The organism is Microbacterium sp. Yaish 1, assembly GCF_002245215.1.
Taxonomy (GTDB): domain Bacteria; phylum Actinomycetota; class Actinomycetes; order Actinomycetales; family Microbacteriaceae; genus Microbacterium.
The window spans coordinates 1,413,951-1,468,956 of record NZ_NPMR01000001.1; the positions used below are offsets into that span (position 1 = coordinate 1,413,951).

General features: G+C 69.2%; 60 protein-coding genes and 1 tRNA gene (2 of these 61 only partly in view). 25 read left to right on the top strand and 36 right to left on the bottom strand.

The window, feature by feature from the left end; translation table 11 throughout:
- From CI089_RS06705 to CI089_RS06715, 3 genes are all read right to left on the bottom strand, one after another.
- Positions 1-504, bottom strand: partial view of a hypothetical protein gene (locus tag CI089_RS06705; protein WP_094260777.1) — the 5' portion only. 69 nt of this gene lie to the left of the window's left edge; the window shows 504 of its 573 coding nt (coding positions 1-504); its start codon is at positions 502-504; the stop codon falls past the left edge of the window.
- A gap of 93 nt (positions 505-597) precedes the next feature.
- Entirely contained in the window at positions 598-1,083 is a 486-nt protein-coding gene (locus tag CI089_RS06710; protein ID WP_094260778.1) for an aminoacyl-tRNA deacylase, read from the bottom strand.
- A 5-nt stretch (positions 1,084-1,088) separates the two neighbouring features.
- Positions 1,089-1,667: a DNA helicase gene (locus CI089_RS06715; RefSeq protein WP_094260779.1), complete on the bottom strand. Its 579-nt coding sequence runs from the start codon at positions 1,665-1,667 to the stop codon at positions 1,089-1,091.
- Positions 1,668-1,759: 92 nt separating this feature from the next.
- Between CI089_RS06715 and CI089_RS06720 the strand changes: the two genes are divergently transcribed.
- The gene (locus tag CI089_RS06720; protein ID WP_179223252.1) at positions 1,760-2,317 is read left to right on the top strand and encodes a peptidylprolyl isomerase; all 558 of its coding nucleotides are present in this window, start codon (positions 1,760-1,762) and stop codon (positions 2,315-2,317) included.
- Positions 2,318-2,324: 7 nt separating this feature from the next.
- On the top strand, positions 2,325-3,224 hold the full coding sequence (locus CI089_RS06725) for a rhomboid family intramembrane serine protease (RefSeq protein ID WP_094260781.1): 900 nt from the start codon (positions 2,325-2,327) through the stop codon (positions 3,222-3,224).
- 77 nt (positions 3,225-3,301) lie between these two features.
- Here CI089_RS06725 and CI089_RS06730 read toward each other — a convergent pair whose 3' ends face one another.
- Positions 3,302-3,541 (bottom strand): cell division protein CrgA, encoded by a 240-nt coding sequence (locus CI089_RS06730; RefSeq protein ID WP_023953414.1) that lies wholly within the window; start codon positions 3,539-3,541, stop codon positions 3,302-3,304.
- 127 nt (positions 3,542-3,668) lie between these two features.
- On the opposite strand from CI089_RS06730, the gene CI089_RS06735 reads away from it, so the two are divergent.
- From CI089_RS06735 to CI089_RS06745, 4 genes are all read left to right on the top strand, one after another.
- Positions 3,669-4,088, top strand: coding sequence for a hypothetical protein (locus CI089_RS06735; RefSeq protein WP_094260782.1), 420 nt, complete (start codon positions 3,669-3,671; stop codon positions 4,086-4,088).
- 74 nt (positions 4,089-4,162) lie between these two features.
- Positions 4,163-4,888 (top strand): class E sortase, encoded by a 726-nt coding sequence (locus tag CI089_RS06740; protein WP_256977586.1) that lies wholly within the window; start codon positions 4,163-4,165, stop codon positions 4,886-4,888.
- Positions 4,888-5,046 (top strand): hypothetical protein, encoded by a 159-nt coding sequence (locus CI089_RS16420; RefSeq protein ID WP_179223253.1) that lies wholly within the window; start codon positions 4,888-4,890, stop codon positions 5,044-5,046. The genes CI089_RS06740 and CI089_RS16420 overlap by 1 nt, the downstream gene beginning before the upstream one ends.
- The gene (locus tag CI089_RS06745; RefSeq protein WP_094260783.1) at positions 5,043-5,684 is read left to right on the top strand and encodes an anthranilate synthase component II; all 642 of its coding nucleotides are present in this window, start codon (positions 5,043-5,045) and stop codon (positions 5,682-5,684) included. The genes CI089_RS16420 and CI089_RS06745 overlap by 4 nt, the downstream gene beginning before the upstream one ends.
- A gap of 16 nt (positions 5,685-5,700) precedes the next feature.
- Here the strand turns inward: CI089_RS06745 and pknB are convergent, their stop codons facing one another.
- The 7 genes from pknB to CI089_RS06780 are packed head-to-tail and all read right to left on the bottom strand — an operon-like array spanning position 5,701 to position 14,693.
- Positions 5,701-7,449 carry a Stk1 family PASTA domain-containing Ser/Thr kinase gene (gene pknB / locus CI089_RS06750; RefSeq protein ID WP_179223254.1) on the bottom strand — a complete coding sequence of 583 codons (1,749 nt, stop codon included), beginning with the start codon at positions 7,447-7,449 and terminating at the stop codon, positions 5,701-5,703.
- A 12-nt stretch (positions 7,450-7,461) separates the two neighbouring features.
- Complete coding sequence (locus tag CI089_RS06755) at positions 7,462-9,321, bottom strand: serine/threonine-protein kinase (RefSeq protein ID WP_094260785.1); 1,860 nt, start codon at positions 9,319-9,321, stop codon at positions 7,462-7,464.
- A complete protein-coding gene (locus CI089_RS06760; RefSeq protein ID WP_094260786.1) occupies positions 9,318-10,775 on the bottom strand; it encodes a peptidoglycan D,D-transpeptidase FtsI family protein in 1,458 nt (485 codons plus the stop codon). Before CI089_RS06760 ends, CI089_RS06755 begins: the two co-directional genes overlap by 4 nt.
- A complete protein-coding gene (locus CI089_RS06765) occupies positions 10,772-12,097 on the bottom strand; it encodes an FtsW/RodA/SpoVE family cell cycle protein (RefSeq protein ID WP_094261279.1) in 1,326 nt (441 codons plus the stop codon). The genes CI089_RS06760 and CI089_RS06765 overlap by 4 nt, the downstream gene beginning before the upstream one ends.
- A gap of 56 nt (positions 12,098-12,153) precedes the next feature.
- The gene (locus CI089_RS06770; RefSeq protein WP_094260787.1) at positions 12,154-13,389 is read right to left on the bottom strand and encodes a PP2C family protein-serine/threonine phosphatase; all 1,236 of its coding nucleotides are present in this window, start codon (positions 13,387-13,389) and stop codon (positions 12,154-12,156) included.
- A 9-nt stretch (positions 13,390-13,398) separates the two neighbouring features.
- On the bottom strand, positions 13,399-13,956 hold the full coding sequence (locus CI089_RS06775; RefSeq protein ID WP_064955281.1) for an FHA domain-containing protein FhaB/FipA: 558 nt from the start codon (positions 13,954-13,956) through the stop codon (positions 13,399-13,401).
- Positions 13,953-14,693, bottom strand: a complete 741-nt coding sequence (locus tag CI089_RS06780) for an FhaA domain-containing protein (protein ID WP_094260788.1) — start codon at positions 14,691-14,693, stop codon at positions 13,953-13,955. The genes CI089_RS06775 and CI089_RS06780 overlap by 4 nt, the downstream gene beginning before the upstream one ends.
- 141 nt (positions 14,694-14,834) lie before the next feature.
- Here CI089_RS06780 and CI089_RS06785 point away from each other — a divergent pair.
- The 3 genes from CI089_RS06785 to CI089_RS06795 all read left to right on the top strand — a co-directional run bounded on the left by CI089_RS06785 (position 14,835) and on the right by CI089_RS06795 (position 16,891).
- Positions 14,835-14,918, top strand: a tRNA-Leu gene (locus CI089_RS06785).
- A 144-nt stretch (positions 14,919-15,062) separates the two neighbouring features.
- Positions 15,063-16,304 (top strand): cation:proton antiporter domain-containing protein, encoded by a 1,242-nt coding sequence (locus tag CI089_RS06790; protein WP_094260789.1) that lies wholly within the window; start codon positions 15,063-15,065, stop codon positions 16,302-16,304.
- Complete coding sequence (locus CI089_RS06795) at positions 16,301-16,891, top strand: GNAT family N-acetyltransferase (RefSeq protein WP_256977587.1); 591 nt, start codon at positions 16,301-16,303, stop codon at positions 16,889-16,891. The genes CI089_RS06790 and CI089_RS06795 overlap by 4 nt, the downstream gene beginning before the upstream one ends.
- Here CI089_RS06795 and CI089_RS06800 read toward each other — a convergent pair.
- The 7 genes from CI089_RS06800 to CI089_RS06835 form a co-directional block, all read right to left on the bottom strand.
- Entirely contained in the window at positions 16,854-20,213 is a 3,360-nt protein-coding gene (locus tag CI089_RS06800; protein WP_094260790.1) for an ATP-binding protein, read from the bottom strand. The genes CI089_RS06795 and CI089_RS06800 overlap by 38 nt on opposite strands.
- A complete protein-coding gene (locus CI089_RS06805; RefSeq protein WP_094260791.1) occupies positions 20,210-20,947 on the bottom strand; it encodes a DUF4194 domain-containing protein in 738 nt (245 codons plus the stop codon). Before CI089_RS06805 ends, CI089_RS06800 begins: the two co-directional genes overlap by 4 nt.
- Entirely contained in the window at positions 20,940-22,412 is a 1,473-nt protein-coding gene (locus tag CI089_RS06810) for a DUF3375 domain-containing protein (RefSeq protein ID WP_094260792.1), read from the bottom strand. Before CI089_RS06810 ends, CI089_RS06805 begins: the two co-directional genes overlap by 8 nt.
- A gap of 120 nt (positions 22,413-22,532) precedes the next feature.
- Positions 22,533-22,751, bottom strand: coding sequence for a helix-turn-helix domain-containing protein (locus tag CI089_RS06815; RefSeq protein ID WP_094260793.1), 219 nt, complete (start codon positions 22,749-22,751; stop codon positions 22,533-22,535).
- On the bottom strand, positions 22,751-23,227 hold the full coding sequence (locus CI089_RS06820) for a DUF2975 domain-containing protein (protein WP_094260794.1): 477 nt from the start codon (positions 23,225-23,227) through the stop codon (positions 22,751-22,753). The genes CI089_RS06815 and CI089_RS06820 overlap by 1 nt, the downstream gene beginning before the upstream one ends.
- 476 nt (positions 23,228-23,703) lie before the next feature.
- Positions 23,704-24,207: a GNAT family N-acetyltransferase gene (locus tag CI089_RS06830; RefSeq protein ID WP_094260795.1), complete on the bottom strand. Its 504-nt coding sequence runs from the start codon at positions 24,205-24,207 to the stop codon at positions 23,704-23,706.
- Entirely contained in the window at positions 24,204-24,554 is a 351-nt protein-coding gene (locus tag CI089_RS06835) for an ArsR/SmtB family transcription factor (RefSeq protein WP_179223255.1), read from the bottom strand. Before CI089_RS06835 ends, CI089_RS06830 begins: the two co-directional genes overlap by 4 nt.
- A gap of 90 nt (positions 24,555-24,644) precedes the next feature.
- On the opposite strand from CI089_RS06835, the gene CI089_RS06840 reads away from it, so the two are divergent.
- Complete coding sequence (locus CI089_RS06840) at positions 24,645-25,958, top strand: FAD-dependent oxidoreductase (RefSeq protein WP_094261282.1); 1,314 nt, start codon at positions 24,645-24,647, stop codon at positions 25,956-25,958.
- Positions 25,959-26,007: 49 nt separating this feature from the next.
- Here the strand turns inward: CI089_RS06840 and CI089_RS06845 are convergent, their stop codons facing one another.
- Positions 26,008-26,397: an arsenate-mycothiol transferase ArsC gene (locus tag CI089_RS06845; protein ID WP_094260796.1), complete on the bottom strand. Its 390-nt coding sequence runs from the start codon at positions 26,395-26,397 to the stop codon at positions 26,008-26,010.
- Between the two features lie 74 nt (positions 26,398-26,471).
- Between CI089_RS06845 and trxB the strand changes: the two genes are divergently transcribed.
- Genes trxB through CI089_RS06865 form a run of 4 tightly spaced genes read left to right on the top strand, consistent with a single transcriptional unit; the run spans position 26,472 to position 29,933 of the window.
- Positions 26,472-27,440: a thioredoxin-disulfide reductase gene (gene trxB / locus CI089_RS06850; RefSeq protein ID WP_094261283.1), complete on the top strand. Its 969-nt coding sequence runs from the start codon at positions 26,472-26,474 to the stop codon at positions 27,438-27,440.
- A complete protein-coding gene (gene arsB / locus CI089_RS06855; protein WP_256977594.1) occupies positions 27,437-28,531 on the top strand; it encodes an ACR3 family arsenite efflux transporter in 1,095 nt (364 codons plus the stop codon). The genes trxB and arsB overlap by 4 nt, the downstream gene beginning before the upstream one ends.
- Complete coding sequence (locus tag CI089_RS06860; RefSeq protein ID WP_373441582.1) at positions 28,528-29,520, top strand: metalloregulator ArsR/SmtB family transcription factor; 993 nt, start codon at positions 28,528-28,530, stop codon at positions 29,518-29,520. Before arsB ends, CI089_RS06860 begins: the two co-directional genes overlap by 4 nt.
- Positions 29,521-29,531: 11 nt before the next feature.
- On the top strand, positions 29,532-29,933 hold the full coding sequence (locus tag CI089_RS06865; RefSeq protein ID WP_094260798.1) for an arsenate reductase ArsC: 402 nt from the start codon (positions 29,532-29,534) through the stop codon (positions 29,931-29,933).
- A 64-nt stretch (positions 29,934-29,997) separates the two neighbouring features.
- On the opposite strand, the gene CI089_RS06870 is transcribed toward CI089_RS06865, so the two are convergent.
- The 6 genes from CI089_RS06870 to CI089_RS06895 form a co-directional block, all read right to left on the bottom strand.
- The gene (locus CI089_RS06870) at positions 29,998-30,204 is read right to left on the bottom strand and encodes an ABC transporter ATP-binding protein (protein ID WP_179223256.1); all 207 of its coding nucleotides are present in this window, start codon (positions 30,202-30,204) and stop codon (positions 29,998-30,000) included.
- A 444-nt stretch (positions 30,205-30,648) separates the two neighbouring features.
- Positions 30,649-31,140: a GNAT family N-acetyltransferase gene (locus CI089_RS06875; RefSeq protein WP_094260799.1), complete on the bottom strand. Its 492-nt coding sequence runs from the start codon at positions 31,138-31,140 to the stop codon at positions 30,649-30,651.
- 173 nt (positions 31,141-31,313) lie between these two features.
- On the bottom strand, positions 31,314-31,985 hold the full coding sequence (locus CI089_RS06880) for an HAD hydrolase-like protein (protein ID WP_094260800.1): 672 nt from the start codon (positions 31,983-31,985) through the stop codon (positions 31,314-31,316).
- 10 nt (positions 31,986-31,995) lie between these two features.
- Positions 31,996-32,718, bottom strand: coding sequence for an ABC transporter ATP-binding protein (locus tag CI089_RS06885; RefSeq protein ID WP_094260801.1), 723 nt, complete (start codon positions 32,716-32,718; stop codon positions 31,996-31,998).
- The gene (locus CI089_RS06890) at positions 32,715-33,857 is read right to left on the bottom strand and encodes an ABC transporter permease (protein WP_256977596.1); all 1,143 of its coding nucleotides are present in this window, start codon (positions 33,855-33,857) and stop codon (positions 32,715-32,717) included. Before CI089_RS06890 ends, CI089_RS06885 begins: the two co-directional genes overlap by 4 nt.
- Positions 33,858-33,947: 90 nt before the next feature.
- Positions 33,948-34,529 (bottom strand): TetR/AcrR family transcriptional regulator, encoded by a 582-nt coding sequence (locus tag CI089_RS06895; RefSeq protein WP_179223257.1) that lies wholly within the window; start codon positions 34,527-34,529, stop codon positions 33,948-33,950.
- An 89-nt stretch (positions 34,530-34,618) separates the two neighbouring features.
- On the opposite strand from CI089_RS06895, the gene CI089_RS06900 reads away from it, so the two are divergent.
- Entirely contained in the window at positions 34,619-35,491 is an 873-nt protein-coding gene (locus tag CI089_RS06900) for an aldo/keto reductase (protein ID WP_023953381.1), read from the top strand.
- Positions 35,492-35,572: 81 nt separating this feature from the next.
- On the opposite strand, the gene CI089_RS06905 is transcribed toward CI089_RS06900, so the two are convergent.
- The 3 genes from CI089_RS06905 to CI089_RS06915 are packed head-to-tail and all read right to left on the bottom strand — an operon-like array spanning position 35,573 to position 37,456.
- The gene (locus tag CI089_RS06905) at positions 35,573-35,956 is read right to left on the bottom strand and encodes a hypothetical protein (RefSeq protein ID WP_094260803.1); all 384 of its coding nucleotides are present in this window, start codon (positions 35,954-35,956) and stop codon (positions 35,573-35,575) included.
- 52 nt (positions 35,957-36,008) lie between these two features.
- Positions 36,009-36,707 carry an endonuclease NucS gene (nucS, locus tag CI089_RS06910; RefSeq protein ID WP_064955272.1) on the bottom strand — a complete coding sequence of 233 codons (699 nt, stop codon included), beginning with the start codon at positions 36,705-36,707 and terminating at the stop codon, positions 36,009-36,011.
- Between the two features lie 26 nt (positions 36,708-36,733).
- Complete coding sequence (locus tag CI089_RS06915) at positions 36,734-37,456, bottom strand: CPBP family intramembrane glutamic endopeptidase (RefSeq protein WP_094260804.1); 723 nt, start codon at positions 37,454-37,456, stop codon at positions 36,734-36,736.
- A gap of 64 nt (positions 37,457-37,520) precedes the next feature.
- Between CI089_RS06915 and CI089_RS16490 the strand changes: the two genes are divergently transcribed.
- Positions 37,521-38,111: a TetR/AcrR family transcriptional regulator gene (locus CI089_RS16490; protein WP_218823022.1), complete on the top strand. Its 591-nt coding sequence runs from the start codon at positions 37,521-37,523 to the stop codon at positions 38,109-38,111.
- 483 nt (positions 38,112-38,594) lie between these two features.
- Here CI089_RS16490 and CI089_RS06925 read toward each other — a convergent pair whose 3' ends face one another.
- Positions 38,595-38,969 carry an HIT family protein gene (locus tag CI089_RS06925; protein ID WP_094260805.1) on the bottom strand — a complete coding sequence of 125 codons (375 nt, stop codon included), beginning with the start codon at positions 38,967-38,969 and terminating at the stop codon, positions 38,595-38,597.
- A gap of 154 nt (positions 38,970-39,123) precedes the next feature.
- A complete protein-coding gene (locus CI089_RS06930) occupies positions 39,124-40,383 on the bottom strand; it encodes an MFS transporter (protein WP_094260806.1) in 1,260 nt (419 codons plus the stop codon).
- Positions 40,384-40,439: 56 nt separating this feature from the next.
- Here CI089_RS06930 and CI089_RS06935 point away from each other — a divergent pair, with 56 nt between their 5' ends.
- The 7 genes from CI089_RS06935 to mnhG all read left to right on the top strand — a co-directional run bounded on the left by CI089_RS06935 (position 40,440) and on the right by mnhG (position 47,745).
- Entirely contained in the window at positions 40,440-41,498 is a 1,059-nt protein-coding gene (locus tag CI089_RS06935) for a LacI family DNA-binding transcriptional regulator (RefSeq protein WP_094260807.1), read from the top strand.
- A gap of 72 nt (positions 41,499-41,570) precedes the next feature.
- Entirely contained in the window at positions 41,571-44,483 is a 2,913-nt protein-coding gene (locus CI089_RS06940) for a Na+/H+ antiporter subunit A (RefSeq protein ID WP_094260808.1), read from the top strand.
- Positions 44,480-45,001: a Na(+)/H(+) antiporter subunit C gene (locus CI089_RS06945; protein WP_094260809.1), complete on the top strand. Its 522-nt coding sequence runs from the start codon at positions 44,480-44,482 to the stop codon at positions 44,999-45,001. The genes CI089_RS06940 and CI089_RS06945 overlap by 4 nt, the downstream gene beginning before the upstream one ends.
- The gene (locus CI089_RS06950) at positions 44,998-46,563 is read left to right on the top strand and encodes a Na+/H+ antiporter subunit D (protein WP_094260810.1); all 1,566 of its coding nucleotides are present in this window, start codon (positions 44,998-45,000) and stop codon (positions 46,561-46,563) included. The genes CI089_RS06945 and CI089_RS06950 overlap by 4 nt, the downstream gene beginning before the upstream one ends.
- Positions 46,564-46,565: 2 nt before the next feature.
- Positions 46,566-47,129, top strand: coding sequence for a Na+/H+ antiporter subunit E (locus CI089_RS06955; protein WP_052007652.1), 564 nt, complete (start codon positions 46,566-46,568; stop codon positions 47,127-47,129).
- Positions 47,126-47,398 (top strand): monovalent cation/H+ antiporter complex subunit F, encoded by a 273-nt coding sequence (locus CI089_RS06960; protein WP_094260811.1) that lies wholly within the window; start codon positions 47,126-47,128, stop codon positions 47,396-47,398. Before CI089_RS06955 ends, CI089_RS06960 begins: the two co-directional genes overlap by 4 nt.
- Positions 47,395-47,745 (top strand): monovalent cation/H(+) antiporter subunit G, encoded by a 351-nt coding sequence (mnhG, locus tag CI089_RS06965; RefSeq protein WP_094260812.1) that lies wholly within the window; start codon positions 47,395-47,397, stop codon positions 47,743-47,745. Before CI089_RS06960 ends, mnhG begins: the two co-directional genes overlap by 4 nt.
- 14 nt (positions 47,746-47,759) lie before the next feature.
- On the opposite strand, the gene CI089_RS06970 is transcribed toward mnhG, so the two are convergent.
- Together CI089_RS06970 and CI089_RS06975 are read right to left on the bottom strand one after the other, a co-directional pair.
- A complete protein-coding gene (locus CI089_RS06970) occupies positions 47,760-48,344 on the bottom strand; it encodes a TetR/AcrR family transcriptional regulator (RefSeq protein ID WP_094260813.1) in 585 nt (194 codons plus the stop codon).
- A 7-nt stretch (positions 48,345-48,351) separates the two neighbouring features.
- On the bottom strand, positions 48,352-48,891 hold the full coding sequence (locus CI089_RS06975) for a hypothetical protein (RefSeq protein ID WP_094260814.1): 540 nt from the start codon (positions 48,889-48,891) through the stop codon (positions 48,352-48,354).
- Positions 48,892-49,000: 109 nt separating this feature from the next.
- Here CI089_RS06975 and CI089_RS06980 point away from each other — a divergent pair, with 109 nt between their 5' ends.
- Positions 49,001-50,299, top strand: a complete 1,299-nt coding sequence (locus CI089_RS06980; protein ID WP_179223258.1) for a PP2C family protein-serine/threonine phosphatase — start codon at positions 49,001-49,003, stop codon at positions 50,297-50,299.
- A gap of 15 nt (positions 50,300-50,314) precedes the next feature.
- On the opposite strand, the gene CI089_RS06985 is transcribed toward CI089_RS06980, so the two are convergent.
- Positions 50,315-51,328 (bottom strand): glycoside hydrolase family 6 protein, encoded by a 1,014-nt coding sequence (locus CI089_RS06985; RefSeq protein WP_179223259.1) that lies wholly within the window; start codon positions 51,326-51,328, stop codon positions 50,315-50,317.
- A 136-nt stretch (positions 51,329-51,464) separates the two neighbouring features.
- The gene (locus tag CI089_RS06990) at positions 51,465-52,133 is read right to left on the bottom strand and encodes a GntR family transcriptional regulator (protein ID WP_179223260.1); all 669 of its coding nucleotides are present in this window, start codon (positions 52,131-52,133) and stop codon (positions 51,465-51,467) included.
- Between the two features lie 110 nt (positions 52,134-52,243).
- Between CI089_RS06990 and CI089_RS06995 the strand changes: the two genes are divergently transcribed.
- Positions 52,244-53,392: a mandelate racemase/muconate lactonizing enzyme family protein gene (locus tag CI089_RS06995; protein WP_094260817.1), complete on the top strand. Its 1,149-nt coding sequence runs from the start codon at positions 52,244-52,246 to the stop codon at positions 53,390-53,392.
- A 10-nt stretch (positions 53,393-53,402) separates the two neighbouring features.
- On the opposite strand, the gene CI089_RS07000 is transcribed toward CI089_RS06995, so the two are convergent.
- Positions 53,403-54,068: an HAD family hydrolase gene (locus CI089_RS07000; protein WP_179223261.1), complete on the bottom strand. Its 666-nt coding sequence runs from the start codon at positions 54,066-54,068 to the stop codon at positions 53,403-53,405.
- 61 nt (positions 54,069-54,129) lie between these two features.
- On the bottom strand, positions 54,130-55,006 hold the 3' end of the coding sequence (locus CI089_RS07005; RefSeq protein WP_094260819.1) for a YhgE/Pip domain-containing protein. It continues 1,067 nt past the right edge of the window; 877 of the gene's 1,944 nt are visible here — the last part of the coding sequence; its start codon lies off the right edge, out of view; the stop codon is at positions 54,130-54,132.

Below are 55,006 nucleotides of genomic sequence, written 5' to 3' on the forward strand. Positions count from 1 at the left end.
GTGCACGGCCCCGTAACCGAACTGGTATTCGCTGACGACCTCGTCATCGACGGGATACCCGTCTTCGTCGAAGGAGAACAGGAACCGGTATCCCGCCTCTCGCACCGCAGCCAGGCGGGACTCTTCGTGCTGGATTCGTCGTGGCTCATCCGCGATGCGGATCAGGGACGGGGCGTCCCCGTCTGCGATTGCCGGCTCCAGCGCGCGACCGACGAGGAACGGATGCACCGCCACCTCTTCCTCGGCGCGCGTCGAGGGGGCGTGGAGGAGCACGGCGACGGCGATGTCGGGGTAATGGTCGTCCGGGTCGCCGATCTCGAATCCGCGGCGAACGAACACCGAGAGCTCGCGATCATCGAGCCACGGCGCCGTTCCCGCGGCCAGGGTGAGCAGGTAGTCGTGCGTATTCAGGAGCGGGTCGTTCACGAGCACGCTCGGGGGCTTCCCGCCCAGGCGTGACCCGCTCACGGCGTCGGCGATCGCGACGTCGAATGCCTGCTCCATCCGACCATCGTATGAGGGCGGGTCGCCGGTCCCGCGACAACGAAAGCGCGGCGATCGGCGTCTTCCCGAGGCTGGCGCGACCGGTCAGCTCGATCAGCGCGAACGCTGCTCCGTGATGTCGGCGACAGTCGCGCCGTGCGCGGCGATGAGAGCATCGGCGTCGACGAAGAGGCTGTAGCCGTGCGCGCCGGCACCCATCGCGATGCGCCGCCCCACGATGGATGAATCGGCGAAGACCGGCCAGTCATGAGTGCTGCCGATCGGCACGATCGTGCCGCGTTCGTACCCGGTGGCCGCCAGGGCGAGCTCGGGCTCCGGCAGGCGCAGTTTGTTGACTCCCACGAGCGCCCGGAGCTTCGGCCAGGAGATCACCCGGTCACCCGGGACGAGCGCGAATAGGTAGGTGTCGTCGCTGCGTTTGATCACGAGGGTCTTCACGATGTCGTCGGGCTCGAGTCCGAGGAGCGCCGCGGCCTCATCGAGGCTGGAAGCGTCCGGACGCGGTCGCACGACGACATCGAGCCCACGCTCGGCCGCGGCGAGGCGGACCCGAGACGTGGGCTCGAGATCTTCGGTCATCCGATTCAGGCGTCGGGAGCGCGCAGCGGGTCGTCGGCAACCCACAGCTCGTCGTCGGCGCGAAGCGTCTGCCAGGCGGCGTAGAGCACGCCGGCGGCGGCAGCGACACCGAGGATCAGGGCGATGACGCCGCCGGCGCCACGCTTCTTCTTCGGCTCGGGCAGTGCGGCACGCGACTGGAACTTCTTCGTCGCCTTCTTGCCGTACTTGGCGGCCTTCTTCTTGACCGAGGTCAGGTCGAGGTCGACGCCGCGGCCGTGGGCGAGGCGCTCACGCGTGTCGTTCGCGGCATCCCACACCGAGAGGGCGCCGCCCACGACGGCACCAGCGGCGGGGATGAGGGCGCCGTTGTAGACCTTGCGGGTGGCGCGGACGCTCTTGTCGACGTACGGCGCCGCGTACTGCTCGTAGGTGTTCTGAACGGCGGGCTTGACGTGCTCGCGGTTGTAGTTGCCCAGCTGGTGGCCGGCGTCGCGTGCGACTTTGGCGGCCTCTCCCATCAGGACCTGCTGCGACTCCCACAGGGTGTTCGCCTGCTTCTGGAGCTTGCGGAGTTGCTTCTTGCGCTTGCGGCTGAGGCTCACGTGGGCCCTCCCTGCATCGTGGGACGTTTTCCCTCATCTTGCCAGAGAGCGCCCCAGCCAGCAGGGCATTGACAGGTGCGAGAATGGCACACATGCCTCAGCACACCGCAGTAGCGACGATCCACACCAACCACGGCGACATCGTCGTCAACCTTTTCGGCGACCAGGCCCCCCGCACGGTGAAGAACTTCATCGGCCTCGCCGACGGTTCGCAGGAGTGGACCGACCCCGCCACGGGCAAGCCTGGCGAGGGCCCCCTCTACACCGACGTCATCTTCCACCGCATCATCCCGAACTTCATGATCCAGGGCGGCGACCCGCTCGGCCAGGGCATCGGCGGCCCCGGCTACAACTTCGACGATGAGATCAGCCCCGAGCTGGACTTCCAGAAGCCCTACATCCTCGCCATGGCCAACGCCGGACTCCGCCGCAACGCGATCACCGGCAAGGCCGAGGGCACGAACGGCTCGCAGTTCTTCATCACCACCGACCCGACCCCCTGGCTGCAGGGCAAGCACACCATCTTCGGCGAGGTCGCGGATGACGCGTCGCGTCAGGTCGTCGACACGATCGCCTCGGTGAAGACCGGCGCGCAGGACCGCCCGGTCGACCCGGTGGTCATCTCGTCGATCGACGTCGTCACGGTCTGAGCGGTACGTGAGCGCGTCCGAGCTGCGGAGCAACCCCGACAATTTCTGTTACCGGCATCCCGACCGGCAGAGCTTCGTGCTCTGCCAGCGGTGCCTGCGCACCATCTGCGCGGAATGCCAGACGCAGATGCCCGTCGGTGTGATCTGCCCCGAATGTCTGCGTGATCAGCAGAAGAGCTCGGGCGCGCCGCGTCCCCGCCGCGCACCGCGCATCCTGCGTGCGGTGCGGTCCGACGATTCCCGCCCGCTGGTCACCTACGGGATCATCGGCGTAACGTTCTTCGCCTTCGTCGTCGGACTCATTCCCGGCGCGGGCGCCGTGGTGCAGTCGCTGCTGGCGCTGTACCCGCCGCTGCTCTACCCGCAGTTCAGCGGCACCTTCCAGCCCTGGCGTCTGTTCACGGTGCTGTTCGTGCACAGCGGCTTTTGGCACGTCGGGCTCAACATGCTCGCACTGTGGATGCTGGGACGCAGCCTCGAACCGATGCTCGGACGAGGTCGTTTCCTGTGGCTCTACCTGCTCAGCGGCCTCGGGGGATCCGTCGCGGTCGTCCTGTTCGGCTTCACGTCGGCGGTCGTCGGAGCATCGGGTGCGATCTTCGGACTCTTCGGCGCCCTGCTCGTGATCGGCCGCCACATCGGCGCCAACATCACGGGCATCGCCGTCGTCCTCGGGATCAACCTCGTCATCACGTTCCTGCCCCTGCTCACGAGCGGGCTCGGTGGCGGTGGCGGCGTCCAGATCTCATGGCAGGCGCATGTCGGCGGACTGGCCGTGGGAGCGCTGGTCGGACTGATCTACGCGCGCACCCGGACGATCCGACGTCGGAAGCTTCAGATCTGGTTGCTCGGCGCTACCGCCGCGGCCCTGATCGCCCTGCTCGCCGTGCCGCTCGCCCTGTACTGACGGAAGTTATCCACAGGTCTATCCCCAGGTGGGGATGGAATCACACCGGTGTGATTCCATCCCATGTGGAGAACTGCTCAGCGCCACCGAGTGGTCATGAGGAAGCCCACGAACGCGATCCCGAAACCGATCACCAGGTTCCAGCCGCCGATGCCGGGCACGGGAAGGGTGGAGTTGCTCAGGTAGAAGACGAGCACCCACACGAGTCCGATGAGCATCAGTCCCAGCATGATCGGCTTGAACCAGACCGGGTTAGGTGCGTCATCTGCGGGGCGTCGCTCCACGGTCGGGTCGTCGTGGTCGCTCGAAGATGCCATGGGAGAATCCTAGCCGTCGGACCTCGAGTCGCCCGGGCTCACCCGTCAGGACTCCCACAGGCCCGCCGTGAGACAGTAGGAGAGTGCTCCGCCTCGGTGATGGCATACCGAATCGAGAGGGGCCGACATGCCCGCATGGTGGGAACAGATCGTGCACGCAGTAACCGGCCGCGTCAGCCGGCACGATGACCTGCCCGATCTCCGGCAACTGCCGTCCCGGGCGGTGAGACTGGAACGCACTCACTATCTGGTCAATGATCGCGAGCGACAGAGCCGTCATCCCCGCGCCTACGTCCTGCGTACCGAAGTGGACGCATCTCGGGGGAGCGGCAGCGTCGCCGCTTTCTCGAACGGTCGTGGCGTGGGGTATCTGCCGCAGTCGGTCGCGGCCGAAATGCACCCGCTGCTCGATGATCTCGGAGGTGCCGCCGTCGTGAACGGCGCAGGTGCCAGAACCGGCAGCATCCGCCTCTGGATCGATGTCCCGACGACTGGTTCGGTCCGCGGCCTCGTCGCCGCAGTGAGATCTTCCAGAGCCGGGGGATAAACTCTGCGACTGTGGAGAGCACCCGTACGCCGACCCGACGCTCACGTCGGTCGCAGGCGCGTCCGCGGCGACGCGTGAGTGTGATCAGCGTGTTCGGCGAGCTCCTCCTGACCGCCGGCGTCGTGATGATGCTCTTCGTGAGCTGGCAGATGTGGTTCGGCGACATGATCATCGGTTCGCAGAAGCAGGCGGAGGCCGCCGCGCTCGCGCAGCAGTGGCAGGCGCAGGCTCAGGAGACGCCGACCCCCTCCGAGACTCCGACGGGCGATCCCGAGACCCCCGAGCCGGCAGCCATCCCGGTGCTGGCGGAGCCCGACCCCGGCGCGGAGTTCGGCATCATGTACGTGCCGCGCTTCGGTTCCGACTGGCAGTTCACGATCGCCAACGGCACCGGCAAGAAGGCGATCCTCGACCAGGGGCGCATCGGGCACTACGAGGGATCGGCGATGCCGGGCGCCGACGGCAACATGGCTGTGGCCGCCCACCGCTGGACCTCGGGCGCACCCTTCGACCCGGTCGACCGGCTCGTCGTCGGCGACGCGATCGTCATCCAGACCCAGGACGGCTGGTACACCTACCGCTTCCGCAATGTCGAGTACGTGCAGGACACCGCCATCGAGGTGCTCAACCCGGTTCCGCAGCAGGTGGACGTCAGCGCCAACGGCAAGTACCTCACCCTCACGAGCTGCGCGCCGAAGCTCAACATGCTCGAGCGCATCATCTCGTACGCGGTCTTCGACGAGTTCACCCCGACGTCGGCCGGTCCGCCGGCGTCTCTGACAGAGGGAGTCTCCGCCTGATGTACGGAGCACTGTGGCGAGTTCTCCCCGGGCCGTGGTGGCTTCGGGTGGTCTTCCTGCTGATCCTCGCGGCCGCGGTCGTGTACGCCCTGTTCTTCTGGGTCTTCCCGGCCATCGCGCCGTTCTTCGCCCCGGGCGAGGAGTCGACGGTCGGGTGACCACCGTCCTCGTGATCGACAATCACGACAGCTTCATCCACACCCTGGTCGGGTATCTCCACGAGCTCGGCGCCGAGACGGAGATGGTGGAGTCGGATGCCGTGCTCGACCCCTCCCGCCTCCTGGCAGGCTACGACGGCGTCCTCGTGTCGCCCGGGCCGGGGGCTCCCGAGGACGCGGGTGCATCGATCGCCGTCGTACGCGCGGCGGCGGCATCCGCGGTTCCCCTGATCGGGGTGTGTCTCGGTCATCAGGCGATCGCCGTCGCCTTCGGCGCCACCGTGGGCGAGGCGCCCGAGCTCATGCACGGGATGACGTCGGACGTGCGGCATGACGGGTCGTTCCTCTTCGACGGACTGCCCGACACCTTCACGGCTGGCCGGTACCACTCTCTCGCCGTGGACCCCGCGACGCTTCCGGCCGAGCTGCAGGTGACCGCCCGGGCCCGGGGCGGCACCGTCATGGCAGTCAGCCATCGCGACGCGCCCATCGTCGGCGTGCAGTTCCACCCCGAGTCCGTGCTGACCCAGGGCGGCTACCGGATGCTGGGCAACTGGCTGGGCTCGCTCGGGCTGACCACCGCGCGGGAGCGTGGCGCACGGTTGCATCCGCATCGACGGGACACGGGCGCGACCTGATCCGGCGAGACGGAGCTCAGCTTCCGGTGCAGACCCGCAGCGTGACGGTCGATCCGATCGGGACCTCACCCGGTGCGAGCGACTGCGACGAGACCGTGCGTCCGCCGGTTCCCGCGGCGCAGCCCGGATCCTCGACCACCTCGGGGATCAGCTGACGCGATTCCTGCTGCAGCTCGCGCTCGGCGGCCTCGACGGTGTACCCGGTGAGGTCGACCAGGGTCACGGTGCCGCTCGCGACCACGAGGTTGACGGACGATCCCATCGCGAGCGCCGAGCCCTCGGGAGCGGAGGCCTCGATGACCGTGCCGGCGGGCAGGGTCGGATCGTTGCGCGATCGCACCGTTCCCAGTTGCAGTCCGGCGCGCTGCAGCGCCTCGGTCGCTTCGGTGCGCGAGAGGTTCTGCAGCGTCGGGACGGTGGCCATCTCCTGGCCGGTCGAGACGTAGACGGTGACGCGCTGTCCGGGGGACAGGGTGATACCCGCGGCCGGTTCGGTTCCGATGACGTCGCCTGCCGGCACCGCGTCGTCGCTGCGGTCGGAGCGGACGGGATTGAGCTCGGCCTCTTCGATCAGGTTCTCCGCGAGGTCCCAGGACTTGCCGGAGACCTCGGGGACGGTGCGCGAGGTGCTGGGAACGGTCGTCCCGGTGTCGCGGAAGGCGAGCACCCAGATGAGCACCGCGATCAGCAGCGCTGCCAGCACCGCGACGCCGGCCCAGATCCAGCTCACAGGCGGCCCGGACTGCGTGCGGCGCATGGTGTTGTCGGTGCTGAGCTGACGCAGCGACCGTGCCGTCTCGGCCGCATGGCGCGGATCCGGTCCGTACAGCTCGCTCGCGAGTGCGCCCATCTGACGCTTCGTCGGCTGCTTGCCACCGACCGCCTGGTCGAGCGCGGCCCGGAACTCCGTGGCGTCCTGGAATCGCTGGAACGGACTCTTCGCAAGCGCACGCAGCACGACCGCATCGAGCGCCCGCGGTACCTCGTCGACGACCTCCGACGGCGGCAGCGGCGCCTCGCTGACGTGCTGGTAGGCGACCGCCACCGGCGTCTCGCCGCGGAAGGGCGCGCGGCCGGTGAGCAGCTCGTAGAGCACGACACCCGTCGAGTAGAGGTCGGCGCGCGCGTCGACGGGCTCGCCCTTGGCCTGCTCGGGGGAGAAGTAGGCGGCCGTGCCGATGATCGCGGTGGTCTCGGCGACCGTGGACGACGAGTCCGACACGGCACGGGCGATGCCGAAGTCCATCACCTTGACGTTCCCGGCGTCGGTGATCATGACGTTCCCGGGCTTGATGTCGCGGTGCACGACCCCGGCGCGGTGGGAGTACTCGAGCGCCTCGAGGATGCCGTCGACGTAGCGCACGGCATCCGCCTCGGGGAGCGGCCCGGCCTCGACCATGTCCTTCAGCAGGCGACCCGTCACGAGCTCCATGACGATGTACGGGACGGAGTGCTCGCTGCCGTCGGGGTCGGTCTCGGTGTCCTCACCGGCGTCGAACACGCGCACGATCGACGGGTGGGCCATCCGCGACGCCGCCTGGGCCTCCAGACGGAACCGCATGCGGAAACCGGGGTCGTCCGCCAGCTCGCGCTTGAGCACCTTGATGGCCACGTCGCGCCCGAGGGTCACGTCGTACCCGCGATACACGCTCGCCATGCCGCCGCGCCCGATGGGCTCGTCGATGCGGTAGCGCCCTGACAGCACACGTTGCTCTGCCGACACGTCACTCCCTGCGTTCGACTCGTACTCGGATGTTGGACTCATGGTCGAACCGGGTCAGCCGTTGCTTCCGCCGCCGTTCCCGTTGCCGCTGCCACTCCCGTTCCCGCCGCCGTTGCCGCCGCCGTTGGCGGGCTGGCTCGGCTGCGGCGACTGTGCCGTCTGGATGGTCGCGGCCGCCTCGGGGGAGACGGGCGAGGTGCGGTCGCCGCTCTCGCCGGCGCACGTCACGGTGTAGGTCACCGAGAGGGCCCCGGAGTCGCCGACGGTGACCGGTGCGGGGCGCTGGTTCAGGCTGAAGCTCGACGTGGTCTGGCCGTTGCCGAACGTTCCGCCGGAGACCGTGAAGCGGTACTCCGAGGGCGTGAGACCCGCCGGGCAGGAGTAGCTCGACCACATCACCTGCACGGTGGAGCCCGCGGTGACGCTGGTGACGGTCTGACCGTTGGACTGGATCGTCGGAGCGGCGGGTGCGCCGAGCGGGCTCTGCTCCGCGTACGACGTCAGGGTCACCGAATCGGTGGGCTTGACGTTGCCGAGCGGAACCACGTCGTAGACCTGGCCGACCTGGTCCTCGCTCGGAGCGGGGTTGCCGGGTGCACAGGTGACGTTCTCGAGGCCCGCGCGGGCGGCGACCGCGAGGGCGTCCTCGCACGAACGCCCCGTCAGCCCCAGCCCGTCGACGTTGATCGTCGTGGACGCGCTCGGACTCGCCGGGGTCGACGGCGTGTTGGCCGGGGTCGAGGGCGCCGACTCGGTCGGCGTCGTGGGAGCGGGCTCGGGGTCGCCGTTGCCGGAGAGCAGGGCGAACAGGGTGCCGCCGAGCACGATGACGAGCAGGGCGATGAGAGCGACGAGGGGCCAGGTCCACCGGCTGCGCTTGCGCTTGGGGGTCTCGGCCAGGTTGTCGTCCGCGGCGGCCGCTTCGGACGCGGCGCCCGCCGCACCCGCGGCCGCGAGTCCGGCACCGGCCGCGGCGGCCCCGGCCGGGAGCAGCAGCGTCGCGGTGTCGCCTCCCTCGGCGGGAAGCAGCTGCGTGACGTCGCTCGTGCCGGCACCGGCCACGATCGCCGGAACGGCGGCGTGGGCTGCGGCCAGATCACCGCGGCGGAGAGCGGATGCTGCGCGCGCGACCGCCGACGCGGAGGCCGGACGGTCGTCGGGCTTCTTGGCGATCATCGCGAGGATGAGCCTCTGCACCGGGTCGGAGACGGTCGCGGGAAGCGGCGGGGGCTGCTCGTTGATCTGCGCCATGGCGATCGCGACCTGCGACTCACCCGTGAACGGGCGCTTGCCCGCGACGGACTCGTACGCGACGATGCCGAGCGAGTAGATGTCGGTCGCCGGGGATGCCGGGTGCCCCGAGGCCTGCTCGGGGGAGAGGTACTGCACCGTGCCCATGACCTGACCGGTCGCGGTCAGCGGCACCTGGTCGGCGATGCGCGCGATGCCGAAGTCGGTGATCTTCACGCGGCCGTCGGGCGTGATGAGGAGGTTGCCCGGCTTGATGTCGCGGTGCACGAGGCCCGCCGCGTGAGCGGCCTGCAGTGCCGACGCGGTCTGGGCGACGATGTCGAGCGTCTTGTCGGACGACAGCGAGCCCTCGCGCTCGAGGATCGTCGAGAGCGCCTCACCGGGAACGAGCTCCATTACGAGAAAAGCGCTGCCGTTCTCCTCGCCGTAGTCGAAGACGCTCGCGATGCCCTCGTGGTTCACGAGCGCGGCGTGGCGGGCCTCGGCGCGGAAGCGCTCGAGGAACCCGGGATCGCCCATGTACTCGTCTTTGAGGATCTTGATCGCGACGGTGCGGCCGATGACGTGGTCGGTGGCTTCCCACACCTCGCCCATACCGCCGATCGCGATCCGCGAATCCAGTTCGTAACGCCCGCCGAAGCTCACGCCTTGCATGGGTCTCATCTGTTCAGCACCGCCTCGATAACCTTCTTCGCAATGGGGGCTGCGATCCCGCTGCTCGTCCCGGCCTGCCCCTGGCCGCCCCCGTTCTCGACCATCACTGTGACGGCCACCTGGGGGTTGTCCGCCGGCGCGAAGCCGGTGAACCACAACGTGTACGGATCGCCTGGACCGTGCTCCGCAGTGCCCGTTTTTCCGGCGACATCGACGCCGTCTATTCTTGCACCGCTCGCCGCACCGTCACGGACATTGGCGACCATGAGCGTGCGCATCTGCTCAGCGACATCCGTGCTGAGAGCGCGTTGGAACTCGCTCGGCTCGAACTTCTCCTGCACCGTCAGATCGGGTGCGACGACGGAGTCGAGCAGCTGAGGCTTCATCACCATCCCGCCGTTCGCGATGCCCGCCGAGACCTGGTTGATCTGCAGGGGCGTGGCGGTGACGTCGCCCTGACCGAAGCCGGACAGCGCCGTGCGGGCGTCGTTCAGTCCGCGAGGGTACTGCGACGCGGTGGCGAGAAGCGGGATCTCCATCTCGCTGTTGAAACCGAACTTCTCGGCCTCTTCGCGGATGGCGTCGTCGCCCAGTTCGACCGCGAGCTCGGCCATCGGGATGTTGCAGCTGAGCCGCAGCGCGGTCGCGAGCGTCACCGTCTCGCCCGGGCCGCAGGTGCCCAGGTCGAAGTTGTGGAGCGTGTTGCTCGTGCCCGGGATCGTCCAGGTCGCGGGATTGGGGAACGTCGACTCGGGCGTGTACTTGCCCGACGACAGCGCCGCCGAGGTCACCACGAGCTTGAAGGTCGATCCCGGCGGGTTGAGGTCGCCGCCGATCGCGCGGTTGAACAGCGGCTTCAGCGGGTCCGCCGCGAGCTCGTCGTACGCGGCGTTGACGCCGGCCGAGTCGTGCGATGCGAGCAGGTTGGTGTCGAAGCTCGGGCTCGTGACCATCGCGAGGATGCGGCCCGTCGCGGGATCGCTCGCCACCACGGCGCCCTCGTAGCCCTGCAGGGCATCGAAGGCCGCCTGCTGGATCTTCGGGTCGATCGTCAGCAGCACGTTCGAGCCGCGTGCGGGCGCACCCGAGATGATCTGCTCGAGGCGAGCGAGGAACTGCGTGTCGTCGGTGCCCGAGAGCGACTGGTTCATGATCTGCTCGATGCCGGACGAAGATCCGAGCACCGGGTTGATCCATCCCGTGATGGGCGCCCACATGGCGGCATCCGTGTACTGCCGCTGCCACGTGTAGAGGTCGCCGCTCGGCACGGATGCCGCCACGACCGAGCCGCCCGCGATGATCGACCCGCGCTGAACCTCGAACGAGTCGTACAGCGTCCGCCGGTTGCCGGGGTTCTCGTTCAGCGCCTGGGCCTGGATCACCTGGATCCAGCTGGTCGAGATGAACAGGGCGAGGAACATCGCCAGCATCACGAAGCTGAGGCGTCGCAGTTCCTTGGTCATCCGATCACCACCCGGGGTCGAGAGCGAACCGCATCCGAGATGCGGAGGAGGAGGGCCACGATGATCCAGTTCGCCACGAGCGACGACCCGCCGGCAGCCAGGAACGGTGTCGTCAGCCCCGTGAGCGGGATCACGCGGGTGACGCCGCCGACCATGATGAACACCTGCAGCGCGATCGTGAACGACAGGCCGGTCGCGAGGAGCTTGCCGAAGTCGTCCTGACCGGCCAGGCCGATGCGGACGCCGCGGCTCGTGAAGACCATGTACAGGCACAGCAGGGCGAAGAGGCCGATGAGGCCCAGCTCCTCACCGAGGCTCGGGAAGATGTAGTCGCTCTGCGAGAGCGGCGTCATCCACGGGCGGCCCTGGCCGAGCCCCGTGCCGATGAAGCCGCCCTTCGCGAGCCCGTACAGTCCGTTCACGAGCTGGAAGCTTCCGCCGGCCGCGTCGATGTTCGCCGGGTCGAACGGGTTCAGCCAGTTCTGGAACCGCCCCTTGACGTAGGGGAGCACCTGCGAGGCGATCGCTCCGCCCGCGACCACGAGGGTCAGACCGATCATCACCCAGCTCGTCTTGCCGGTGGCGACGTAGAGCATCGCGACGAACATCCCGAAGATGAGGGTCCCGGTGCCGAGGTCGCGCTGGAGCACGATGATGGCCAGCGAGATCGCCCAGATGACCAGCACCGGGCCGAGCTCGCGGGCGCGCGGCCACGTGATGCCGAGAAAACGGGTGCCCACCGATGTGAGCGATTCGCGCGTGCGCACCAGGTAGCCCGCGAAGAAGATCGCGAGGGCGATCTTCGCGAGCTCGCCCGGCTGGAACGAGACGATTCCGCCGATCGACACCCAGACGTCGGCACCGGCTTCGACGCCCAGACCCGGGACGAAGGGCAGCAGCAGCAGCGCGATGCCCGCGAAGCCGAACACGTAGGTGTACCGGAACAGCACCCGGTAGTTCCGCAGGGCGATGACCACGGCCAGCGCGGCGGCGAGGGCGATGGCGCACCAGACGATCTGTCGCACGGCCAGCATGTCCCAGCCCTCGGACGTGCCTTCGAGATCGATCCGGTAGATCATGGCGATGCCGATGCCCGACAGGAGTGTCGCGATCGGAACGACGAAGGGATCAGCGTCGCGCGCGCGCAGGCGCAGCACCACGTGGATCGCCAGCGCGAGCGCGTCGAGCACGGCGCAGTAGACCAGGAACGAGGAGTCGATCGCGTCGTTCTTCCCGAGCTGCACGAGGGCGAGCGCGGCGGCGTTGATGACGAAGGCGAACAGGAGCAGACCCAGCTCGCGGTTGCGCTGCGTCTGCGGCATCCGCAGTTTGCGCAGAGCCTTGATGACCGAGGTGTCGGCCGATACGGCGGTGCCGGTCACGATGATCCTCCGTCCACGCGCAGGTTCGCGACGATGGCTCGAGCCTCGGCGAGCGAGTCGGCCGTGATCGTCTGTTTGACCAGGTCCAACTGATACGGAGCCAGGTCGGCGAGGGCGATCCCGGTGTCCTCCTCGGGCGAGGAGAGCGAGATCGGTCCGATGCTCGGCGGGATGCCGCGGTAGATCACGACCGTGTCCTCATCGACGCCCACGAAGAAGCGGGTCTGCGTCCAGCTGTAGGCGCCGAACAGCACGACGCCGATCGCCGCGAGGATGACGATGAAGCCCGCGAACCAGGTGAGCCGGCGCCGGCGTGCGCGGCGGCGGTCCTCCTCGATCAGCTCCTCGAGGAACTCCGCGGCCGGTTCGAAGTGCGTCGGTTCGTTCGCGGCCTGGCGGGCAGGATGCAGCCAGCTGCTGCGCTGCGGACGCGCCGCAGGCACCTCGATGCCGAGGGGGTGAGAGGCGGAGCCCACGACCGTCGGCGGTCCGCTGAAGAGCGGGTGCTGGCCTCCGACGTCGACGATGACGATCGTGACGTTATCGGGTGCCCCGCCGTCGAGGGCCTGCTTCAGGAGGCTGTCGGCCGTGCGGCCCGGAGCCCAGCCCTGTCCGAGCGCCTTCGCGGTGTGCGCGTCGTCGACGACGCCCGACAGTCCGTCGGAGCACAGCAGCCACCGGTCGCCGGGCTGCGTGGGCATGATGAACGTGTCGATCTCGGGATCGGGATCCATGTCGCCCAGCACGCGCATGAGCACCGAGCGGCGCGGGTGGTAGCGGGCCTCCTCGGGAGTGATGCGGCCCGAGTCGACCAGGCGCTGCACGAACGTGTGGTCCGTCGTGATCTGGGTGAGCGTCCCGTCGCGGAACAGATACAGGCGCGAATCACCGATGTGGGCGATGACGGCGTACTCGTCGACCATGACGAGCGCGCTGACGGTGGTGCCCATGCCGGCGAGCTCGGGGCGCACCTTGACGGTGCTGATCAGCTCCGCGGCCGTGTCGGCCAGCGCCTCGCGCAGCGCCGCCTCGGCCTCGGTCGTCGACGAGAAGGCGTGGTCGAGACTCTCGAGCCGTCGGACCGCCAGGCTCGACGCGACGTCACCGCCCGCGTGACCGCCCATGCCGTCGGCGACGACGAACAGGTTCGAGCCGCAGAAGCCCGAGTCCTGGTTGTTCGAGCGCACCTTCCCGGTATGCGAGATGGCGGCGCTGGAGCCTTGGAAGACCATGCGTGCGGGCTACTTCCGCAGTTCGAACGTCGTCGCGCCGACCTTGATCGGCGCCCCCACGACGACCGGAACCGGAGAAGCGACGCGCTCGCCGTCGTGCCACGTGCCGTTGGTCGAATCGAGGTCCTGGATCATCCACTGGTTGCCCCACAGCACCAGACGCGCGTGGTGGCTCGACGTGTAGTCGTCGCGGATGACGAGACCCGACTCGCTCGAGCGGCCGATGGTCAGCGGCTCGGAGCCGAGCGGAAGCTCCAGGCCGGCCTTGGGGCCGCTCGTGATGACGATGCGCGACACGGCGTCGGTCGTCGCCTTTCCGCCCTTGCCTGCCGGGGCCGGGGTGCCAACCGCGCCGACGGCGGCGGTGGCGGCATCCGGAGACGACGTGGGGGGCCGGGTGACCGCGGGGCTCGCCGCAGGCGCGGCGCCGGCCGCCGCCGGCTCGGGGAGCTTGCGCACCTTCACGCCGAACAGGTCGGCGCGCAGCGAGTACACGACGGCGAACACGAAGAACCACAGCAGGACCAGGAAGCCGATCTGCAGCAGCAGGAGGGTGAGCGGACTCATCGGGCTTCACCTCGCGTGTCGTACATGCGGGTCGCGTCGGCCGCCGACATCCGCGGACGTGCGGGAGCCTGGGCCTGCGGGACGACGCGGAAGACGATGTCGGTGCGACCGATGCGCACGACGCCGTCCGACGGCAGGGCGGCCTCGCTGACGCGCGCGCCGTTGAGCTGGGTGCCGTTGGTGGAGCCGAGGTCGCGCACCATGGCGCGCTCGCCGTCCCAGAGGATCTCGACGTGCTTGCGGCTGGTTCCGGCATCCGGAATGGTGATGTCGGCGTCGCTGCCGCGCCCGATGACGGTGCGGGCTGCGACGATCGGATGACGCGTCCCGTCGATGTCGAGCACGGCCTGCCACGACACGCGGGCGCCCGCGTCCGAGTTGGAGTCGACGCGGACGGTGCCCGTCGACAGCTGCGGGTCGGCCTGGAGCGTCACGGTCACGGCGCCCGAGAACGAGTACCCCTGGGCCTTCGCGTGCTTCTCGACCATTCCGCGCAGCTCGTCGAGGAGAGCCGGCCCGATCGCGTTCATGCGCTCGGCGTCGTTGTCGGACAGGCGCACCGTGAAGGCGTTGGGCACAAGGATGCGGTCGCGGCTGACGACCGCGGCCTTCTTGTCGAGTTCGCTGCGGAGGGCCGAGGCGATCTCCACCGGCTGGACGCCGCTGCGAAAGGTCTTGGCGAAGGCGCCGTTGACGGCACGCTCGAGACCCTTCTCGAAGCTGTCAAGTAGTCCCACTGGGCTCCTCAGGCAGGCGGATGGTTGCTTCATCGTAGTCAGCGAGGCTGAACGGACCATGCATTGGGCCTCCGATCGCGGCTCAGGAGCCGCCATCGGCGTGATATCCTCGGGAAGTTGAGTTCGTGCAAACACGTTCTCGCGCGAGTGGCGGAATAGGTAGACGCGCTGGCTTCAGGTGCCAGTGCCCGCAAGGGCGTGGGGGTTCAAGTCCCCCCTCGCGCACAGTGAGACGAAGGCCTCCGACCGGGAAACCGGCGGAGGCCTTCGGCGTTCGATCCCGATTCTCTTATCGAGCGCACATCTCGCGCCGATACGTTCGCGCGGTCGCCGCCGGCGGCGCCGTGTGTTGACGAACCGGGAGAGCCGATGCCCACGACTGTTCTGCTCGTGATCGGCCTCGCCTTGTTCATCTGGGCGCTGTGGAGCCGTCTGTTCCGGCGGGCGAGCGTCAACGGGCCGATCGTCATGACGGCCATCGGCCTCGTCGCGGGGGCGCTCCTGCCGACGCAGAACCTTCTGTTCATGGAGTCGAAAGTCACGCTCGTGCTGGCGGAGGTCGTGCTCGCGTATCTGCTCTTCGTCGACGCCCTCGATGTCCGGGGCTCGTTGCGCTCGCAGTTCACGGGCGTCCCCGCGCGACTCCTCGGCATCGGGCTGCCGTTGTCGCTGCTGCTCGTGCTCGCGGTCGGTCTGATCCTGCCGCTCGGTCTGTCGATCGCCGTGATCCTGGCGATCGCGTGCATCGCGGTTCCCGCCGACTTCGCCCCCGAGACCTCGCTCGTTCGTGACAGTCGCGTGCCCGCTCGGGTGCGTCGGTGGTTGAGCGTCGAGAGCGGTTACAACGACGGCCTCGTGTCGCCGCTGCTGCTCGGCGCCCTCGCCTTCGCCAGCGCGGGGAACACCGGTGACGCGGGACGAGCCTTCGCCGTCGCGGCACCCGCGGGCGTCATCGCGATCGTCGTAGGCGGACTCCTCGGCCTCGGCATCGGCGTCACGACGCGGTTCGCCGATGACCGCGGTTGGACCGAGGCGCAGAGCATGCGGATCGCCTTCGTCGCCGCGCCCGTCGTCGTGTTCGCGGCGGCCGTCATGCTCCACGGCAACGGCTTCGTGGCCGTCTTCGTGGCCGGGTTCGTGATCCGCGTCACACGAGGGGCCAACGGCATCCCGCGGGCCGAGCTCGCGCTCCTCGAGGACCTGAGCTGGCTCGCCAACCTGCTGCTCTGGCTGGCGTTCGGCTTCGCCGCGATCATCCTGCTCAGCGAGACCTACGACTGGTGGCCCGCGATCGTCCTGGCGCTGGTCGCGCTCACCGTCGGCCGCTTCGTGCCGGTGGCTCTGGCCCTTCGGGGCAGCAACGCCACCGCCAAGGAGCGGTTCTTCATCGCCGCCATGGGGCCGCGCGGCGCGGCATCCATCGTGTTCGGCCTGATCGCGGCCAACGCGCTTCCCGGCGAGGACGGCTTCCTCGTGCTCGCCGCCACCTGCATGGTCGTCCTCGGCAGCGTCGTGCTGCACGGGATCGGCGGCCCGCTGCTCGTGCGACGTCTCTGGGGTGCACCGCGAGCCGACCATGACCGCCAGCCGACAGTGAAGGAGTCCTCGTGAACGCAGCCGTCCGACAGGTCGATCTCAGACCCGCCGACGAGAACGAGCGGATGTCGTTCGCCCGGCGACTGCAGGCGTCGTTCGCGCTCGCCGTGACCGACAGAGGCCCGAGCGCGGACGTCCCGACGCCCTCGGACCGCGAGGTGTTCGCCTCGTTCGACGACCCGGCCTCGGGGGTGTTCGACATTGTGACGGAGGGCGAGGTCGTGGGCGGCGCGGTCATCGCGGGCGACGACGATCGCCGCTCGCTCGAGCTCTTCTTCATCGATGCCGGCGCTCACGGGCGCGGGCTGGGGCGTGCCGCCTGGCGAGCGATCGAGGCGCGCTACCCGGACACCCGGATCTGGGAGACCCACACCCCCCACTTCGAGGTGCGCAACATCCACTTCTACGTCAACGTGTGCGGCTTCCACATCGTCGAGTTCTTCCACCCCGGGCATCCGCTCGAACACCCCGGCGAGGCGCCGGGGGACGAGGACCACTCGCCCGAGGTCGACGAGGACGTGCCGGAGCTGATGTTCCGGTTCGAGAAGGTGATGCCCCGCACCGTTACGACGCCGGGGCCTCCAGGGCGACCTTCGGCTTAGCCCAGGAGCGGCCGCGCGTGTCCTTGAGGATGTCGTACTCGACGTCGACGTGCGGCTCGATCGCGCTGTACTTGTCGTTCGGGGCGCCGATCACGAGCTGGAAGCCGAGCCCGCGCCACGCTCCGATCGCACGCTTGGTGAAGTGGGCGTCGGCCTTGATGAGGGCCTCGTCCATGAAGACGGGGGCGTAGCGGGGGCGCTCGGCGCTGGCGTCGCCGAGCTGGTAGCGGAGCGCCGCGCCGACGATGAAGGCGATGAGCTCCTGCGACTCGCCGCCGGATTTCTCGCCGATGTGGTCGTACAGCGCGACGTGCTTCTTCGTCACGGCATCCACGCGCTCGGCGCTCACGCGAACGTGGTTGCGCACGTCGATGAGGTCGCCGAAATCGGGTGCCGACCGCCGCATGTGCCCGATGAGGCGCGACATCCGGCGGTAGGCGTGCTCGCGCTCGTCATCGGTCGTGGCGTTCTCGATGAGCCCGCGCACCTCGCGCAGCTCGCGCCGGAAGCGCCGGCGGGGCTCGGACTGGTTCTCGCGCGTGGTGATCTGCAGGCGATGGTCGTCGTCGTAGAACGGCAGGTCCTGCATGATGCGGTTGATCGGCTCGATGCGATCACGGATCTCGCGGATCGATCGGCTGAGCGTCGAGTCGAGGTTCGTGAGGTCGTTGCCCGACAGTTTGAGGAGGCTGTCACGCCACTCGGCCTCGAGCTCGTGCAGCCCGCTGGTCTCGAGCGCCTGGAGAGCGCGTTCGAAGTCGTCGATCGAGGTGTCGGGGTCGGGCAGCAGGTTCGGATTCGGCCACCGCTCGAGGAAGCTCACCATGATGCGTCGCAGGCCATCGCGGCTCTCGTCGAGGGCGTCGACGGCCGCCCGTCGGTCCTCTGCGAGGCGCTGCGCGGCCGTCGCGAGTGCTGCGGAGAAGCGGTTCAGCGCCTCGGACGGGCTGGCGTCCGAGGTCGGCCCATCGAGATGGAATCGCTCGTCGAGGAACGCGGACTGTGCGGCGGAGAGAGTACGCCCTGCCCGCTCGGCGTCGTCGAGCACGGACTGATCCGAATCGACGTCGTCGATCACCTCGGCCCAGTGCGCCTCGATCTGATCGCGCTCGATCGACACGCGGGCGATCTCGTCGCGCAGGCGGGCGATCCGGTCCTTGATGTCGGAGATCCGTCGCTGCACATCGGCGATCTCGGGGTTGGCGGCCGTGACGTCGCTCTGCACGCCGATCCAGCGATCCCGTCCCGCGGTGACCGCCTCGACATCGACCTCTTCCCAGGTCAGGTCGGTGATCTTGGCGTACACGGCAAGGCGCGAGTCGACCGTGTCGAGCTCGGTCTCGGCGGCCTTCCGCTCCCGCAGGGCGTCGTCGAGACGGCGGCGAGCGTCGTCGACGAGACGTGCCACGTCGTGCCGGCGTCGCTCGTTCGAGAAACCGAGGACGTTCTCGCGGCCGTGGCCGCCATGCGCGCCGCGGTTTCCCTGCGCGACCTGTCCCGTGATCGTGAGCGCCATGCGGTGCTTCGGCAGCTCGGCGCTGGAATCGACGCAGACGTATCCGTGACGGGTCTCGAGCCGCTCCTGCAGCCAGCCGGTGAACGGCGAGCTCTGGTAGTCGAGACGCCCGGGCAGGGTCTGCGGGTCGAGGTTGGCGACCGGCTCCAGGCCGGCGTGCACGCCCTCGAAGCGCAATCGCACGGGGGTGTGGACCGATTCGATCGCCGCCCGGAACCGTCCTAGATGAGCGGTATCGATCAGCACCGTCGTGGCGAAGCCGCCGAGCGCGAGGTTGAACGCCTCTCGCCACGGCTCGAACTCAGTGCGCACCTCGACGAGCTCGCCGACGAACGGAAGGTCGGCTGTCGTGAGCCCGGCGGCCTCCGCGAGCCGCTCGCGCGACTCGTGCAGAGCGGGTGGGATGTTGCCGTGACGAGAGGCCACGCGCTCAGCCTCCGCCTCCAGTTCTGCGACCTCGATCCGCGCGGCTTTCGCTGTGGACGCGGCTTCAGCGAACGCGGAGCGAGCACGGGCCTTCGCATCGGAGTCGGCGAGCTCTGCCCGGGCGCGGGAGATGAACGCCGTGAACTCGTCGCGGTTCGAGAGTTCGACGCCCAGACCGCGGAGGGCAACGTCGAGCGCCTCGCGGTGTCGCCGGACGTCGGTGAGCCGCCGCTCCACCTCGCGCAGTTCGCGCTGCGCCGTGGCCAGGCGATCCCCGCCGGAGAGCCGGAGCACGTCGATCAGGCCATCGCGCTCCGCCTCGGCGCCATCTGCGAGAGCACGCTTCTCGCGAAGCGTGACCTCGGCCGCGGTCTTGCGTTCGCGCAGCTCGGTCTCGACGTCGCGCAGCATCCCCAGGCGTCTGTCGGCTCGCCAGAGGGTGGCGAGCGACCCGGCATCCGAGAACGAGCCGACCTCGTCGATCAGGTTCACGCGCTCGGCGGCGGCGGCCATCTTGGTGCGCAGCTGCGGGATGGGTGTGAGCGCGGTCACCTGCTGCCGGGCCGTCAGCATGCGCATGCGCGTGCTCTCGAGTCCGTCGAAGTGCGCGACGACGGCGTCGGCCGTCTCCATCGTCTCGGGCTCTTCGAGCACGAGACGCTTGTAGAGGTCATCGACGGTCGTGATCTGCTGCCCGGCCTGGATGCGGGCGAGCAGACTCATCGCCTTGGCACCGGCCCCCGCTGCCCCGATGCCCAGCACCGCGTGCAGGCGGGCCGAGAACTCGCGGTCCGTTCCCACGGGCTCCAGGCCGGCGTCACGCACGGCGGCGTCGGAGAGGCGCTGCGCGGCGGCCGGTTCGAGCGAGCGGAGGTCGAAGGCCCGATCGGTCGTCGCCCGCACGCGCACGGTGTCTTCGAGCACGCGAGCGCTGGCCGGGATGTACCAGGCGCGCAACGCCGTGAACTGCGACCCGTCGTGATCGATCCACGTCATCGAGACGGCGGTCCAGGTGTCTTCGCCGTCGCCGCGGAGGACGGTCATCTTCGTGCCGTCCTCGGTGCGCGACTCGTCGATCTTGCCGCGGCCGTAGGAGAGGATGTTGCGCTGCTCGGAGCCGCGCGGACGACCGGTGACGCCACCGTTCGAGGCGCCGTTGAACGGAGTGGTGTGGGGCATCATGAGCGCGATGTACGCGTCCATGAGCGTGGACTTGCCCGACCCCGAGCCACCGCACAGAAGAGTGGCACCGGGGGAGAAGCGCACGCGATGGGCGCCCTCGTAGCCGCCCCAGTTGATGAGCTGAAGGTCTTCGGCGAGCCACTGCTGGCCGCGGGATGCCGCCGGGATGAGCCCGAACAGCGTCTCGAGCATCGTCACAGCTCCTCCTCCTGAGGTTCGTCGTCGCCTTCTTCGTCTTCCTCGGCGGTGATGCCACCCGTGTCGTCCGCCCCCGACCGGTCCCGCAGCCACTCGCGCAGTTCGCGCAGCTTCTCGGCGCTGAGGACGATCTCGACGAGCGGACTGATGCGGAAACGGCCCGTCGTCTCCTCGTCGACGATGCCGTCGCGGGCGAGCCGGTCCATCGCCTTGCGGATGAGTCTCTGTCGCTTCGCGGTGTCGCCCTCGGCATCCGCGAAGTAGCTCATCACGGTCTGCTCGACGTCTTCGATGTCGACCCGGGCAGCCGGCTCCCCGGCCGCCGATTCCCGCTGGTACACCGTGCGCAGGTGCACGAGGACGAGGGTCTCGGAGCGCGTGTATGCAGCATCCCGAAGCAGGATCGGAACATCGAGCTCGTCCGAGCGCACCTGTTGCTTGTAGGCGACGCCGCGGTCGTGGTCGATCACGAGCCGCACGAACAGGTCGTTGAGGCGCGATTCGACGAGCTGCTGATTGTCGAGGAGGGCTGTCCACTCCTCGCGGTTGCGGTCGGCGAGCACGAACCGCCGCTGCAGCAGGTGGACGAGCACGCGGCGCACCGCGGGATCGAGAACTCCGCGATCGCCGGGGAAGAGCTCGCCGAGATCGTCCTCCATCGCGGCGGGCTCGACGAATGCGCCGTCGCCCGGGGCCTCGTCTTCAGCTGTGCCGAGGGTGGCGGTGTCAGTCATCGTTGGACTCCTTCGAGGTGCGGGCGGTCACGGACCCGAAGGCGAAGCGCCGGGTGGTTCCGTCCGGGCGACGCGCCTCGACCACCGAGAGGTCGTCGCCCTCGCGCATGCCGTTGCGGTGGGCGATCTCGAGGAGGCCGACCAGGTCGACCGGGCGGCGCACGTCGTCGTCTGCGGCGAGGAAGGCCTCACCCAGGTCGAACTCCTCGCCGAGGGCCGCGACGTGTGCCTCGAGCTCGGCGTAGCGCGGACCGCCCCACGCGCGCGTGTCGGCATCCAGAATCTCCGCGTCTTCGTCGGACGCTGTCAGCGGTGCCGGCGCACGGGGCGGGCGGATGTCGGTCGTCGACTGCCGCAGGTGGCGGATGTCTGCCGTCGGCAGGCTGCGGACCGGGTCGACCGTGGCCTCGGACGACGTGCTGTGCGTCCAGACCTGCAGGCCGGCCATGACATCCCGAAGCAGATCGTCGACGTGGCGATCACGGATGGGGTCATGGGTGCGCACCTGCGCGGTGATGACCCGCGACGCACGGCGCTGCGCGGTCAGAACCTCTTCGACGCCGAGTTCGACGCGCCGTCCGATCGCGTCGAGCTCGGCGCGCTGCTCGGCGTCCATCAGGCGCGAGAAGGGCTGCGTGAGCAGAGTGTGCAGCTGATCGGTGAGGCTGTCGATGCGTTCGGGATCGCCGATCAGCCTGAGCGCGCCGGCGAACGCCCGGCCTTCCGGTGTGGACTGCATGACGTACTGCCCGCGCTGCAGGTACTCGCGCAGCACTTCGCCGGTGGGTCGAACATCGCGCCGGAGGTCGGCGACGACATCGCGCTGCATGGCCTTGATCGACTCCGCGACGCGCGTGAAGTCGGCGGGCAGCTCACGTGCCAGGTGCAGCACGTTCTCGGCTTCTTCGAGCAGCTGCTCGTCGTCGATCGGCTCGGACTCCCCGAGCTGCAGGCGTGCGATCTCGGCGTCGAGCGCGTCGCGTTCGCGGATGAGGCGCGCGAGGCGCACTTCTGGGTCGGTCTCGGCGTGGTCGGAGAGTCGCTCGACCGCCTCGAGGAGCGTGCGGACGCGCGAGTTCGACACGCGAGTGCGGCCGCCGGTGGTGCGTCCGGTGATCTCCAGCGCGCCCACCGCATGCGCCGTCAGCCGGTAGACCTCGACGTCGCCGTCGATCTGGGGGACGAGCCATCCCACCCGCACCCAGTAGCGGCAGATCTCACGGGCTGTGCCGGCCGGCAGCGCGCGGTCGTCCTCGTCGTATCCGGCCGCACGCAGCTCGTCGAGGATCTCGGCGACTTCGGCGTGCGCATCCGAGATCTCGACGGACGGCCGGTCGACGGAGAAGACGAGCGAGAGCGTTGCGACCACGAACGGCGCGTAGCGGCCGTGGAGGAGATCGAGCGTGGGGGTGCGGAACGCCGACAACGCACGCACATATGCGGCCTCAGCGCGAGTACTTCCCATCCATGCAACAGTATCCGGCGCGCCGACATCGAGCCGTCGCGTCAGATCCCGTCGAGCGTCGGCGAATCGCGCCATCCGCGCGTTCGCGACCGGACGCAGAACACCGGTGGGGGCCCGAGCCTACGTGCCGGCTGGGGCGTTGTCGTATCGGAGTATGTCGCCGGGCTGGCAGCAGAGCACCTCACAGAGCGCAGAGAGCGTGGAGAAGCGGACGGCCTTCGCGCGACCGTTCTTGAGCACGGCAAGGTTCGCTGGCGTGATTCCTATCGCCGCGGACAATTCAGCGACGGTCATGCCGCGCTCGTCCATGAGCCGGTCGATGTCGACGACGATCGGCATCAGATGACCTCCGCAAGGTCGTATCGCATGGACGCGGACTGCCGAAGCAGCGTGAACAGCACGGCCAGGATCAATGTCGCCGCGGCACTGACTCCGATCGCGGCGAGCATGCCGAGCATGAGCGCCGGCGGCGTGACGTGCGCGGCGTTGAGCACCACGAACATCGCGAGGGTGCTGAGCCCGATCGCGGCGGGGCACCACGTCAGCGCGCGCACCCACGCGAAGGCGTCGGTCGTGAAGATGCTGTCGTCGCGCACAAGATCGAGCAAGCGCCACGTGACGATGACCGCTGCCTGACCGCAGGCGATGACGAAAGCTCCCCACCCGATGATGACGGGCTCGATGCTGGCGACCTCCGCGTAGGCGCTGGCGAGGCCGGCGACGTTCGCGGGGATGATGAAGAGCTGGAGCGCGAGCCCGATGAGGGCAAGTACGGCGAAGACGATCTTGGCGGTGGCGATCAGGGTCCGGTTCATATCGCGCTCCTTCACTAGGTATCGAGAAACGATAGATCGTTTCTCGATAGGTGCCTACCCCCTGGGCGCGTAGCGGCCGGGATGCCGGCCGGGTCAGCTGGCTCCACAGCGTGAACCAAGTACCTGGCGATGGTCGGCTTTAAACGATCGCTTACGGCAGGCTCGTGACATCGACGAGCAGCTGCGCGACACGCCGGGGACCGATCCGCCGAAACCCCCTGCCGAAACCCCCCGCCGAAACCGATTCGCACCGAAACCTCAGCAGTAACGTTTTCGGCATGGCACATGAGGTCGGCAACGCCCGAGTTTCGAAGCGGGAGCAGGACCCGAACGCGCAGGCCGCCGAGCTCCGGGTCGCTGGCGGCGAACGTGTTTTCATCGATCACGGCGAATCGAGCAGGGGGTTATCGGCTGAACCCCAGGTAAGCGGGATGTCTCGCCCTGAGGAAACGAGTGATCGCAGAATTCAGATGAGATCAGGGGTGGCGGCGCTCCACCAGTACCGTGTCGCGCCATTTGCCCGACCAGGGGCCGTAGGTCATGTACGCGATGCGTTCGCGGTAGCCGATACGGCGGAAGCCGGCACGCTCGTGGAGGGCCAAGCTGGCGGTGTTCTCGGGGAAGATGCTTGCTTGCACCGTCCAAATGTCAGCGGCGTCAGCTGCGCGTAGGAAGGAGGTGAGAAGTGCCGTGCCGACGCCGCGGCCGTGGGCGCGATCGGCAACATAGACGGAGTGTTCTACCACTCCGCGGTAGACCTCGCGTCCAGAGACGCGGGACGCAGCAACCCAGCCGAGGACTGAGCCGGCGGGATCGGTGGCGACGAGCCGGCCAACCTGGAGCTTTCCTTGGTCGAAGTCGGCCCAGGATGGGGGTTCGCTTTGGAACGTCGCGTTTCCGGCGACGATGCCTTCACGGTAGATCGTTTCAACCTCGAGCCAGTCCCTCTCGGTCAGGGCTCGTACGGCGATGTCGCTCATGCGCGGAGGGCGCGGGATGCGGCGTCGAGAGCGTCGGTGATGACGCGGTAGTAGGCCCATCGGCCGCGCTGCTCGCGGGTGACGAGACCGGCGTCGACGAGCTGCTTCATATGGTGCGACACGGTCGGCTGCGAGAGGCCGACGGGCTCGGTGAGATCGCAGATGCACGCCTCCCCATCGGCGGATGCGGCGATCAGAGACAGCAGGCGCACGCGCGTGGGGTCGCCGAGCGCTTTGAATGTCCGGGCGGTGCGCTCAGCATCTTCGAGCGAGATCACGGCTCCGGTCACCGCAGAGCAGCAGGTTTCGCCTTCCGCCGAGGAGAGAAGCGGGAGCTGTGCAGTCATCATGCAATCCTCTCATGACACATTGACAATCATCGATGTATAGATGATGCTCGATCAATCGATGTTCGTCAATGAATGGATGAGGGTGCTGTGAAGAACGTCTTGCCGGTGGCTGTGATCGGTGCGGGCCCCCAGGGTCTTGCCGCGGCTGCGCACTTGGTCGAGCGAGGGGTGCCTGTTGTGGTGCTCGAGGCTGGCGCTTCTCCGGCGGCTGCGGTCGCGGAGTGGGGGCATGTGCGGCTGTTCTCCGAGTGGCCTGAGCTGATCGACGCGGCGGGCGCTCGTCTCCTCGACGGCTCGGGGTGGCAGGCTCCGACGACGGGGTACCCCACTGGGGTGCAGTGGATCGAGAGATACCTCGCGCCCCTGGCTGCTGTCCTGGGTGATCGCGTTCGCTTCGGTGCCCGGGTGACGGGAGTTTCGCGGCTCGGCCGGGACCGCCTTGTCGATGCTGGCCGCGGGGATCAGCCGTTTACCCTTCACGTCTCGCCTGCTCGAGGGGAGGAGTATCGGATGCAAGCCCGAGCTGTGATTGACGCGTCCGGCACCTGGTCGACCCCCAACCCGGCGGGAGCTGACGGGCTCCCCGCCATCGGCGAGGCGGCGTCCGCGGACCTGCTCTCGTACCGCATCCCCGACTTTCGTGACCGTGCTGGTTTCGCGGGCAAGCACACCGTAGTCATCGGTTCGGGGCACTCCGCCGTGACGGCCGTGCTGGCCCTTGCCCGCATGGCTCGCCGGGACCCGTCGACGACGGTGACCTGGGCGCTGCGCCGAGCGGCCGTCGGGAACACCTTTGGTGGGGGTGACGCTGACGAGCTGCCCGCACGAGGCGCGCTGGGGATTGAAGCGAAAGAGCACGTCGATGCCGGCCTGGTCTCCCTCGTCACGGGGTTCCGGATCGAACATGTGACCCGTGACGGTGAGCGTCCCGTCCTAGTCGCCGAGGATGGTCGCACTCTCACGGCCGACCGGGTGGTGGTCCTCACTGGCTTCCGCCCCGACCTGTCGTTCCTCTCCGAGCTGCGGTTGGAGCTGGACCCGACGTTGCAGGCGCCGGTTCGGATCGCCGCGGAGGTCGATCCGAACGTCCACTCCTGTGGTTCCGTCGCCGCGACCGGAGCCGCCGACCTCGCTCAGCCCGAACCTGACTTCTACCTCGTCGGGGCGAAGTCCTACGGCCGTGCGCCGACATTCCTCGCGCTCACCGGGTACGAGCAAGTCCGCAGCGTTGCAGCTGAAATCGCGGGTGACCGCGCAGCCGCCCGCCGCGTCGAGCTCGTCCTCCCGGACACTGGTGTTTGCGGCGGCGCAGGGCTGTTCGATGCGTCCGGGGCTTCGCTAGGAGGGGCGTGTTGCGCGCCTCCGGCATTGCAGATCGGGCGGGCACCGGCATCGGTATGAGAACGCAGGGGGGGGCAGGCCGGCGGCCTGCCCCCCTTCTGCTGTCAGCTCAGTGGGTAAGGAGAGTCGACTGGATCTTGTTGGACACCGCTTCGCGCAGCGGACGGACCGCGTCGGCATCCCAGGACTCAGGGTTGGGGAACGACCATTCCAGAACCTCCCCGCGCGGAGCGCTGGGCAGCGCCAACCCGGGCTTCATGAGGACCACGACGTCGGCAGCCTCCAAGTCAGCAGGCGTTACCGCGCGGGGCACGCGCCCCATTATGTCCATCCCCAGCTCGGCAACGGTCGCGGCGATAGCAGGGTTCACCGTCTCGGCCGGGGCGAGACCGGCGGATGCTGCGGTGAAGCGCTCCCCTGCGAGGTGCTCGAGGAGAGCGGCGCCGAGCTGAGAGCGGCCGGCGTTGTGCTGACAGATGAACAGGACGGTCGGTTTCATGCGGCTCTCCTCGGTACGTTGTGGTGTCGATGATCAGAATTGCGCCCTACATAGGCGTCTGTCAATATAGATACATGTCGATTCAAGAGGTTGAGCTGGTCATCGTCGGGTCGGGCCCCTCGGGATACACGGCGGCGGTGTACGCGGCGCGGGCCGGGCTCGCCCCCGTTGTCATTGCGGGTTCTGTCACCGCGGGCGGTGCGCTCATGACGACTACGGAGGTGGAGAACTTCCCCGGGTTCGTCGATGGCATCCAGGGCCCTGAGCTGATGGACACGATGCGCCGGCAGGCCGAACGCTTCGGCGCCCGCATCCTCCTCGACGACGCGATCCGCGTCGATCTCGAATCCGACACGAAAGTCATCGAGACCGGCGCCGGGCACACGTTCCACGCCCGCGCGGTGATCCTCACCATGGGGTCGGCGTACCGGAAGCTGGGGCTTGCCGACGAGGAGCGCCTGTCGGGTCATGGCGTGTCGTGGTGTGCGACGTGCGATGGGTTCTTCTTCCGGGACCAGGACATCCTCGTGGTCGGTGGCGGTGACTCGGCCATGGAGGAAGCTCTGTTCCTCACGCGGTTCGCGCGGAAGGTGACCGTTGTTCACCGCCGGGACTCGTTCCGGGCGTCGAGGATCATGGCGCAGCGTGTGCTCGAGGACCCGAAGATCGACGTCGCGTGGAACAGCGAGGTCGCAGCCTTGCAGGGCGACGAGAAGGTGCAGGGAGTTCGTCTCCGCGACACCATCACCGGGGCCGAGCGTGACCTTCCTGTGGCGGGCGTGTTCGTTGCGATCGGCCACGATCCCCGTTCCGAGCTGGTCGCTGGACAGGTCGCGACGGACGCCGATGGGTACGTGCTGGTCGAGCACCCCTCCACGCGCACCTCGCTCACCGGGGTGTTCGCGGCCGGCGACCTCGTTGACCACACCTACCGGCAGGCGATCACGGCCGCCGGCACTGGATGCGCGGCCGCACAGGACGCTCAGCACTACCTCGCCGCGCTCGACATCCCCGCGCTCGCTTCGGCGGAGGCTTTCGCGTGAGCAACGCAGTGCCCGCAACTCGCCGCCTCTCGACCCTCGACCGTTGGTTGCCGCTGTGGATCGGCTTGGCGATGGCCGGCGGCATTCTCCTCGGCCGGTTTGTCCCGGGGCTGTCCGAGCTGCTGTCACACCTCGAGCTCGGCGGGATTTCGATCCCGATCGCGCTCGGGCTGCTGATCATGATGTACCCGGTGCTCGCGAAGGTCCGCTACGACAAGGTCGCCGCCGTCACCGGCGATAAGAAGCTCCTCGTTTCGTCGCTGGCCCTGAACTGGATCGCTGGGCCGGCGTTGATGTTCGCCCTGGCGTGGGTGTTCCTGCCGGACCTGCCCGAGTACCGGACGGGGCTGATCATCGTCGGCCTCGCCCGCTGCATCGCCATGGTCGTGATCTGGAACGACCTCGCCTGCGGCGACCGGGAAGCGGCCGCCCTGCTCGTCGCGATCAACTCGGTGTTCCAGGTCATCGCTTTCTCGATCCTCGGCTGGTTCTACCTCACCGTTCTCCCCGGCTGGCTCGGCCTCGACAGCCAAGGCCTGGACGTGTCCGTGTGGCAGATCGCACTCAACGTGCTGATCTTCCTCGGCGTGCCACTGGTCGCCGGGTTCGCGTCCCGTCTTATCGGGGAACGCCGCAAGGGCCGCGCCTGGTACGAGGGCTCGTTCCTGCCCACGATCGGGCCGTGGGCGCTGTACGGGCTGCTGTTCACAATCGTGCTGCTGTTCGCCCTCCAGGGGGAACAGGTAACCTCCCGGCCGCTCGACGTCGTGCGGATCGCAGTCCCGCTGCTGGTGTACTTCGCCGTCATGTGGTTCGCCGGCCTCATCACCGGAAAGACCCTCGGGCTGGGCTACGCCCGTTCATCGACGCTTGCATTCACCGCGGCGGGCAACAACTTTGAACTCGCCATTGCCGTCGCGATCGGCACCTTCGGTGCCACGTCTGGGCAGGCCCTCGCCGGTGTGGTTGGACCGCTGATCGAGGTTCCTGTGCTCGTCGGCTTGGTCTACGTCTCCCTGTGGGCCGCGCGAGCATGGTTCCACGCCGACCCCTATGCGATTCCCGAACCCGCCCTGGAAAGGACTCGATGATGAGCGCCCCCACGACCGCCACAGACGACACCTGTGCCCCGTCCCCAACGCACGCGATCGGAGACGACGCGGCCGCGGCGATCGCCACCACACTGAAGGCGCTGTCCGATCCGCTGCGGTTGCGGATGCTGTCCGCGATCGCGACCGACGCGCGCGGCGAATCGTGTGTGTGTGACCTCGCGGAACTGGCCGAGGTGTCCCAGCCCACCGTGTCGCACCACCTCAAAGTTCTCCGCGACACCGGCGTGCTCACCTCCGAGCGACGTGGCACGTGGGTCTGGTACCGAATCGACCCGGCGCTCCGCCCGGCCGTGACAACACTGCTGGACTCGTTCGCGCCCGCCGCCATCGCCCCCGCTCGCGCAGAGTATGCGGGCCTCGAGAATGTTGACGACGCCCTCACCCACCTGGCCGAAGCGCTCAGTCAGGACTACCCCCAGCTCAACGGCAGCCTGGTGGCAACCATCGTCCGCGAGTCCTACACGGGCCTGGCCAAGAGCGCCCGGGTGAAGAACCATTTGCTATCTCTCACCGAGCGGTTCGCGCGCCAGCGCCTCATCGACATCACCCGTGACCGCGCGCATGGACGGCCGCAAGTGCTGTTCGTCTGCGTCGCAAACGCGGGCCGCTCCCAGCTTGCTGCGGCGCTGGTGAATCAGCGCTCGGGCGGCGCCGTCGTGGCGCGCTCAGCCGGATCGACCCCGGCCGCCGAGATCCACCCCCACGTGCAGCCCCTCATCGATGAGCTGACCGTGGGCTACGACGAGCCGCGGTTCCCGAAACCGCTGACCGATGACGCAGTCCGCGCAGCTGACGTCGTCATCACCATGGGCTGCGGCGATGTCTGCCCCATCATCCCCGGCGTCCGCTACGAGGACTGGACCGTCGGTGACCCCGCCCTCGCCTCCGCGGAAGGCGTCGCCGCTATCCGCGACGACATCGCCCAACGCGTCGACGCCCTGCTTGCCACACTCACCTCCACCCGCTGACCGGAGCCACCATGACCGACACCAAGCCTTCCGTCCTCTTCGTCTGCGTCCACAACGCCGGCCGCTCACAGATGGCCGCCGGATTCCTCCGCGACATCGCCGGCGACCGCATCGAAGTCCGCTCCGCCGGGTCCATGCCAGCCGACCAGATCAACCCCACCGCTGTTCAGGCGATGGCCGAACTTGGCATCGACATCACCGCGGAACAGCCGAAGGTTCTCACCACCGAAGCCGTGCAGGCCTCCGACGTCGTCATCACCATGGGCTGCGGCGACGCGTGCCCCTTCTTCCCCGGCAAGCGTTATGAGGACTGGAAGCTCGACGACCCCGCCGGGCAGGGCATCGACGCTGTCCGCCCCATCCGCGACGACATCCGTGCGCGTATCGAGCAGCTCGTGAGCGAGCTCGTCTGACATGGCAGCACCTCACGCATGACGGAGGCCCGCACGCCTGAGCGTGCGGGCCTCCGAGCGGGGATCAGACGCGCTGGCTGATCGTTCCATCCGGGTTGCGCTTGGCAGTCGACTCGGTCACGAACCGGCCAGACGAGGCCGAACGGTGCACCGTCGTCGAGTTGCTGGTGCCGGAGCCCACCCGCTCGGTGGTGGTCTTATCGGGCCAGCGGGCGGTGGTTGCCTTCGACACGAAACGGCCGGTCTTGGCGGAGCGGTGAACGGTTCCCATGAGAACTCCTTCTTTCGGTGTCAGGTGCCGTGAGGAGGATTGCCGCTGGTGCGCGGCTGCTGACGCCGGTACAGTCAGTGCTCTGGATGAGGCCTGACTTCTCAGGGCTTGTGAGCCGTCCCGTTGCAGCGGGGCGGCGTGTTCCTCGCGACTCGCTCGATCTATGGCTGCTGTCGCGGTATGACCGACCGCCGTCTCCCGTGGGGTTCGCACGAGAACCCAGTGAGCCTGGGTGATTGATCGAGCGGGTTCGGGCTGCCCGTCCTGGTGGCCGGCGCTAGAGCTCACTGTCGGGGAGCTGCCTATCAGGGACGGCTCACCAAGCAGCGACGGGCGCGATGGTGGTGGCTCCCGCTGGCCTCCGGGGGCGATGTCAGCGCCCGCAGGGAACGCTCGCCGTCTCAGTTTCGGGTCCTGCCTGCGCGCCGATTTCGAGCTGTCGCGTCAGATCCCGTCGAGCGTGGGCGGCAGGGCGAACACGAGCTCGTCGATCTCCTCGCCGCGGGCGGGGGCGTAGGCGCGCTGCCGGCGGATCTCACTGAAGCCGTTCTTGGTGAGGACGGCGATGGATGCCGCGTTGTCGGCGGCGACCCGCGCGTAGAGCGGGCGCTCCGCCTCGCGGGCGACCAGCAGTCGCAGGGCGGCGGAGGCGACACCGCGACCCTGCGCATGGCGGGTGATCCAGAAGGTGACCTCGCGGTCGCCGTCCACGGTGAAGGCCGCGGCGGTGCCGGCGAAGCCGCCGTCGTCGGTCACGACGAACATCGAGACCCGGTCGTCGGCGCGGTGGCGCTCGAGCCACGCGTCGAACGCTGCCCGGTCGGAGGGGTCGTCGGCGGTGAACGCGGCCTGCGCGACCGCATCCGGGTCGCGCATCATCTCGAAGACGGCATCCGCGTCGTCATCGTCGAAGGGGCGGAGATCCACGTGAGTCACACCGGCACGCTACGCGGATGAAATCCGTCTCATTTATGGGTATCGGTGCGCGGCGAAGATCAGTACGCTTATCCCGTCACGCATCGCGTGACGTATCCGGGGGGATCCGTCGACGCCCGGGCGCTGCATTTCTGGCACGCAGCCCGGGCGTCGAATGGGGAGTGCCTCGACGCTCAGCCGGCAGGAAGCAGCTGCGTACGCAGCTCGTCGATGTCGGATGCCACGGCGATCGCGCCGTTCGCCTCGTCGGGGGTGCTGAAGCCCCACGACACGAAGATGACGGGGACGCCGTTCGCAGCGCCGCCCTCGACGTCGTGGTGGCGATCTCCGATGAGAACGGGTCGCGACACGTCGACACCATCGGCGGTCAGACGCCGGAGAGCTTCGGCCACGATGTCCGACTTCGAGCTCAGCGTCTTCTCGTCGCTCGTGGCTCCGACGATCTCGCGCAGCCGCGGTGCGAGGCCGAAGTGCTCCATGAGTGCGCGCACCTGGATCTCGGGCTTCGAGCTCGCCGTCGACTGCGGCACGCCCGCCTCATTCAGCTCGACCATGAGGTCGGCGACGCCGGGGTAGAGACGTGCACCGGTCGTGTAGCCGTCGGCCTTGCCGAGCACGCGGTAGAACGAGACCGCCTCGGTGGCCTTCTCGGGCGTCATCCCGAGGTTCGTCTGGAACGACTCGTGCATCGGCGGGCCGATCCAGTGGATGAGCTCCTCGCGCGTCGGCGCGGGGTGGCCGAAGTGCTCGAGCGTGATGGTGAGGCGGCGGAGGATGCCTTCGGACGCATCGACGACTGTGCCGTCGATGTCCCACAGCACGCAGGAGAACGGCGATCGGGTCATAGGTCCCACCCTATGTGCGCGATGACGCGGAGTACGGCGCGAGGGTGCCGTCCACCATCTCCAGCACGCGGTCACAGTGTTCGAGCACGTCGTGGTCGTGGGTCACCATGACGACGGCAACATCGGCGCGGTGCGCCTGATCGGCGAGGAGCTGCACGACCTCGTGGCTGCGGGCACGGTCGAGGGCCGCGGTCGGTTCATCTACGAGCAGAAGTGCCGGTGAGTTGACGAGGGCGCGGGCGATGCCGACCCGCTGGCGCTCGCCGCCGGAGAGCTGACCGGGCCGGTGGTTCGCCCGGTGGCTCATTCCCACCGCGTCGAGGAGTGGCGCGGGGTCGACCGACGCGTTGCGGGCGATCCGTCCGGCAAGGCGGAGCTGATCGGCCGCGGAGAGGGCCGGGATCAGATTGCCCGACTGGAACACGAACCCGATGTTGTCGCGGCGGAACCGCGCGGCGGCGTTGCTTCCCAGACGCCCGAGATCGGTGCCGTTGACCTGCACGGTGCCGGAGTCGGCGGTCGTCAGAGCGCCGGCCACCGCGAGCAGTGACGACTTGCCCGAGCCGGACGGTCCGACGATCGCCACGATCTCACCGGGGGCGACCGTCAGCGAGACATTGTCGAGAGCGCGGATGCGGGTGTCGCCGTCTCCACGCTCGAGGGTGACGTCGCGGATGTCGAGGGCGGCGGTGCGTGTGTCAGCGGCGGTGCGGGTGCGAGTGGGGGTGGTCATCGCTGTCCTCCGAGGGCGGTGAGGGGGTCGACGCGGGAGATCCGGAGCACCGCCGCGGCGGCGCCGACGAGTCCGAGGGTGATCGTGAGCACGCTGGCGATCGCGATCGGTCCGGCCTCGAGGTTGAAGGGCATCGCGTCGGGCATGAGGGCGCCAAGCCCGACGCCGGTGCCGATACCGATCGCCGTGAACCCGACGAGGAGGATCGCGGCCTGGGCCATGCTGTCGCGCAGCAGATAGGCGCGGGAGGCGCCGACGGCGCGGAGGATGGCGATCTCACCGGTGCGCTGGATCGTCCAGACGGTGAAGAACGCGCCGACGACGAGCGCGCAGATGGCGTAGAGGAAGACCTGGATCATCATCAGCGTGAGCGTCTCGGCCTCGTAGCCGGGCGAGGCGTTGAACGACTCGGTGCGCGACATCGACATCGTGCCGGCCGCTTCGTCGATGACCGCGAGGTCCGTTTCGGCGGGCGCTTCGACCGCGACCACGCTGGAGTAGTCGTAATCGAGAGTCGCGATCTGGTCGGCCGTCGGGGCTCCGGGCTGAGCGGTGTTCGACGCGATCAGACGCCAGGTGTCGATCGGGAGGTAGGCGACGTCGACGTGGCCGAAGGTCGCCTGGCCCTCGGTGAAGCCGACGACGGTGAGCTCGAGGCCGATGCGGTCGAGCGTGATCACGGTGCCGATCTCGACGCCCTCGCCAGCCAGCGGCTCGGAGACGACGATGCCGGCGAGGTCATCGCCCACAGAGGTGCCGCTGGAGACGGAGGGGTCGAGGAAGCCGCCGGGCTCGATCCCGAACAGGGTGAGGTCGATCTGCTCGTCGTCACCGATCGTCCCATTGACGATGCTCACGCCCATGGGCTCGGCCTCGGCGACCTCGTCGGCGTCGCGCCAGGTGGCGAGCTGCTCGCCGTCGACGAGCGAGCGGCTGAAGGCGTTATCGGTGATCGTGCCTTCGTCGAAGGCGAAGGCGGTGGCGCGCATCGACTTGAGTCCCGAGACTCCGTCGTTCACAAGACCGGAAGAGAGGCCCGAGAGCAGCACGACGAGCACGGCGATCAGAGCGATCACGACACCCATCAGTGTGAACCGGCCTCGGGCGAACCGCAGTTCGCGCACAGCGAGGAACATCATCACGTCCTAAAAGGAGCAAGGTGGCGGGCACCACTGAGCCGACACAATGTCGGCATCTTCCTGACAGTGTGTCACTAACTTTGGACGAGGTCAAATTTCGCTGTGCACGCCCCTGTCGAGAACCCCGATGACTCCCGCGGTCACGTCATCGGGGTCGACCCCGTGCTCCACGAGCTGCATGCCGGCGGTGATGACGCCCTGAACGAGCGCCGCACGGGTTGCGGCATCCGGGATTCCCAGCTCCTCGAGAAGGTGACGCAACGGCGCCGTCAGGGCGTCGTGCATCGCCATGATCGCCTCGACGTTCTTCGGTGAGATGTCGGTCTGCTGAAGCCCCGTGGCGAGCGTGTGCTTGCCGTCGGCCGTCATCCGGATCGTCGCTGTCACGTACGCGTGCAGGCGAGCGCGGCCGGGGGCTGCGGCATCCATCGCGGCCTCGAGCTCCGCACCCCACTCCTCGAACGCCTGCATCGCGATCGCGGCGAGGAGGTCGTCCTTCGACGGGAAGTACTCGTAGAAGCTCGACCGGGACAGGCCCGCCCGCTCGCACACCGAACGGGGGGTGATGGCGGCGACCCCGGCCTCGGCGATGATCGCCTTCGCCGAGGCGAGGAGGGCTCCGTGTTGAGCGACGCGGTGTTCTGCGACGGTCGCAGCGGTGATCTTCGGCACCGCCCCATTATGGTTCTCGCCTATGAGACCCGCCGGGTAGCTATGCGGGTGGCGGGAATGTCTCGCGGCTCCCGCGCGCTGACATCCTCATGACGACATCCAGCACGTCCTCAGCCCACGCTTCGGGCACCTTCCGCATCGGCGGCGACCTCGAGGTCAACCGCCTCGGCTACGGCACGATGCAGCTCACCGGCCCCGGCGTCTGGGGTCCGCCGAAGGATCACGACGAGGCGATCCGCGTGCTCAAGCGCGCCGTCGAGCTCGGCGTCAACTTCTTCGACACCGCCGACTCGTACGGCCCCTACGTCGCCGAGGAGCTCCTCAAGGAGGCGCTGCACCCCTACGGCGACGACGTCGTGATCGCGACGAAGGCCGGACTCACGCGTACCGGACCCAACGAGTGGCCGCCGCTCGGGCGCCCGGAGTACCTGCGTCAGGAGGCCGAGATGAGCCTCCGCCGCCTCGGTCTCGACCGCATCGACCTCTTCCAGCTCCACCGCATCGACCCGCAGGTTCCCCTCGAAGACCAGGTCGGCGAGCTGAAGAAGCTCCAGGACGAGGGCAAGATCCGTCACATCGGACTCTCCGAGGTCACCGTCGATGAGGTGAAGGCCGCGCAGCAGATCGCGACGATCGTCTCGGTGCAGAACCTCTACAACCTGCAGAAGCGGGATGCCGAGGAGCTGCTCGACTGGTCGACGGAGCAGGGCATCGGCTTCATCCCGTGGTTCCCGCTCGCGACCGGCGGCCTGACCGGTGCCGACTCGCCGCTCAGCGAGCTCGCCGAGCGCAAGCAGGCATCCCCGGCCCAGATCGCGCTCGCCTGGCTGCTCAAGCGCTCGCCGGTGATGCTGCCGATTCCCGGCACCTCGAGCGTCGCGCACCTCGAAGACAACCTCCGCGGCGCGGAGATCGAGCTCACCGACGACGAATTCGAGGAGCTGTCGAAGCTCGGTTCCTGACGGAATGGCGCGAGGCGCATCCGGACCGATACCGGCCGGGTGCGCCTTCGTCATCGGCGCGGGATCAAGCGTCGGCGCAGATCAGGTGTCGAAGCCGACGAAAGACCACCGCTGCGCGGCATCCGCGCCGAGGTCGAGGAACACGGCGGTGAACTCGTTGTTGACGCCGTCCTCCCAGAACGTCAGCGCGGCACGACCCGGCGAGACCGCGATGGAGGCGAGCTCGGACGGTGGACGCGGGCCGATGAGGGCGACGAGCGCCGGGAGACGGCGCAGCACGTCCTCGACGAGTGGAGCCACACGCTGGTCGATGTCCACGCGATCCCGTCCACTCAGCCAGATCCCGAGTTCACGCGCTTCGCCCCGAAAGAGGTCGCACCCGTACTCCACGATCCCATTGAGCTCGCTCTCGAAACGCAGCTCCTGCCGGCGGAACTCCTCGACCGTGTCGGATGCGTCTTCCATGCGCGAAGCCTAGGCGGCGCGAGCGAAGCGGTGGGTCCGCGGCGCGGACGGATCAGAACAGGCGCGGTGCGCCCGACTCGATGCCCTTCATGGCGTCGTAGTCGAGCGTGACGCAGCGGATGCCGCGGTCGGTGGCGAGCACCTTCGCCTGCGGCTTGATCTCCTGCGCCGCGAACACGCCCGACACGGGCGCGAGGTGCGGGTCGCGGCCGAGCAGCTCGAGGTAGCGCGTGAGCTGCTCGACGCCGTCGATGTCGCCGCGGCGCTTGACCTCGACGGCAATCGTTCCGCCCGCGGGGTCGCGCAGCAGCAGGTCGACCGGTCCGATCGCGGTCGGGAACTCGCGGCGGACCAGCGTCAGGTCTTCACCGATGACCTCGACCTGCTCGGCGAGCAGGCGCTGCAGATCGGCCTCGACGCCGTCCTTGATCAGACCGGGGTCGACGCCGAGCTCGTGCGACGAGTCGTGGATCATCTCGTAGATGCGCACGACGAGGGTGTCGCCCGACTTCGCGTGGGTCACCCGCCACTGCTCGACGACCTGCTCCTCGACATCCGGATCGTCCTCCGGCGTCTCGACGGTGAGCGTGCACGGCGGGCTCATCCAGTTCAGGGGCTTGTACGACCCGCCGTCGGAGTGCACGAGCAGGCTGCCGTCGCCTTTGTGCACCAGCAGCCGAGTAGCCAGCGGAAGGTGAGCATTGAGGCGCCCCGTGTACTGGACGGAGCAGCGGGCGATGACCAGACGCACCCGTCGAGCCTAAGCGCTCGGCGCGCTCATCGCAGATGCGCGGCGACGGTCGGGATGAGGATCGGTGCGTTCACGGCGGCGTGAAGCACCATGCAGGCGACGAGGTTGCGGCGCCAGAGGTACAGCGCGTAGATCGCCACGGTTCCGCTCGCGTGGGAGAGCAGCCACTCGATTCCGAAGGTGAACAGATGTGGCACGACGAAGAACGGAAGCGTCGTGGCGACGGCGACCCAGCGTCGCCCGGTGAGCTGGGTCAACCGTTCCAGCGGATAGCCGCGGAACAGGATCTCTTCGCAGATCGCGGCGCTCAGGATCATCGCGACGACGGTCAGGACGGGGAGGGCGGCGATGGTCGCCGAGCCCGAGTCGGGCGCCGCCTGCGGACGGATGAGCTGCGCGAGCCAGCTCCAGGTCATCGCACCGCCGAAGAGGATGAGTGCCCACTCGAGGTCTTTTCCTGTCGGCCGAACGATGCGGATCGACGTGAGCCGGCTCCGCTCGACACCGAAGACCCACGCAAGGACGAGCGCCGTCGCGAGCAAGTTCCAGAAGATCGAGGCCGCCGGTCCCGCGAGCCCGATCGCCGCGAGCAAGGGACGCGGGTCGGCTCCGGCGGTGCGGAGGATGGGCGGCAGCCACATCGGCGACCACGCGAGCCCGATGCCCACGAGCGCGGTGACCCACGCGCGTGCGCGGGCGCGCGTGCGTTGCGATCGCGGTGCCGCGACGGAGTTCGATTCCGGTTCCACGAATGCAGACTAGCTGCTCTAGAGTGTGTGCTCTAGTAACGATCGGAAGGCTATCGTGGCTCCCGTGCCACGCCGCCGCGACCCCGAACGCTTCGAAGAGCGGCGTGGGGTGATCTTGGATGCTGCGGCCGCCCAGTTCGCGGCATCCGGATACGCGGCCGCCACCACTGCGTCGATCTACCGTCGCGCCGGAGTGTCGTCGGGCACACTGTTCCACTACTTCCCGACGAAGCTCGACCTCCTCGTTGGAGTGCTGGAGCTGGGGCGTGCGGAGACGGCTCGAGCGCTCGCGGAGATCACCGGAAGAGCCGCAGGCGCGGATGCCGTTCTGGCTTATGCCGCGCAGGTCGAGGGGGAACTCGCCGACGAGCTGTACCCCGGGCTCGTCCGGGCGATCGGCGACGTCGAACGGCTCGAGCCCGTCCGCGACGCGCTCGCCGCCGAGACCGCGGCGATCGACGACTTCCTCAGGCGGCATCTCGCCCTGGCGTTCGACGCCGACCCGGCGAGGTGCGCCGGCCAGGCTCGCGCGATCCGCTGGCTGCTGGATGGTGCAGCAGCCGACGCGCTCGCCGCGCCCGTCCCGGCTGGCTCCCTCGTCGACGCGGTGCGCGTTCTGCTTCGCGGCATGGGGGTGCGGCCGCCCAAGTCGTGAGCTGGCCGCGCCCGCATCCGCGGGTTGTGCCGTCCTGCGTGGGCTGTCCCGTCGTGGCTGGGTGTGTCGTCGACCGCCGGTTGTCCCGTCGTCAGGCTCAACTGCCGTTGAAGCCCCACTGGCGGCCATTGAGCACGGTTGAGTCTGTCGACGGGACGGCGCAGCTCCTCAGGCGGCCCGCGTCGCCATATGGCAGGGGGGCTCGGGCGTCCGCCCGGGTGTGCCGCGCCGGCACCCCGTGAGCCTCGGAGCGCGGGCATCAGCGGTGCCGTCACCAGGCTCAGTGGATGCGAGGGGGCCGCAGGCCGGCCACAGCCGCGGTTGAGCCTGTACACGGGACAGGGTTGGCTCCGCTCGCGCAACCTGCGAGCCTCGTCGCTTCCGGATCCGCTGTGCCGTCGACAGGCTGAGCGGCTGTTGTGGCGCCGCAATCCGGGCGCAGACCCGGCTGAGCCTGTAGACGGCACGGCCCAACGGGACCGGTCAGTAGTGCCCCTTGCCGATCACGGCGTGCCGCACCCCGCCCCGCGGATCCGCGACGTCGCCGGCGAAGCGCGGAATCACGTGGATGTGGGCGTGGAAGACCGTCTGTCCGGCGGCGACGCCGTCGTTGAACCCGACGTTGTACCCATCCGGGCGGTGACTCTCGTCGAGCTGCGTCTTGATCAGGGTGATGAGGCGCGTCGCTTCGCGGAGCTCGTCCCCGGTCGCGTCGAACCAGCTCGCGATCCGCCGCTTCGGGATGACCAGCGTGTGCCCGGGCGACACCGGATTCGCATCGCGGAGCGCGAAGACGAGATCGGCCTCGGCGACTCGGTCCGCCACGGGCACCATCTCGAACACCGAGAGCGACGTCATCCGTCCACTCAACCGGATCGGCGGTGAAGCTGTCAGCCCAGCCCAGCCCAGCCCACCCGGCTGCCCGGCATCAACCGAGGTCCCAGTTCGGCCGGGAAAGGCGGCGGGGTACCCGGCCCAAGCGGGACCTCGCCGCGTGAGAGCGCGGGACGGGTCAGTGGCGGCCGGCGCCGACCTTGGCCCCGGGCAGCGGTTTCGCGGCCGACGAGGCGAGACCGGATGCCGCCACCAGCACCACGAGGATGAACAGTGTCGGCAGCAGGCCGATGTGGTCGCTGATGAACCCGAGGATCGGCGGTCCGCACAGGAACGCGACGTAGCCGATCGTGGCGGCGGCGCTCACGCGCGCGGCTGCGCGGGCGGGGTCGTCGGCGGCGGCGGACATCCCGAGCGGGAAGCCGAGCGACGCCCCGATGCCCCACAGTGCCGCGCCGACGAAGACGAGCGGCAGGTTCGGGGCGAGGATGAACAGCAGGATGCCGGCTGTCGCGGCGACCGCGAGCACGCGCAGCGTCGCGACGCGGCCGAAGCGGTCGACGAGGGGTCCGCCGAAGACGCGAACGACGGTCATCGACACGCTGAAGACGGTGAGGGCCGCGGCGCCGATGGCGGCGGTTCCGCCCTCGTGCTCGACCACGCCGAGCGCCAGCCAGTCGTTCGCACCGCCCTCGGCGAAGGCCATGCCGAGCATGATGATGCCGAGCGTGTAGGTCCGCGGCTCGCGCCAGGCCGACAGCGAGACCGCGAGTCGCTGACGCCACCCGCGCGCGGGGGAGTCGCCAGGCGCCGCTTCCGGCCCCGCGGAATCGGCGGCGACGGCATCCGTGACCGCCCGGCGGGGGACGTTCGCGATCGCGACGATCGCCAAGACGACGATGAGCGCGGCGATGGTGACGGCATGGATGGCGACGCCGATGCGCAGGCCCGCGGCGATGGCGCCGAGCCCGGCGCCGATCACGGTTCCGAAGCTGAAGAAGGCGTGGAACAGCGGGAGGATCGTCTTGCCCGACTGCGTCTCGATGGCCGCGCCGTCGACGTTCATCATGACGTCGAGGCACCCGTTGCCGAACCCGAAGAGCGCGAGCCCGACGATGAGCATCGCGTAGGAGTGGAAGAAGCCGCTGCCGAGTCCGAGGATCGCGAGGCCGATCGACAGGGTGATCAGCACGCCGAACATGCCGGTGCGGGTGCCGAGCCGGGCGATGATGACCGAGCTGGCCGAGAGCCCGAGGATCGAGGCGATCCCCATCGCGAGCAGCGCCAGACCGATCTCACGGTTCTCGATGCCGAGGTCTTCTTTGATCGTGGGTACGCGCGCGGCCCAGGTGGCGATGCTCAGGCCGCTCGCGGCGAAGATCGCGAAGACGGCGTTGCGCCAGCGCAGGTAGACGGAACGGGAGAGCACATCGGTCACCGGGTCAGCGTACCGAATCGATTCGATGTTGCACTACGGCCAGGTACGATCGGGGCGTGAACGCACGTCGGCCCACCATCTCGGACGTCGCGCATGCGGCCGGGGTCTCGCCGTCGACGGCATCCGTCGTCTTCAGCGGCAAGACTCCCGTGAGCGAAGCGACCCGCGCGAAGGTCCTCGCGGCCGCCGCCGAGCTCGGATACCTCGGACCCGACCCGCGCGCGGCGTCGCTCCGGCGCGGACGCAGCGGGATCATCGGGGTGGTCAGCGGCGGCCGGCTCGGCAGCGTCTTCGGCGACCCGGTCATGCGCACGACGATGGACGCGCTCGCCGACGCGGTCGCCCCCATCGGCGCCGGCCTGCTGCTGCTGCGCGAAGGCAGCGTCGTCGCGGGCGAGCCGACGCTCATGACGGCTCCCATCGACGCCGCCGTGCTGATCGGATGCAGCGCGCTGCTGCGCGATCATCTCGCGAGCGTGCGCGCCCGCGGCATCCCGGTCGTCGTCATCGAGGGTGACGGGGGAGAGGGGGTGCCCCGCATCGCGCTCGACAACCGTGAGGCTCAGCGTCTGGCGGCCGAGCACGTGCGCGACCTCGGGCACACGAACGTCGTCGCGGTCACGATGCCGGTGCGGTGGGGATCGGAGTCGGGCTGGCTCTCGCGCGACGACGAGAGCACGGCGTCGGTCGACGTGGTGGCCGACCGGCTCGCCGGATTCCGCGACGTCTTCCCGGATGCCGCCGCCTACGCCGCCGTCGACAGCTCGATCGACGCCGGCGCCGCGGTCGGTCGCGCCCTCTTCGGCGGCGACGGTCCCCGCCCGACGGCGATCGTCGCCCAGAGCGATCTGCTGGCCGTCGGTGTCCTTCGCGCCGCAGAGGAGGCCGGTCTGCGGGTGCCCGACGACGTCAGCATCACGGGCTTCGACGGCATCGTCGTCGACGGCCTCGCACCGTACGAGCTGACCACCCTCGTGCAGCCCGCGTGGCAGAAGGGGCGCGCTGCCGGCGAGGCCGTCGCCGCGCTGCTCGGCGGCGACACGCCCGACTCGCAGTGGTTCACCAGTACGTTCCGCATCGGGAACACAACGGCGCCGGTCGCCGCCGAATCTTAGATCGCGGGGCGCAGGACCGTCATCCTGTCGGTAAGATGGATGACACGACCCCCCACGCCCAGAGGAGGCCTGTTGCTGATCTTCCTCGGTGCGTTCGCGGTTCTTCCGTTGGTTCTGCCGTGGTTGATCAAGCGGATCGGCGCCCGCGCATTCTTCGTCGCAGCCCTGCTGCCCATCGCGGCATTCGTCGATGCGGCCCGCCGCGCTCCTGAGATCCTGAGCGGTGGCATTCCGTTCGAGTCATACGCCTGGATCCCCCAGCTCGACATCGCGCTGTCGATGCGGATGGACACCCTCGCGTGGATCATGACGCTCATCGTCACGGGCGTCGGCGCGCTCGTGATGATCTACTGCCGCTGGTACTTCGACGGCAAGAAGGTCGGTGTCGGGCAGTTCTCCGCCGTGCTGCTGGCCTTCGCCGGCGCCATGTACGGCCTCGTCCTGACCGACGACATCGTCGTGCTGGTGATGTTCTGGGAGATCACGAGCGTCCTCTCCTATCTCCTGATCGGCTTCTACAACGCGCGCGGCGCGAGCCGGCGCGCGGCCCTGCAGGCTCTGCTCGTCACGACCCTCGGCGGACTCGTGATGCTCATCGGCGTCGTCATGCTCGTCGTCCTCTACGGCACGACGAGCCTGAGCACGATCGTCGCCTCACCGGCCCCCGACGGCGCGCTGCTGAACATCGCCATCGCGCTCACCCTCGTCGGCGCGCTGAGCAAGTCGGCGATCTTCCCCTTCCACTTCTGGCTTCCGGGTGCGATGGCCGCACCCACGCCCGTGAGCGCGTACCTCCACGCGGCGGCGATGGTGAAGGCGGGCATCTACCTGATCGCCCGCCTCGCCCCGGCTTTCGCCCACGAGGACCCGTGGCGCCCGATGGTCATCGGACTCGGCGTCTTCACGATGCTGCTCGGCGGGCTGCAGGCGCTCCGCGAATCCGACCTCAAGCGCATCCTCGCCTTCGGCACCGTCAGCCAGCTCGGCATGCTGACGGTCGTGCTGGGCTACGGAGAGCGCAACTCCGCTCTCGCGGGCCTGGCGCTGCTCGTCGGACACGCGCTCTTCAAGTCATCGCTGTTCCTCGTGGTCGGTGTCATCGACCGGCAGCTGTCCACTCGCGACATCCGTGAACTCTCCGGGGTGGGCCGGCAGGCGCCGACGCTCGCGGTCTTCTCGATCATCGCGATCGGGTCGATGGTCGGCCTGGCGCCCACCGTCGGCTTCGTCGCGAAAGAGGCTGCGCTCTCGTCGCTGCTCGAGGGCGGCACCGCCCCCGAGGCCCTCGCACCGCTGATCGGCATCGTGCTCGGCTCGCTCCTGACCACCGCTTACGGCGCACGCTTCGTGTGGGGCGCGTTCTTCGCGAAGAAGGATGCCGCCGGCCAGGCCCTGCCCCGCACGGAGTGGCCCGACCCGCCCATCGGGTTCCTCGCGGCGCCGGTGCTGCTGAGCGGCCTGACGATCGTCGGCGGTGTCGCCGCGCCCCTGCTCGACGTCGCGTTCTCCGGCTACGCCGACACGATGCCCGAGGTGGCCGGCGCCGACGGCTACGAGTACCACCTGGCCCTGTGGCACGGACTCGAGCCGGCGCTGTTCCTCTCGATCGGCAGCATCCTCGCCGGTCTCGTGCTGTTCTGGTTCGTCGGACGGCGCGACGGCACGCAGCGTCGCTGGCTTCCCTTCACGGCGGTGGACGCCTACAACGGCACGGTCCGCGCGATCGCGCGGACCTCGGTCTGGACGACGTCGCTGACCCAGCGCGGATCGCTCCCCGTCTACGTCGGAACGATCTTCGTCGTGTTCGTCGCGGCCGAGGGCACCGCGCTCATCGCGCACGGCGGCTGGCAGGCAGACCTCGCCGCGTGGCACTCGCCGATGCAGGTCTTCGTCGCGCCGATCATGATCATCGCGGGCATCATCGCCGTGCGCGCCCGCAAGCGTTACACGGGCGTCGTGCTCGTGTCGGTCACGGGGCTCGGCATGGTCGCGCTCTTCGCGTCGGCCGGTGCGCCCGACCTCGCGCTGACGCAGATCCTCGTCGAGACCGTGACGCTCATCGCCTTCGCGCTGGTGCTGCGCCGCATCCCCTCGCGGATGGGTGACCACAACGCCTCGGTCTGGCCGATCGGGCGCGCGCTGCTGGGCATCGGCGTCGGCGCGACGATGGCTCTCGTGGCGATCGTCGCGACCAGCGCCCGTGTCGCCGAGCCCATCTCGACCGCGTTCCCCGACCTCGCCTACGAGATCGGTCACGGCAAGAACGTCGTCAACGTGACCCTCGTCGACCTGCGCGGCTGGGACACGATGGGCGAGCTGTCGGTGCTCATCCTCGCGGCGACGGGCGTGGCGTCGCTCGTCTTCGTCACCCACCGTTCCGACACGCTCTCGCGCGCGATCTCGTCGCTGCCGACGGGAGCGCTCCGTACGCGTCGTCCGCTCGTCGAGACGGCGGAGGGGCCGCGTCCCCGTGCGGGCTCGGGCTCGTCGCGGCAGGCCTGGCTCGTGGGCGGTCAGAAGCTCCGGCCCGAGACGCGCTCGATCATGCTCGAGGTGATCGTCCGCATCCTGTTCCACACGATCATCGTCGTCTCGCTCTACCTGCTCTTCGCCGGCCACAACCTGCCCGGCGGCGGCTTCGCCGGCGGGCTCGTCGCGGGGATGGCGCTCGTCATGCGCTACGTCGCGGGCGGCCCGTACGAGCTCGGCGCCGCGGCTCCCACGGATGCCGGGCGGCTGCTGGGCGTCGGGATGGCGCTCGCCGTCGGCACGGCCGTCGTCCCCCTCTTCTTCGGCGCGCCGGCCCTCACGAGCACCTTCTGGGAGGCGGAGCTGCCGGTCCTCGGCCATGTCGAGTTCGTCACCTCGACGATCTTCGACGTCGGCGTGTATCTCGTCGTCATCGGACTCGTCCTCGACGTGCTCCGCTCGCTGGGCGCTGAAGTCGACCGCCAGCGCAAGGAGCGAGAGGAGCTCGCCCGATGAACGTCTCGCTGATCCTCATCATCGTCATGGGTGTCCTGTTCGCCGCCGGCGTCTACGCGATGCTCGAGCGCAGCCTGACGCGCGTGCTCATCGGGTTCCTGCTGCTCGGCAACGCGGCCAACCTGTTCCTCCTCGTCGTCATGGGCGCGCCCGGCGTCGCCCCGTTCTACGGCTCCGCCGACGACCCCTCGGAGTTCAGCGACCCGCTGCCGCAGGCCCTGACGCTCACGGCGATCGTCATCACCTTCGCGGTGTCGGCGTTCCTGCTGGCCCTCATCTACCGCTCCTGGCAGCTCGGCCAGGCCGACACGGTCGAGGACGACGAGGCCGACCTCGCCGTGCGCGGCCGGGTCACCGAGGACGACGAGGGCATGGACCAGGAGATCACCGATGAGGATGACGACGCCACGACAGACTTCGTCGGCGACCAGACCTCGCCCATCACCGTGCTGCACTCGCGCGACTTCGACGCGCTGCGCGACGATGCGCCCACCGATCGCCCCGGAGGAGACCGATGAGCGCCCTGGTTCCCCTCCTCGTGACGCTGCCCCTGCTGGGGGCTGCGGTCGCGCTGATCTTCGGTCGCCGCCGTCGTATCCAGGTCGGCGTCTCGATCGTCACGCTCACCGCGACGCTCGTGATCGCGGCGGTGCTGCTGAACGTCATCAACGCCACCGGCGTGCCGATCGCGGTCTCGGTGGGCGGGTGGCCGATCCCCTTCGGCATCGTGCTCTACGTCGACCGGCTGGCCGCCTTGCTGGTGGTCGTCTCGAGCGTCGTCCTGCTCGCGGTTCTGCTCTTCTCGGTCGGCCAGGGCGCCGCCGACGGTGACGACGAGACGCCGGTCTCGATCTTCCACCCGTCGTACCTCATCCTCTCGGCGGGCATCTTCAACGCCTTCATCGCGGGCGATCTGTTCAACCTGTACGTCGGGTTCGAGATCCTGCTCGTCGCGTCCTACGTGCTCATCACGCTCGGCTCGACCGAGTCGCGCATCCGCACGGGCGTCGTCTACATCGTCGTCTCGCTCGTGTCGTCGATCCTGTTCCTCTCCGCCATCGCCGCGATCTACGGCGCGCTGGGCACCGTCAACATGGTGCAGCTCTCGCAGCGGATGACGGAGCTGCCGCAGGAGACGCAGCTCGTGCTGCACCTGCTGCTGCTGCTCGCGTTCAGCATCAAGGCCGCGGTCTTCCCGCTGTCGTTCTGGCTGCCCGACTCGTATCCGACGGCTCCCGCGCCCGTCACCGCGGTGTTCGCGGGCCTGCTGACGAAGGTCGGCGTGTACGCGATCATCCGCACCGAGACGGAGATCTTCCAGGACAACAGCGTCAACACGCTGCTGCTGATCGTGGCGCTGGCGACGATGATCGTCGGGGTGCTCGGCGCCGTCGCGCAGGCCGAGCTCAAACGCATCCTGTCGTTCACGCTGGTGAGCCACATCGGCTACATGATCTTCGGCCTCGCGATCGCGACGCCCGCGGCCGTCGGGGCGACGATCTACTACATCGTCCATCACATCGTCGTGCAGACGACCCTCTTCCTCGCGGTCGGTCTCGTCGAACGCCGGGCCGGGTCGACCTCGATCCTGAAGGTGAAGGGCCTCATGCGGGCAGCGCCGCTGCTGGCGGTGCTGTACTTCATCCCGGCGATCAACCTCGGGGGGCTTCCGCCGTTCTCGGGCTTCATCGGAAAGTACGCGCTCTTCGATGCGGCCGCCGACGAGGGCACCCCCCTCATGTACGTGCTGATCGTCGCGGGCATCATCACCTCGCTGCTCACCCTCTACGCCCTGATGCGTGCGTGGAACCTCTCGTTCTGGCGCGAGAAGGACGAGGTCGGCGAGGGTGAGAGCGAGACCGACTCGCGTATCGCCTACCTCGGGGATGCCGAGGGGGCCGACGTCCAGACCGAGAAGCGCGTCATCCCGCGCATCATGACGACCGCGACGGCCGGAATGGTCGCGGTGACCGTGGCGCTGACCGTCTTCGCCGGGCCCCTGTACGACCTGTGCGCCGCCATCGGAGAATCGCTCCTGCAGCCGGTCACGATCAGTCAGCTCGAGCAGGAGGTGCAGTGATGATGGGCGAGGCCAAGCGCAACGCCGCGACCGCACTCTGGCGACAGCTGCCGTTCTTCGTCTGGCTGGTCGCGCTGTGGATGCTGCTGTGGGGTCAGTTCACCGTGCTCGCGGCGCTGACCGGCATCGTGGTGGCCCTCTTCGTGACGCGCGTGTTCCGGCTGCCGCCGGTCGAGCTGTCGGGCCGGGTCAACATCTGGTGGGGCGTCGTCTTCTTCCTCGAGTTCCTCCTCTCGCTCGTCAAGGGATCGCTGCTGGTCGCCTGGCAGGTCATCGATCCGCGCCGTCAGCCGGGCGCCGCGATCATCGCCGTGCCGCTGCGCACCGATGACGACCTGATCATGACGCACGTCGCGGTGACGGCATCCCTCATCCCCGGCTCGCTGATCATCGACATCGACCGCGACCGCCGCATCCTGTACGTGCACGCCATCGGCATCCGCACGCAGGAGCAGCTCGAGCACCAGCGGCGCGAGATCCAGCACTGGGAGGAGCGCATCGTCCGGGCGGTCGGCTCGAAGGAGCAGGCGCACCAGCTGTCGGACCTGCGGAGGGAGCGCTCATGACCTGGCTCATCGTCGCCATCTCGGTCGTCTTCGCCGTCTCGGCGCTGCTCACGCTGTGGCGCATCATCGTCGGCCCGTCGATCCTCGACCGCGCCGTCGCCTCGGATGTGCTCCTGACGCTCGTGATCTGCGCGCTCGGCGCCGAGATGGCGATCAACCATCACACCCGCACCTTGCCCGTGCTGCTGATCGTCGCCGCCGTCGGCGTGTTCGGTTCGATCTCGATCGCGCGCTTCGTCGCGCGGAAGGACAACACGGACGCATCATGACCATCACCGACGTCATCGCCCTCGTGCTCGTCCTCATCGGGGCGCTGCTGTGCCTCACCGCGGCGATCGGCCTGCTGCGTTTCCGCGACGTGCCGACCCGCCTTCACGCGGCCACGAAGCCGCAGGTGCTCGGCTTCATCCTGATCTGCATCGCGGTCGGCGTCTCGCTGCACTCGTGGCCCGTCGTCGCCTTCCTCGTGCCGGTGGCCCTGATCCAGCTCGCGACCGCACCGCTGTCGGCCCACATGGTCGGACGTCAGGCGTACCGCAACAAGAAGCTCGACGGCGACTCGCTCTTCGTCGACGAGTTCGCCGACGCTCCGGCGCCGAGCGACACCCGCGACTGAGGCGCGACGACGCGCTAGCCGGCGAGCGAGTCGAGGTGGCGCGTGAGCACCTCGTCGGCGTCGACGGCCGTGTCGTTCGACGAGGTCCAGATGAGGTGCAGCGCCAGCCCGTCGAGGAGCGCGTGCAGTCGCTCCGTCTCGAGGTCCGGGTCGAGGTCGGGCGCGAGCTCTCCCGCTTCGGCGAGCTCCTGCAGCGCGGCGGCACAGACCCGATGGACGCCGTCGTGCAGCTCGCGGGCGTGGCCCTGCAAGCCGTCATCGGTGAGCGCGAGCCGGTTCAGCTGCAGCTGAACCAGGAGCTCGGTGCGCCGCGAATCGTCGAGCGGCAGCAGCTCGAGCATCCAGCGCATCGCGCGTTCGCGGCCCTGGCCGGTCACGGCGAGCAGGCGGGCCGTGACGTCCTGTTGCAGTCGCTCGAAGCAGAACCGGCGCAGCTCATCCTGCGTGGGGAACGCGCGACGAAGGGACGCGGTGGCGATCCCCGCCTCGTCGGCCACCCGCCGCACCGACAGAGCCGCGATCCCGTCGCGCGCGAGCACCCGGAACGCGGCGGCGGCGATCTCGTCGTTGCGGTGGTCGTGGTCGATCAAGCGGGGCATGCGATCATCATCCCGCAGTCACGGGAGCACGTTTGGGCCACACGGAGTAGCTGATCGCCCACAGCAGATCGATTCCCACGATCACCCCGAGGATCGGGAAGAACCCGAGCAGCTCCGAGGTGCGGTCCGCGTCGCCGACGATGAGGATGAGCCCACCCAGGATCGCTGCCGCGATCGCCGATGCCAGCAGCGTGCGCGGGACGTCCTTCCAGCAGGCGACGGCATACGCCGCGCCGTACAGCGCGGGGCGCGGGGCCGCGCCCCGGAAGCGCGTGGCGACCTTGGCGTCGGCCCAGGCGATCATCCGGTGCCCGTACGCGACCGAGATGCCGATGTAGAGCGCGGCGAGGCCGTGGTGCCAGGAGGCCGTCCCGCCGCCGAGCAGGTCCGCCGCGACGAGCAGCAGCAGGATGAGGTCGATCAGCGGCGCTGCGACGAGCAGCATCGCACCGAGTCGGGGGCGGTTGAGGGCGTAGCGGGCGATGAGGCCCGCGATGATCGCGACCCAGAACCCCACCTCGCAGGCGATGATGGCGGCCAGAATCATGGACGAGTCCTCTCGAGTCAGGGGGATGCCGTGATGCTAGCACGCGCGTGTTAGCAAAATCATGTCACTCGGCGACCCGGAGCGGGCCCGAGTCGTATTGACTGGAGGCATGACGCACGCCCCGCCTGACACCCGGGTCCCCCCTGTGGAGACGGCGCCCGTGGTCGTGGCGACGGGACACCGATCATGGGAGAACCTCGCGCGGCAGGCGATCGTCGCCGCCTTCGTCGTCGGAGCGGCCATCGCGAGCGCGGCCGTGCCCTGGCTCCCGGTGACAGACGCGCCGAGGATGTGGCAAGGAGCCGCTCTCGCCGTCGTGCTGCTGGCCCTGGGGGCTCTGATGGCGCGGTGGCCGGTGCTGCGACGCGCGGAGCTGATCATCCCGATCGGCGACTTCGTCGCGATCGGCCTGCTGCGCTTCGGCACGGGCGACACGCAATCCGTGTTCCTCGCGATCGTCGTGCTCCCGGTGATCTGGATCGCCGCCGGGCCCGGGCGCTGGCGCATCCTCGTCCCCCTCGTCGGCGTCTGCGTCACCCTGCTGCTGCCGCTCGTGCTGGCGCCGGGGCAGGCGCTCACCGCGAGCGAGCTCGTCCGGCTGATCATCGCCGTGCTCGTCTACGCGGCAGCGGGCGCCGTCGTCAATGAGCTGTCGCGCCGCTCGCTGCAGAAGCTCACGGCGTCGCAGTGGCACCGGCGTCTGGCCGAGGCCGAGGTGTCGCAGGCCGCCGTCGTCCAGCGGTCTCTGCAGCCGGTCGACGGCTCGGACCTCCCGCCGCGCTTCCGCGTCGCCGGGATCTGCGTGCCGGCCCGGACGGTCGGCGGCGATTTCTACGACTGGTACGCCACGCCCGACGGCGGCACGGCCTTCACTCTCGGCGACGTCATGGGCAAAGGCGTCGGCCCCGGGATGATCGCCGCCGCGGTACGCACCGTCATCCGCAGCAACGTCGACGATGCCGACCCCGCCGCAGCTCTGCGGCGCGCCGCCGTCGGCCTGAACACGGGTCCCACCGACACGATCGGCACCCAGTTCACGACGTGCTTCCACGCGCGGATCAGCCCGGACGGGATGCTGCGCTGGGTCGATGCCGGGCATGGCCTCACCATCGTCCGCAGCGCCGACGGCACGAGCGTCTTCCTGCGTTCGGGACAGCTCCCCATCGGTGTCGGCACCGGCTGGACCAGCGATGAGGTCGCACTGCGACCCGGTGACAGCGTCATCAGCGTCAGCGACGGCGTCCTCGACCTCTTCGGCGGGTCCCTCGACTCGATCGACCGCTACCGCGACTTCGTCACCGGTCGCGACGACATCGACGCGGTGGTCGGCGAACTCGCCGCTCGTGCCGCGCAGAGCGAGCAGGAGGACGACGTCACGGTGATCGCGGTCACCTGGGGTGCGGCCTGAGGCCGCGGTCGACGCTCAGAACGCGCGGTTGCGCACCAGCTCGAGCGCGGCCTGCTCGTACCAGCTGCCCGCCGCGGGCCCGCCGTTGCAGGTTCCGTCGCTCTCTCCGGGACGCTTGATCCAGAGCAGGGCGTCGAGCCCGGAGCCGTCCGTGCCGACGCTCGGCGGCGTCCCGAGGCCCACCCCGGTCGGGTTGCACCACGTTCCCTGCCATCCGCGCCCGTTGCGCGACGTGTCGATGACGTATCGCGGGGTGCCGCCCAGGAGGGCGCGCAGACGCTCCGCGTATCGCTGCTCGTCAGCGGTCGGCGAGAAGTTCGACACGTTGGTGGAGAAGCCCCGGCCCTCGAGCACCCCCGCGTCGCGCAACCGCTGGGCCATCGTCTCGGGCGGCACCCAGTTCGCGTTCCCGGCGTCGACGTACGCGGCGACGCCGGCCGCGGTGAGGGCACGGACGGCGTCGCCGATCAGCGTCGCCCGCGGACCCTGGCCCGCGCAGTCGCCGAGCATCGCCAGGGCGTCGGGCTCGACGATGACGGCGGATGCCGTGCCGCGCAGTGTCTGCGCGATCAGCCGTGCCCACGCGCCGTAGCGTTCGACCGGGAGCCCGCCCTGCGAGTAGGCGGAGCAGTCGCGGGCGGGGATCGCGTACATGACGAACGTCGCGACTTTGTTCTGCGCGGCCGCCGCCGCGGTCTCCGTCTGGAGCACCTGTACGAGCTCGGCGTCGCTGTACCACTCCCCGAGCCAGGTCGCGGTGGGCCGGCTCGCAATGACCTCGAAAGCGTCGGCCTCGACCGTCCGGCCCTGAGCTCGCGCGTCCGACACCGCTTGGGCCGCAGCCGAATGTGTCGGCAGCGCGGCTCCGCGCGCGAGTGGGTTCGGGCCGGAGCTCAGGGCGGCCGACGGGCCCGCGCCCCGCCGGGTCTGCTCGTGGGCGCTCGCCGGCGCGGCGTGGGCGATCCCGACGGTCACCGCGAGAGCGAGCACCGCCGTGATGGCCGAGAACATCCGCAGAACGCTTCGCATGATCGACATCCCTCCGGCAACGATGCCCCGAGACTATCGGGATGCCGTGCGCTCGTCAGCGGCCTCGCGCGACCTCCGCCCGGATGATGTCGGCGAGGTCGGGCCTCCGCCCGAGCACGCGCGGCCGGTCGGCGGATCACGAACGGAGTGAGTCCGCGGGGTCGCCGAAGTGCGTGCGGATGTGCTCGCTGATGACGCGCCGGCCCTCGTCCTGGTCGCCCGCGCGCAGGGCATCGAGCAGTGTGCGGTGCTGCGCGCCCACGGCGTGCGGGTCGGTGTAGTACGACGCGTCGCGCCGGAAGTACGCGCGCACGCGGGGCTGGATCGTCCGCCAGATCTGCAGGCAGTGCTGCTGGCCGGAGAGGCTCACGATGGCCTCGTGGAACCGGGCGTCCTCGTCGGCGAGCCGGCCCAGGTCGCCGGCCGACGCCGCATCGTCCATGCTCTCGATGATGGTCGCCAGCGCTTCGGCATCGTCATCCGTGCACACCTCCATCGCCTTCGCGAACGCGAAGCGCTCGAGGGCGAGGCGGACGGGAACGAGGACGTTCTCGATCTCTTCCTGCGAGACGCCGAGCACCTCGGTGCCGCGGTAGGGGTAGGAGACCACGAGCCCCTCCTGCTCCAGCTGCCGGAGAGCTTCGCGGATGGGCGCGCGACTGGTCCCGAGCTGACTCGCGAGCTCGAGCTCGGTGAGCTTGTGGCCGGGTTCCAGGTCGCCGGACGTGATGGCCTCGCGCAGCACATCGGCGACCTGCTGACGGCGGGAAGCGGGCGAGATCGGCGGAAGCGGGGAGGGACTCACTCAGTCACCGTAGCAATCCCACGGCCGTTGTCGACAATGCCCGGGACGGCCCGCTACGGTGTTTGTCGACAATCGACACTGCGGATTCCGCGGTGAGGAAGGCGGATCAGATGAAGATCACCGAGATCAAGATGTGCGGACTGCGCGGTGCGACCCCGGAGGGTGGGTGGACGCACGAGCACGGACCCGAGGACGTCATCCACACCTTGATCGCGGTGCACACCGACGAGGGCGTCATCGGCGTCGGCAGCTGCTACTCGAGCGAGGCCCTCGTCGGGGCTGCGCTCGAGCTCCTGACCCCGCTCGCCATCGGCGCGGACCCGCGCGAGCCCGAGCGGGTGAGTCAGACGCTGGCGGCCCATACCTTCTGGATGGGGCGAGGGGGCGCGGTCGCGCACGCCATCAGCGGGATCGACATCGCCCTGTGGGACATCCTGGGGCAGACGGCGGGACTTCCGGTGGGGATGCTGCTCGGGGGCGTCTACCGGTCGCGCGTACGACCGTATGCGTCGCTGCTGATCGAGGATCCTGCTCCGCTGCGCGACACGCTCCACGAGATCGCGGCGGACGGTTTCACCGCGTTCAAGATCGGGTGGGGCGGGTTCGGACGCCGCGACAGCCGATACGACGAGGATGTCGTCGCCGCGGCGCGCGACGCGATCGGACCCGATGCCCTGCTCGCCGTCGACGCCGGTGGGTCGGATGGATTCTGGTCGGGCCGATCGGCGTGGGCGATCCGCACCTCGGCGATGCTCGCCGACTACGACGTCGTGTGGTTCGAGGAGGCATTGGCGCCCGATGACATCCAGGGGTATGCCGCTCTGCGTTCCCGAGCCGGTGTACCGATCGCCGGCGGCGAGGTGCTGACCCGGCGCCAGGACTTCGCGAGATGCCTGCGGGCCGGGGCCTTCGACATCGTGCAGCCCGACACGACGAAGAGCGGCGGGCTCAGCGAGTCACGCCGCGTCGCTTGGCTGGCCGAGGAGTTCGGGGTGCAGCTCATCCCGCACGGGTGGAACACAGCGATCGGGCTGAGCGCGGATCTGCATCTCGTGTCCGCTGTCGCCGGCACCGACCTCGTGGAGTACCGCACGGGCTCGGCTTACATCGACGGGCTGCTGGAGACGCCTCCCGAGCTCGACGCCGACGGCATGCTCGCCGTGCCCGAGGGGCCGGGGCTCGGCATCCGGCTCTCGCAGGAAGCCCTCGACCGATGGGGCACGCGGCCCGATCTGCTTCGGCCGAGCGCGAGCCCGTGAGCGCCGAGGGTCAGTGCGCGGGCGCGTCGAGGATCAGCGTGCGCATGCCCGCGCGCGAGGCGGCCAGCGCGCCGACGGCGCTGTCCTCGATGGCGAGACAGCGATCGGCCCGGGTCGCGAGGAGGGATGCCGCGCGGCGGTAGAGGTCGGGATGCGGCTTCGGCCGGTCGCGTGGCGTCCATCCCACCAGCGGCACGTCCGTCAGCAGGGGCAGCGCGCAGGAGACGGTGTATTGCAGCCGCTCCTGCGCGCTGTTGCTGACGATCGCGATCGGCACGTCGGCGCGGACGAGTTCGAGGGCGAGGTGGTAGGTCGGCTCGATGGGTCGCAGGCTCTCGTCGAACGCCGCCCGCAGGCGCCGCCAGTACTCGGCATAGACGACCTCGGTCGGGGGAAGTGCGGGATTCGTGGTCCGCAGCGTCTCGAGGCGCTGCTCGAAGCTCAGGCCCTCCGCGTCGGCTCCCGGGGCTGCCACCACACCCAGGTCGTCGGCGAGAGCGCCCCAGATGCGGTGGCCGATGGGCTCCGAGTCGACGAGGGTGCCGTCGCAGTCGAAGAGCACCGCGTCGATGTCCTGCCGTCGGACGAGATCGATCACGGCAGTGCCGACGTTGTCGACGCGGGTCCGCTCCGGGGTCATCGGGTCACGTGTTCCGTCGGCGTTCACGTCCACCATTCCGCCACTCCTCGCTCGCGTGTCGATTGTCGACATTCTAGCGGGATGGGCCCGGGGTGAGTCAGCCGATGAGGCTCGGCTGCAGGTCGCGCAGCGTGCGACCGTGCGTCATCCGGGCCACGCCGATCGCGGCGAGCACGAGCGCGCCGGCCATCCACGCGAAGAGCACCGCGAGATCGAGACTGACCCGGCTGAGGTCGCCCCCATACATCCACTGCCGCATGCCGTCGACGACGTAACCCATCGGCAGAACATGGTGCAGGGCGGCGAGCGGTGCCGGCAGGGTCTGCCAGGGGAAGGTCCCGCCCGCCGTGACGAGCTGGAGGACCATCAGCACGAGGCCGATGAACTGACCGACCGATCCCAGCCACACGTTGAGCGCGAGGATGATCGCGGCGTACGTGAACGACGCCGTGATCAGCATCCCGAGCGTGCCGACGGGGCTCGAGAAGTTGAACCCGAGCGCGATCGACAGCACCCCGAAGAGGACGATCATGCCGATCCCGCCGAGCATCGCGGGAGTGAGCCAGCCGGCGAGGGTCACGCGCAGGGGCGAGCGCAGCGCGGTGACCGCGCGGCGGGAGACGGGCTTGACGATGAGGAACAGGGCGTAGATGCCGATCCATCCGGCCAGGGCGGCGAAGAACGGCGCGAGGCCCGCGCCGTAATCGCCGGCCTTCGCGAGGTTCCCGGAGTCGACCGCCACCGGGTCGGCGATCGTCTGCGCCTGCTGATCGCGCAGCTCGGGAGTCGAATCGGGCAGCTGGGCCACGCCCGAGCTCAGCCCATCGCGCAGGGTGACGAGCCCGCCGTCGAGGGTTCCGAGCCCCGACGCGAGCTGACGCGCGCCCTCGTCGAGCTGAGCGGCGCCGGTCGCCGCCTCGTCCGTCGCCGACGCGAGCCGGCCGGCCCCCGACGACACGGATGCCGCACCGTCG

What these genes read in the sequence shown, in the direction of transcription:
- pknB (WP_179223254.1), bottom strand. Translation starts at nt 7,449, where the DNA reads ATGAGTCCAACATCCGAGTACGAGTCGAACGCAGGGAGTGACGTGTCG.
- CI089_RS06755 (WP_094260785.1), bottom strand. Translation starts at nt 9,321, where the DNA reads ATGAGACCCATGCAAGGCGTGAGCTTCGGCGGGCGTTACGAACTGGAT.
- CI089_RS06870 (WP_179223256.1), bottom strand. Translation starts at nt 30,204, where the DNA reads ATGGGAACCGTTCACCGCTCCGCCAAGACCGGCCGTTTCGTGTCGAAG.
- CI089_RS06845 (WP_094260796.1), bottom strand. Translation starts at nt 26,397, where the DNA reads ATGAAACCGACCGTCCTGTTCATCTGTCAGCACAACGCCGGCCGCTCT.
- CI089_RS06770 (WP_094260787.1), bottom strand. Translation starts at nt 13,389, where the DNA reads ATGGTCTTCCAAGGCTCCAGCGCCGCCATCTCGCATACCGGGAAGGTG.
- CI089_RS06830 (WP_094260795.1), bottom strand. Translation starts at nt 24,207, where the DNA reads ATGAGCGACATCGCCGTACGAGCCCTGACCGAGAGGGACTGGCTCGAG.
- CI089_RS06710 (WP_094260778.1), bottom strand. Translation starts at nt 1,083, where the DNA reads ATGACCGAAGATCTCGAGCCCACGTCTCGGGTCCGCCTCGCCGCGGCC.
- CI089_RS16420 (WP_179223253.1), top strand. Translation starts at nt 4,888, where the DNA reads ATGTACGGAGCACTGTGGCGAGTTCTCCCCGGGCCGTGGTGGCTTCGG.
- CI089_RS06980 (WP_179223258.1), top strand. Translation starts at nt 49,001, where the DNA reads ATGACGCACGCCCCGCCTGACACCCGGGTCCCCCCTGTGGAGACGGCG.
- CI089_RS06925 (WP_094260805.1), bottom strand. Translation starts at nt 38,969, where the DNA reads ATGACGTCGCTCTCGGTGTTCGAGATGGTGCCCGTGGCGGACCGAGTC.
- CI089_RS06995 (WP_094260817.1), top strand. Translation starts at nt 52,244, where the DNA reads ATGAAGATCACCGAGATCAAGATGTGCGGACTGCGCGGTGCGACCCCG.
- CI089_RS06815 (WP_094260793.1), bottom strand. Translation starts at nt 22,751, where the DNA reads ATGCCGATCGTCGTCGACATCGACCGGCTCATGGACGAGCGCGGCATG.
- CI089_RS06890 (WP_256977596.1), bottom strand. Translation starts at nt 33,857, where the DNA reads ATGATGTTCCTCGCTGTGCGCGAACTGCGGTTCGCCCGAGGCCGGTTC.
- CI089_RS07000 (WP_179223261.1), bottom strand. Translation starts at nt 54,068, where the DNA reads ATGGTGGACGTGAACGCCGACGGAACACGTGACCCGATGACCCCGGAG.
- CI089_RS06970 (WP_094260813.1), bottom strand. Translation starts at nt 48,344, where the DNA reads ATGCCCCGCTTGATCGACCACGACCACCGCAACGACGAGATCGCCGCC.
- CI089_RS06960 (WP_094260811.1), top strand. Translation starts at nt 47,126, where the DNA reads ATGACCTGGCTCATCGTCGCCATCTCGGTCGTCTTCGCCGTCTCGGCG.
- CI089_RS06985 (WP_179223259.1), bottom strand. Translation starts at nt 51,328, where the DNA reads ATGCGAAGCGTTCTGCGGATGTTCTCGGCCATCACGGCGGTGCTCGCT.
- CI089_RS06810 (WP_094260792.1), bottom strand. Translation starts at nt 22,412, where the DNA reads ATGGGAAGTACTCGCGCTGAGGCCGCATATGTGCGTGCGTTGTCGGCG.
- CI089_RS06900 (WP_023953381.1), top strand. Translation starts at nt 34,619, where the DNA reads ATGACGACATCCAGCACGTCCTCAGCCCACGCTTCGGGCACCTTCCGC.
- CI089_RS06765 (WP_094261279.1), bottom strand. Translation starts at nt 12,097, where the DNA reads ATGCCGCAGACGCAGCGCAACCGCGAGCTGGGTCTGCTCCTGTTCGCC.
- CI089_RS06945 (WP_094260809.1), top strand. Translation starts at nt 44,480, where the DNA reads ATGAACGTCTCGCTGATCCTCATCATCGTCATGGGTGTCCTGTTCGCC.
- CI089_RS06730 (WP_023953414.1), bottom strand. Translation starts at nt 3,541, where the DNA reads ATGGCATCTTCGAGCGACCACGACGACCCGACCGTGGAGCGACGCCCC.
- trxB (WP_094261283.1), top strand. Translation starts at nt 26,472, where the DNA reads ATGTCGATTCAAGAGGTTGAGCTGGTCATCGTCGGGTCGGGCCCCTCG.
- CI089_RS06955 (WP_052007652.1), top strand. Translation starts at nt 46,566, where the DNA reads ATGGGCGAGGCCAAGCGCAACGCCGCGACCGCACTCTGGCGACAGCTG.
- CI089_RS06790 (WP_094260789.1), top strand. Translation starts at nt 15,063, where the DNA reads ATGCCCACGACTGTTCTGCTCGTGATCGGCCTCGCCTTGTTCATCTGG.
- CI089_RS06820 (WP_094260794.1), bottom strand. Translation starts at nt 23,227, where the DNA reads ATGAACCGGACCCTGATCGCCACCGCCAAGATCGTCTTCGCCGTACTT.
- CI089_RS06905 (WP_094260803.1), bottom strand. Translation starts at nt 35,956, where the DNA reads ATGGAAGACGCATCCGACACGGTCGAGGAGTTCCGCCGGCAGGAGCTG.
- CI089_RS06805 (WP_094260791.1), bottom strand. Translation starts at nt 20,947, where the DNA reads ATGACTGACACCGCCACCCTCGGCACAGCTGAAGACGAGGCCCCGGGC.
- mnhG (WP_094260812.1), top strand. Translation starts at nt 47,395, where the DNA reads ATGACCATCACCGACGTCATCGCCCTCGTGCTCGTCCTCATCGGGGCG.
- CI089_RS06860 (WP_373441582.1), top strand. Translation starts at nt 28,528, where the DNA reads ATGATGAGCGCCCCCACGACCGCCACAGACGACACCTGTGCCCCGTCC.
- CI089_RS06950 (WP_094260810.1), top strand. Translation starts at nt 44,998, where the DNA reads ATGAGCGCCCTGGTTCCCCTCCTCGTGACGCTGCCCCTGCTGGGGGCT.
- CI089_RS06880 (WP_094260800.1), bottom strand. Translation starts at nt 31,985, where the DNA reads ATGACCCGATCGCCGTTCTCCTGCGTGCTGTGGGACATCGACGGCACA.
- CI089_RS06775 (WP_064955281.1), bottom strand. Translation starts at nt 13,956, where the DNA reads ATGAGTCCGCTCACCCTCCTGCTGCTGCAGATCGGCTTCCTGGTCCTG.
- CI089_RS06885 (WP_094260801.1), bottom strand. Translation starts at nt 32,718, where the DNA reads ATGACCACCCCCACTCGCACCCGCACCGCCGCTGACACACGCACCGCC.
- CI089_RS06865 (WP_094260798.1), top strand. Translation starts at nt 29,532, where the DNA reads ATGACCGACACCAAGCCTTCCGTCCTCTTCGTCTGCGTCCACAACGCC.
- CI089_RS06720 (WP_179223252.1), top strand. Translation starts at nt 1,760, where the DNA reads ATGCCTCAGCACACCGCAGTAGCGACGATCCACACCAACCACGGCGAC.
- CI089_RS06735 (WP_094260782.1), top strand. Translation starts at nt 3,669, where the DNA reads ATGCCCGCATGGTGGGAACAGATCGTGCACGCAGTAACCGGCCGCGTC.
- CI089_RS06760 (WP_094260786.1), bottom strand. Translation starts at nt 10,775, where the DNA reads ATGACCAAGGAACTGCGACGCCTCAGCTTCGTGATGCTGGCGATGTTC.
- CI089_RS06835 (WP_179223255.1), bottom strand. Translation starts at nt 24,554, where the DNA reads ATGACTGCACAGCTCCCGCTTCTCTCCTCGGCGGAAGGCGAAACCTGC.
- CI089_RS06975 (WP_094260814.1), bottom strand. Translation starts at nt 48,891, where the DNA reads ATGATTCTGGCCGCCATCATCGCCTGCGAGGTGGGGTTCTGGGTCGCG.